Raw genomic sequence first — 54,179 nt, 5'->3', positions numbered from 1 at the left:
GGCACTGAGCCGTACAGTTCGGAGTAGCCAAAGAGGGCTGCTCCCGAGCCTTTTTCCTTTACCTGGGTGGTTTCGCATTGGGACTGCAGCCCTTGCTTGCACATGTAGCAGGAGCCGCAGGAGATGTTGAACGGGATCACCACGCGGTCACCCTTGCGCAGGTTGGTGACGGCGCTTCCCACTTCTTCCACGATGCCCATCGGTTCGTGGCCGATCACGTCGCCCTTGTGCATGTAGGGCCCCAGGACCTCGTACAGGTGCAGGTCGGACCCGCAGATCGCCGTGGAGGTGATGCGCACGATCGCATCGGTAGGCTCCTGGATCACGGGATCGGGTACTTCTTCGACGCTGACTGATCGTTTTCCTTGCCAGGTCAGTGCTTTCACGGTGTTCTCCTTTTCCTCGCAGTCCGGGCCGTGCGCCCTTCATTCGACGCTACCGAATTTTCGGGCAAAAAGTAAGCATGCTGATGATCTTCTGGCATTTGGCACTTTTACGCCAGGCGGCCCGGGCGTCCACTGGGGGCACGATCGGATGAACCGGATACTCCGTGGTACTTGTCCCACCCGCCCCGGACTCCTAGCGTAGGAAGGGCCCGCCGGGTTTGCTTCACGAGGCCCATGCCAACGGAACGAGGACGTCATGACGCTGTACCAGCCCGAACCGGTTGAGATTTCCACCCGCATGCGGCCCGGCGAATGGACTGAAGCCAGCCTGGAGGACCTGGTGGCCAGCTACCGGGCCAGGATTGTTGACATGGGAGCCAGCCTGGCCGACGTCGTCACGGACGTCGAAAGGAACGATGACGGCTCCGTGAAGGTGGCCGTGTCCTGGGTCAAACCCGCCGACAATGGCACCGAGAAGGACGCGGCAGGCGGCTCTTCCATGAAAACCCCGGGCTAGCTGCCGCGGTTCAGCAACTTCCCGATGGCGCTGCCGGCCAGGTTCCGCAACAGGTCGGCAGGTCCCTCGTAGACGTCCACCGCGCCGGCCTCCCGGAGCACGTCGGCGCTGATTCCCCCGCAAGTGACCCCCACAGCCGGGATGCCGAGCGCGGCCGCGGCCTTCATGTCCCAGACTGCGTCTCCGACGAAGACAGCATCTGCCGGCTCTACGTCGATCGCTTCCAGGGCAGCAGCCAGGATGTCCGGGGCAGGCTTGCTCTCCTCGGCATCCTTGGAGCTGGTGGCGGCATCGATGAACGCGTCAGCGTCAAGGATTCCCTTCATGATCTGCAGGTCCTGCTCCCGGGCCGACGAGGCCAGGGCGACGGCGAGGCCACCGGCATGGCACCGGGCCAGCAGGTCCTTCGAACCATCAAACGCGCGCAGGGAAGGCCAGCGGGCGGCGTACAGTGCGCCATGGCTGGCCATGATGTCCTCATCGGCGCTGCGGTCCCGGCCCTCGGGCAGCAGGCTGTCCACAAGCCGGTCCCCGCCCATGCCCACGAGGTAGTGGATGGATGCCATCGGAACGTCATAGCCGTACTGGCGGAAGGCACCCCACCAGGAAACGGTGTGTAGGTACGACGAATCGATCAGCGTCCCGTCAACGTCAAAGAGAACCCCCCGGCGGCGTCCACCGGGGGGTGCGTCCTGCCGGCCCATCAGCCCACCGCGGCCCGCCTGGCCTCCGGGGCCTTCTTGTGCCGGGCAGCTTCTTCCTTGGGCGTTGCCACGGGCCGGACCCGTTCCCTGATCACCGTTCCGGCACCGTCCAGGCTTTTATCCCGAATAAGGCCTGTGCCTGCAATTTCACGGGCCATGGCCACTCCGGCCACGGCCGCCCGCTTCGTGGGAAAGGTCACCGAGATTGCCATCAGGTGGCCCGCCCCGTCCATCATCCTGACCCTGTAGCCACCATCAGGGGCATCAACGAGTTCAAAATACCCGGCCATGCGAATCACTCCTCCTCCGTCAGTCACGGCATTGTGCTTGTGGAGCACTCCATGAGGTGTTAGTAAGTCTACTTATCTATTCTGCGAAGGGAAAGTTCAGCCCTGTGCCGGCCCCGCCTCAGCGCCGCCCCGCCGATTCCGGCGGGATAGGGGTGTCACTCCGGCGAACGGTATCCTGATGCAGCTCCAAAGCGCTAGTCACAAGGGCAAAGTGGCTGAACGCCTGCGGGGTGTTGCCCAGTTGCCGGCCCGCGCGGACTGCCCACTCCTCGCTCAGGAGCCCCACGTCATTGCGCAGCTCCAGGAGGCGCTCGAACAGTTCGCGTGACTCCTCATGCCGTCCCGCGCCGAGCAGCGCCTCCACCAGCCAGAACGAGCAGGCGAGGAAGACGCCCTCGCTCCCCGGCAGGCCGTCGTCGCTCTTCTCCGGACGGTAGCGAAGCACGAACCCGTCCTCGGTCAGCTCGCGCTGGATCGCCTCGATGGTCCCGATGACGCGGGGATCATCCGGCGGCAGGAAGCCCACCCGCGGAATCAGCAGCAGGCTGGCATCAAGCTCTGGGCTGCCGTAGGACTGCACGAAAGTGTTGCGTCCGGCGTCGAACCCGTTGGCCATCACATCCCGGTGGATGGTGTCCCGCAGCGCCTCCCACCGCTCGACCGGCCCCGGCAGCCCGGACTCCCTGACGCCCTTGACCATCCGGTCGGCGGCAACCCACGCCATGACCTTCGAATGGGTGAAGTGCCTGCGGGGGCCGCGCATTTCCCACAACCCGTTGTCCGGCTGGTCCCAGATTGTTTCCAGGTGGGTCATCAGGGCGCACTGCAGGTCCCACGAATCGTCCGGATGCTTCAGCAGTGAATTACGGGTCAGCGCCAGGCAGTCCAGCACCTCGCCCCACACGTCCAGCTGGAGCTGCTCGGCCGCCGCGTTGCCGATCCGCACGGGCGCCGAATTCTCATATCCCCTGAGCCAGGGCAGCTCCAGCTCGGGCAGGCGCCGCTCGCCGTGTATGCCGTACATGATCTGCAGGTCGGCCGGGTCCCCGGCAACCGCCCGCAGCAGCCATTCCCGCCAGGCGGCCGCCTCGGCGGTGTAGCCGGCGGCCAGGAGCGCCTGCAGCGTCATGGTGGCGTCCCGCAGCCAGCAGTACCGGTAGTCCCAGTTGCGGGGACCACCGGGCTGTTCGGGCAGGGAGGTGGTCACGGCGGCCACGATGCCGCCGGTTGGTGCGTAGGTAAGCGCCTTGAGGGTCACCAGCGAGCGCACCACGGCGTCCTGGTATTCGCCCTGCACCGTGCACTGGGTGGTCCAGCCGCGCCAGAAGGCGAAGGTGGTGTCCAGGACCTTCTCCGCGTCCACCGAGTGGGGCCGGCCCACATGGCTGGGAGCCCACGTGAGGACGAACGGGATACGTTCCCCGGCGCTGACGGTGAAGTCGCCCACGGTGTGCATGTTCTCGCCGTGTACCTCCGCCGGCGTCACGAAGTAGGCAGCGTCCGGCCCCGCGATGGCGTGGAGGCCGTGCTTGTCCTTGCGTACCCATGGAACGATGTGGCCGTAGTCGAAGCGCAGGACCAGCTCGCAGCGCATCTTCACGGTGCCGCTGACGCCCTCGACGATCCGCACGATGTCCGCCACAGAATCACGCGGCGGCATGAAATCGATGACGCGCACCGTCCCGTCGGGGGTGTCCCATTCGGTTTCCAGGATCAGGCTGCCGTCCCGGTATCCCCGCCGGGTGCACGGTCCGCCGCTTTCGGGCGCCAGCAGCCAGCGGCCGGCGTCGGGCGTGTCCAGCAACGCGGTGAAGCAGGCCGGGGAGTCGAACCTGGGAAGGCACAACCAGTCGATGGAACCTTCTTTGCTGATCAGCGCCCCGGTCTGAAGGTCGCCTACCACCGCATAATCTTCGATTCGCGCCATGACCTTACCCTGCCACAAACGCGCTCCCTGTTCCGGGCACATTTGCGAAGTGCCGGTGTAGCCTGCAGTGGTGGCAGTCCATATCGGCACCTCCGGCTGGAGCTATGACCATTGGGAGAACGTCCTGTACCCGCCAGGCCTGCCGGCGAAGGACCGGCTGGGACACTATGTCGCGCAGTTCAGCACCGTGGAGCTGAACGCCAGCTTCTACCGCTGGCCCCGGGACACCACGTTTGCCGGCTGGAACCGCAGGCTGCCCCCGGGCTTCAGCATGTCCGTCAAGGCTCCGCGTGGCCTCACACACGCGCGGAAGCTGTACCAGCCCGAAGTCTGGGTGGACCGGATTGCCCGTTGCTGGCACGAACTCGGGGACAAACGGGCGGTGCTCCTGGTGCAGCTGCCGCCTCAACTGGAACGGGACGATGCCCGGCTGGACTACTTCCTGGCCGCGTTGCCGGAATGGATCCGGGTCACCGTGGAATTCCGCCATCCCACCTGGGACTGCCCGGAAGTCCTGGCGATCCTCGAGCGGCACGGCGCCGCCTACTGCATCATGAGCGGAGCCAATCTGCCGTGCCTGCTCCGGACCACGGCCCCGTTCACCTATGTCCGGCTGCACGGGCCTGACCACCAGCACCTCTACGCCGGCTCCTATTCGGACGATGACCTGCACTGGTGGGCGGACAGGATCCGCGGCTGGGCAGCGGAGGGGTTGGACGTGTACGCCTATTTCAATAACGACGGCGGCGGGCACGCGGTGCGCAACGCCCGGACCCTGCGCGCCATCCTGGGCGCCTGACGTCATACTGTGCTGCCGTCTCCCGCACGCCGCCACACGGGCCGCCGCCTGTGGCAGAGTGGAACCATGGACCCGGCGCCGCAGAACCCGACCCAGCCCGCAACCCAGCCCGCTTCCGGGCGGCCGGGAAAGTTTCCGGAGCGCCGGCCCGAGCTTGGCGGGAACCAGGCCTTCCGCTTGGCCCACCGCATCTCCGACGGGTTCAACAGCTTCCGGATCCGGCTCGCCAGGCGTTGGGACTTCGTGCCCCGGACCATTGCCTACCAGGGCTACGGATCCACCAGCCGTGTCCGGGTCCTGGGCCGCGTGCTGATGACGCAGAAGCCGCTTCCCGGCAGCAAGGCCGAGCAGGAGGCCAAGAACGCTACCCAGAACGTCCGCGGCTGGCGCGCCTTTACCGGCGTGCCGCTGCAGTTCGCCGACGTCGAAATCACCATCGGTGATGTTGTCACCCGCGTACAGGCTGACCGCGGCGGCCTGGTGGACACCGAGGTGGACGTCCAGCTGTCGCCGGGCTGGCACACGGCGACACTGCAGGCCGAGGGTACCGAGCCGGCAGAAGCACTGATCCACGTCATCGCCCCTGACGTGAAGTTCGGCATCGTGTCCGATATTGATGACACCGTCATGGTGACGGCACTGCCCCGCCCGTTCCTGGCCCTGTGGAACACGTTCGTCCTCAGTGAGCGGGCCCGCATGGCAACGCCGGGGATGGCCGTACTGCTGGACCGGCTGACCATCGAACACCCCGATGCCCCCGTCATTTACCTCTCCACCGGGCCGTGGAACGCTGCGCCTACCCTGGCGAGGTTCCTGGGCCGCAACATGTACCCGTCGGGGCCGCTGCTGCTGACGGACTGGGGCCTGACGCAGGACCGCTGGTTCCGCAGCGGCCAGGACCACAAACACCGCAACCTGGAAAGGCTCAGCAAGGAGTTCCCGGACATGCGCTGGCTCCTCATCGGGGACAACGGCCAGCACGACGAAGCCATCTACTCCGGCTTCGCATCGGAGAACCCGGACAAAGTGGCGGCCATCGCCATCCGCCAGCTGTCCGTCAGCGAATCGGTTTTTGCCGGCGGCCACTCCGAGGACGGGGACCATACCGCGTCCAAGGTGCCGTGGATCTACTCCCCTGATGGAGCCGGCATGGCCAAGCAGCTGGGCATGCTGGACCTGCTCTAGGATCCCGCTCCGCCTGAAACGTGACCCTAGGCGGCGTCCTCCGGGATGACGGCCTGGGCGATTGCCGCACTTGCAGCCTGGAACAGGTCACGCTCTTCAATGAGTTCCTGCAGCCAGAAGTAGGACGCCTTGGGTGTACGCTCAAGGGTCTCGAAGTCCACATGCAACAGCCCGAACGGCTGCTTGAAGCCCGCGGACCACTCGAAATTGTCCAGCAGTGACCAGACGTAGTAGCCGCGCAGGTCCACGGACTCCGCTTCGCCGCCGGGAGCGGTGGCACGCAGCGCCGCCTCGAGGTGGTCCGAGAGGTACTTCAGCCGCCGCTCATCCGGAATGAACCGGGTGTTGGTGGATTTGTCCCGGACGATGATGTCCTCGAAACTGGCGCCGCCCTCGGTGAGGATGACGGGCGGGAGGTTGGGATATCGCTCGGCCATTTCCTTCAGCGCCACCCCCATGTACTCGGGCTTCACGGGCCACCCGTAGGACGTGATGTCCGCTTCGGGCCAGGTTTCCACGTGGAACGGTGTGCCGCCATTGCCTGCCGCGCTCAGGTCGCTGCCCATGGCTTCGGCCATGCTGGCAGGGACCGCCCCGCCGCCGGGGCCAACGGCCACCTTGGTGGGCATGTAGTAGTTGAGCCCGTAGAAATCCAGTGGCTGGGAGATCAGTTTCATGTCCTCCTCCGGATGTTCGAAGGAGGAGAAGAACTTCGCTGCCCTGATGAGGTCCGGATATTTTCCGGTGAGGACGGGATCCGCGTACAGCCGGTTCTGGGCGAGGTCCATGAGGCCGGCGCTGATCTTATCCAGCGGATTGATGGAGTTGGGGACCATGGGTGAGTAGACATTGGTCATCCCGATTTCGCCGGGGACCTTGGCGGCACGCAGTGCCTGCACGGCAAGTCCGTGGCCCAGCAGCTGGTGGTGCACAGTGGGGAAGGCACCCAGCATCAGCTCCTTGCCCGGCGAGTGCAAGCCCAGCGTGTAGCCGTTGGTGGTGACGGTGGCCGGTTCGTTGATGGTGACCCACCGCGCAACCCGGTCGCCGAACTTCTCCGCGAGGATTGCGGCATACTCCCCCAGCCGGTACGCGGTGTCACGGTTCATCCAGCCGCCTGCCTCGTCCAGCGCCAGCGGCGTGTCCCAGTGGTAGATGGTGGCCATCGGGGAGATTCCGTTGGCCAGCAACTCGTCGAGGAGACGGTCGTAGAACGCGAGGCCTGCGCTGTTGGCGGGTCCGCTGCCGGTGGGCTGGATCCTCGGCCAGGCAAAGGAGAACCGGTAGGAGTCCACCCCCAGCTGCTTCATGAGGGCAACGTCCTGCGGCATCCGGTGGTAGTGGTCCGTGGCCACCGCAGGGCTGTGGCTGTCCACGATCGCACCGGGCTTGGCGGCGAAAACATCCCAGCCTGCGGGACCGCGGCCGTCCTCGTCCAGGGCCCCCTCAATCTGGATGGCCGCGGTGGCGACGCCGAGCGTGAACCCCGGGGGAATGATTGCTGCGAGGTCCTTGGCGGAGATGTGCATCTGGCGGCCTTCGTGGTGATCGGCGGATAAGTACGTCTCAGGATGGCACAGCGGAAGCCCCCTGACGAGCAACTGCTGCGGTGCCCGTCAGCGAGCCTGCTGCGGACGGCTATTGGGAGCCGAAGAGGAACTCCTTGGCGTGGGCCACGGCCTTCCGGAACGCATCATTGCGCAGGGTGACCAGGTGCTCCGGTTCGCCGTCGGCAGGTTCAAGGTAGGCCGTGTAACCCGGCCTGAGGACCCAGATGTCACCCGCAGGCGGGAGGTAGAAAACGCCGAAGGACCGCTGTTGCCGTTCATCCACGGTCCACACCGGCACCACGGCAAGGGCTGCGCCGGTTGACGGGTTGATCCACTGCGCCCGCGGCACCGGCTCCTCATGCGCTTCAGGATCCAGGAAGGGTGCCGTTCCTTTGCCCCACCGCTGTTCAAAGCGCTCATGGAACGCCGGGATCAGGTGTGAATCGTAACGCCGCCACTCGCTCATGCGGCTCTCTCCTTCCTCGTTGTGTGTGATGTTGCCAATGCGTCAGATACCTCCCCCGCTTGCCCGGAGTCAGGCCCAGGGCCCGCTTTCCCAGCGCACGGGGGTGACCCGGATGATGTCTCCGGAGGCTCCGCCGTTGCCGGGTACCTTCCGGACAGCAACGGGCCTGGCTGTGGACAGGGGCTGGCCCGTCGATGCAGTCCTGTCTGTCGGTAAAGTCCGCTGCCGGTCATAGGCCGCCCGCCGGGCCGGGTCGCGCAGCACCCCGTATGCGTCCATGATCCGCAGCAGCTCGTCGCCTGGCGAGCCCTGGACGGAATCCGCCGGCCCGACGTCGGGATGGTGGGCGCGCATGAGGCCGCGGTAGGCCCGCGCAATGTCCAGACGGCCGGCGTCGGGCGGCACGTTCAGGATGGCGTAGTAGTCGGGAGGACGTGCCATCATCGCCCACTCCTTGCAGCTTAGTGGTGCGGGACAGGGGTTTCGAGTCTTCTTCCTACTGTGCATCTTCTATGGTGGCGGATATAGATTTTTTATAGCACCCGTGAGAAACTGAAGCAAGACCGCACCGAGTGCTTGGAGGATGCATGGCAGAACCGCAGGTCCCGCCTCCCGCGCGGCCCGGATCCACTGCGGTTTACGCCATTTCGGTAGCTGCCCGGCTGACCGGCACGGGCCAGCAGAACATCCGCCTCTACGAGACCAGGGGCCTGCTGACGCCGGCCCGGACCTCCGGCGGTACGCGGCAGTACAGCGAGGATGACATCGCGGTGCTGCTGCGGATAGGTGAGCTGCTGGAACAGGGCCTCAATCTCGCCGGAGTGGCCATGGTGCTGGAACTCGAAGCTGCGAACCTGAAACTGCACAGCGCCCTGAAGCGCGCCCGGCAGCGGCCGTCCGGCTGACCAGCCTCAGTCGCGAGGGGTTTCCGCCTTGGACAGCTCCCCGGTGACCCGCTCGCCCGGGACCCTAGCCGTCCGCCAGGTATCCAGGGCGATCACGCCGCCCAGGATCAGCAGCGAGAGCGAAAACGAGGCGAGGGTGTCGGTCAGCCAGTGGTAGCCCAGGTACAGCCTGCTCACCGACGCCAGCACGATGCCGACGCCGGCACCGACGAACCCGAACACGGCGGCCCGGGTGTTCCTGCGGCGCGAAAAGATGAGGAAGGTGCCCACCAGCAGGAAGTCGCACGCGCCCAGGACGTGGCCGGACGGGAAGGAAAAGGTGTGGTCGATTCCGAAGAGCATTGTGTCCTCCGGCGGGCGGGACCGCTGGACAATGCGAAGGATGATCTGCGAGATGATGACGCCGCTGAGCATGGCTGAAGCCAGGAGGATGGGGCGCCAGGCGTGCTTCGCCGCGAATCCCCACACCACGATGACCACGAGGACGATGATGGGCAGCGCGATGGGGCCGAAGACCACGGCCAGGAAGATCATGACGGCGGTGAGGGCGCCGGAGCGCTCCATCAGCAGCCAGTCGCGGACCGGGCCGTCTGCCGCGGACAGGCCGTCCGCCTGCACCACGCTGACCAGTGTGGCAATGAACAGTCCCAGGCCAACCACAGCCAGGATGACCGAGGCGCGGTAGAGGCCGCGCCGGTCCGCCGGCTCCAAAAAGCGTTCCTCCACCACGAACTTGTCGTGGAAGGCCCGCCAGCGTCCGGTGTTCCTGCCGGCCGCCGTGCGGGACGTTCCGGAGCCTGCTGTTTCGTGCTGTGCCACCGTTGTGTCCATCCTTGCCGCATGGGTCAGTGCCCGGTAAGTATTGCCTAGGGTGAAGATTATCCCTCGTGATCCCGCCAGCTGTGTTTGGGCTCGAAGCCGAGGAGCCGCCGCGCCTTGTCGATGGAGAGCATGGTTTCGTGCTCGCCGAGTTCCTTGGTGACCTTGACAGCGGGGAAGACCTCCGCGGCGAGGCTGGCGCTGGACCGGCTCATGACGGTGTCCGCGTTGGCGATGATGAACGCTTCGAACCCCGGTTTTCCGTTCTCCAGTGCCTTCGCTACCGCCTGCGCGCCGTCCCGTCCGTCGATGTAGCCCCAGAGGTTCCACTTGCGCAGCGTCGCGTCGGAGTCGAAGGAAGGGAACCGCTCATAGTCTTCGATGTCCATGACGTTCGAGAACCGCAGTCCCACGATGCTGAGGTCGGGGTCCCAGCGCGTCATTTCGACGGCCATCTGCTCTTCCAGCTTCTTGACCAGGGAATACGTGCTTTCGGGCCGGGCCGGGTATTCCTCGTCCACGGGAATGTAGGGCGGGTCGACGTCGAACGGCAGTCCCAGCACCGTCTCGCTGGAGGCGTACACCACCTTTTTGATCCCGGCGCGGCGCGCGGCCTGGAAGACGTTGTAGGTGGAGAGCATGTTGTTCTCGAACGTGGCGGCGTCCGGAAGGATGCCCGGCGCCGGTATGGCACCAAGGTGCACCACGGCGTCGAACCCGTCGTGGCGGTCATCCACCCCCAACAGGGCGTCCAGCACCTGGCCGTAGTTGCGCAGGTCCACCACCAGGAGCGCCGGGCTGCGTGTTCCAGCACGGTCCAGGGTCAGGACCTGGTGGCCGTCGTCCGTGAGGCGGCGGACCACATGCCCGCCAAGTTTTCCGTTTCCGCCGGTGACGGCAATCTTCATGGGGTTTCCTTTGCTGGTGAGGCCGGTCAGGGGCGGGGATGGAAAGAGGCCAGGAATTTTTCGACGGCGGCGATCGCCAGGGCGGTGATCTCTCCGGGGTCTCCGGTGCCGTCCACGGATACCAACAGTCCGCGGCCCGCATAGGCCGAGACTACTTCATGTGTTTCCGTGTGGTAGAGCTCCAGCCTGCGGCGGAAGACCTCCTCGGTGTCATCCGAGCGGCCCTGCTCCTGTGCCCGCCGGTGCATGCGCTGCTCCAGTTCGGCATCCGGGGCCAGCAGTTCGATGACGGCATCCAGCGCCCTTCCCTGGCTGGCCAGCATGGTGTCCAGCTCCGCCACCTGCGGCGCGGTGCGGGGATAGCCGTCCAGGAGGAAACCGGAACGGAGGTCCGGGTCCTGCAGCCGGTCCCTGATGAGCGCATTGGTGAGATGGTCCGGAACGAAACTGCCGCCGTCGAGATATCCCGCGGCCTGGCGGCCAAGTTCCGTTTCCCTGTTCACGTTGCTGCGGAAAATGTCCCCCGTGGAGACGGCCGGAACGTTGAAATGGCGCGCAAGGTGCTCCGCCTGCGTCCCTTTGCCCGAACCCGGCGGACCGATGATGAGCAGTCTGGTCATGTTCGCGTCCCTCCGGCGAAGTGTCCGTTGGCGTCCGGTTGCCACCGCAGCCACGGCGACCGCTTCATTCTGCCGGGAACACCCCGCGTCCGCCAGTGGTGGAGGTGCGGAAACATGACACTTTGGCCTGCGAAGCCATGTATATACTTCTGAATATCGGTTTAGCAGCAGGCCGTTGGAAAGTTCGTCGATCCAGCGACCTGAACCCCTTCCGGCTTTCCGCCGGCCGGCGTGAATGTTGCCTGGCTCGTTTTGACCTGAGCGAATGGCACCAGAGAATCGTGGCCAGCGAGTCAACAGCAAAAACCGATACATCCATCACTGAACACCTGCACGAGCTGGTCCTCAGCAGCTCCGACGTTGAGGACTTCCTTAATGAACTGGCGCGGGTGTCCGCGCGCAACCTTTCCGAACCCGGCGATGAGATCCTGTGCGCCATTGCGCTGCTGCGGCAGCGCAAGGCCGCAACCGTGGCCAGCAGCAGCCCGGAAGCCGCATCACTCGGCCTCCTCGAGCACCAGTACCCGGAGACGCCCAGCCTGACGGCGTCCATGGAAAAGGTGACAGTGCACGTGCCGGACCTGGAAAACGACGGCAGCTGGCCGGAGTATGCCGGGGCCGTCCTCGGCCAGGGCATCCGTTCGGTGCTTGCACTGCCGTTCCGGCTGGAGGGCGAAACCAGGGCCGCCCTGCTCCTGTATTCACGGCGCCCGCACCGGTTCGAGGGCCGGGCGCTCAAGTTTGCCGAGGATTTCGTCGGCCAGACCTCACTGGCCCTCCGCCTGGCAGTGCGCTTCGCCCACTACAGCGAGACTGCGGCGAACCTGCGCGCCACCCTCGAATCCCGGACCGTCATCGACATGGCCGTGGGCATCATCATGGCACAGAACCGGTGCAGCCAGCAGGACGCCTTCGATATCCTCAAGACCGCCTCCAGCACCCGCAATGCCAAACTCCACGAGGTGGCCAGCGCGGTTGTCAACTCCCTGGGCCAGGGGCCGGCGAAGACTCACTACGACGGTTAGGCCCGCCACGCTAGACTGATGCCATCTTTGGCCTGGGGGGCTTCAATGGAACAACAACGTGTCTGCCTTGTGGTGGAGGACAACGACGATATCCGCGGTCTCATCACCGTGGTCCTGACGCGCGCGGGATTCGAGGTGAGGGCAGTGGCGAGCGGTGCCGAGGGCATTGCCGCCGCTGCCGATCCGGCGGTGTCCCTGGTAACGCTGGACCTGGGCCTGCCGGACATGGACGGCCACGTAGTGGCGCGGGCCGTCCGGGCGCTGAGCAAGGCGCCGCTGCTGTTCCTGACGGCCCGCTCCGAGGAGGACGATGTCCTGGCCGGGATGGCTTCGGGAGCTGCCGCCTACCTCACCAAGCCCTTCCACCCAAAGGAACTCAAGGACCTGGCCAACCGGCTATGCCCCGCCGTGTCTGCCCCCTCCGCGCAGAATGTCGACGCCCCCCAAATTTCACAGGCCAATCACATCAACGGCAAATCCTTCTGCTAACTTGCCTCCGTAGAAATGGGGCATGACATTCCAGCAGACCACCGAACGTAAACCCGGCCGCGTCAGGCGAGCCGTCATCGCCGGGGCCGTAGCCCTCACGCTGTCCGCCGGCGGCGCCACCGCCTGGGCGCTGGACCGGTTCGTGGTGCAGCATGTGGAGATCTCGGACGTCTCCGCGTACGAAGCCAGCCAGGCCGCGACCGCCCAAAGCGGCACTGCCCAGTCCAGCACCGCCACGGCGTCCAGCGACGGATCCGGCACCGCCACCACCGCGGTCACCACGGACACGTCCTACACGTCGGATTCGTCCAACATCAGCATTTCCACGGTGACCACGGGCAGCGGCGACAGCACCGTCACGTATTACGTTGCCGACGTCGTGCTCGATGACGCCACCGCGCTGCAGTCCGCGTTCGCCAACGACAGTTTCGGCGAGAACATCACCGAGAACACCTCCGCCATCGCCGAGGCGAACAACGCCATCTTCGCCATCAACGGCGATTACTACGGGTTCCGGGACACCGGCATCGTGATCCGCAACGGCGTGGTGTTCCGCGATGAAGGGGCCCGCCAGGGCCTCGCCTTCTACCGCGACGGCACGGTCAAGGTCTACGACGAAACCAGCACCACCGCAGAACAGCTGGTGGCGGACGGCGTCTGGAACACCCTCTCCTTCGGCCCATCCCTCCTGGACAACGGTGAGGTGGCTTCCGGAATTGAGGACGTGGAGGTGGACACCAACTTCGGCAACCACTCCATCCAGGGCGAGCAGCCGCGCACCGCCGTCGGCATCATCGATGAGAACCACCTGGTATTCGTGGTGGTGGATGGCCGCAGCCCGGGCTACAGCGCCGGCGTCACCATGACCGGCCTGGCCGAAATCATGCAGGGCCTGGGCGCCACCACCGCGTACAACATCGACGGCGGCGGCTCCTCCACCATGTACTTCAACGGCGGGCTGGTCAACAACCCGCTGGGTGAGAACAAGGAACGCGGCACTTCCGACATCCTCTACATCGCCGGGTAGGCGGCCATGATCATCCTGATCCCGGCCTACGAACCGGACCACCACTTGCCCGCCCTGATCCGCCGGATCCGCACCGCCGAGCCGTGGACCGCCGTCGTGGTGGTTGATGACGGCAGCGGCCCCGCCTACAAGGACGTGTTCGACGACGTCAGGGCACTGGGGTGCCACGTCCTCAGCTACGCACGCAACCGGGGGAAAGGGTTCGCCTTGAAGGCCGGCTTCGGCTTCATTTCGGACAACCTGCCGGGCCATGATGTGGTCTGTGCCGACAGCGACGGCCAGCACACGGTGACGGACATCCTCCGCGTGGCCGAAAAGGTCCACGGGAATACCAACGATCCCCGCGGCGCAGCAACCATGGTGCTCGGCAGCAGGAGCTTCACGGGCGATGTGCCTGCCCGCAGCCGCCTCGGCAACACGGCCACCCGGGCGCTGTTCACCCTTGCCACCGGCGAGCGCATTGCGGACACCCAAACCGGGCTCCGCGGTTACCCGGCGGCCATGCTCCCGTGGCTCAGGTCGGTCCGAGGCGACCGGTACGAGTACGAGCTGAACCTGTTGCTGGAAGCGAAGAACGCCGGCTACTCCATCCAGTCCCTGGACATCGCCACGGTGTACCTGGACCACAACTCCGGTTCCCACTTCCGCCCGCTGGCAGACTCCGTGCGCATCTACGCCCCGCTCCTGAAGTTCCTCGGCTCGTCCTTTGCGGCGTTCCTGGTGGACACAACGGTGTTCCTGCTGCTCACGGTGCTGGTGGATTCGTTGCTCCTGGCCGTGCTGGGGGCCCGGGCGGTGAGTTCCGCGGTGAACTTCCTGGTAAACCGGCACGTGGTGTTCGAGCACGGCAGGCAACGGCCGGCCCGGTCCGCGGGGCTCCGTTATTTCAGCCTGGTGGCGGTGCTCCTCGCCGCCAACGTCGCGCTGATCTGGGCCCTTGAAGCGATCGCCGTACCGGCCCTGGCTGCCAAGGTCCTGGCCGAAATCATGCTGGTCGCCATCAGCTTCTCAGTGCAGCAGCGCTGGCTTTTCGCCCGGAAGCAAGACCGGCTGCCCGCCGTGGAACCCGCAAGGGGGGCGGCCGGAAATGCTGCCGGCAAACCCCCATCCAAAGCTCATATATCCGGCTAGGTTCCGTCACAGCACCTGCACAGTATCGCCGGGCATCGTAAGAAACAGCCCACCGAAAAACATCCCGGAGAATCCCATGAACCTCATTTTCATCCTCGCCGACCTGGCAGCCATCAGCATCCTCACCTTTGCCCTCTACCTCCGCCGCCACCGCCGGCGCGACCTGGTGGTCTCCTACCTCGGCATGAACGTGGGGGTCCTGGCCGTCGCCACCGCATTGTCCGGTTCCGCGGCCGGCCTGGGACTGGGGCTGGGACTGTTCGGCGTCTTGTCCATCATCAGGCTCCGCTCCACCGAGCTGGCCCAGCACGAGGTGGCCTACTACTTCTCGGCACTGGCCCTGGGCCTGATTGCCGGGCTCGGGATCGAGCCGCTATGGCTGACCGTTTCGCTGATGGCCCTGATCCTGCTGGTGATGTTCGTGGGCGACCACCCCAAGGTCCTGCCGGCGCACCGCCATCAGACCGTCATCCTGGACCGGGCCATTGCCGAGGACGGCGAGCTGTTCGCCCGGCTGGAGGAAGTGCTGCACGGCAAGGTCCACTCCGCCACCATCCAGCAGCTGGACCTGGTCAATGACAAGACCATCGTGGACGTCCGTTACGCCTACTCCCCCGCCGCCTACGCCGCCACTTCAGTCCCGGGAACCCTGACGGGATTTACGACGACGGCGCCGGCCACAGCGGGCACCATCCCCGCCGCTGAGTACATCCCCAGCCCGGAGCAGCTTCCCGGCCACGTCCAGGCAGGCGTGCGATGAACCCCGCGGGCGCCGCCGTCGGGAATCTCCATCTCTTCCCCTCCGTGGGCCTGGATGAACTGAACGCGGAGGCCGCACTCCAGACCCGCGTGGACCGGAAATATGTGCTGGCCGCCGGGACCGCGCGGCACCTGCTGGCCACCTTCGGCTCGGACATGCGGGTCCTGGAAATGGATGGAGCCCGCAGCTTCGCCTACGACTCCGTCTACTTCGACACCGCCGCCCTGGACAGCTACCTGCTGGCAGCCCACGGCCGGCGCCGCCGCTACAAGATCCGCACGCGGACCTATGTGGACAGCGCCATCAGCTTCCTGGAAGTCAAGACCGAAGGCGCACGGGAAGCCACCGTCAAGGAACGCATTCCGTACCTGCCAGAAGACCGTTCGCGGCTGACGGCCGAGGGGCTGGAGTACGTCCGGGACACCCTGGCCGCCGCGGTGGGGTCAATCCCCGCCGGACCCCTGGAACCCGTCCTCGAAACCCGGTACCACCGCACCACTTTCTACCTCCAGGAGTCGGGAAGCCGCGCCACCATCGATACCGGTGTGACATGGCAGCGGCCGGGCCGGGAGCCGTGGATCCTGGACAACGCCGTCATCCTCGAAACCAAGTCCGGCTCCACCGCCGGGCCACTGGACCGGCATCTGTGGGCGGCCGGCGTCAGGCCGTCCCGGATCTCCAAGTTCGCCACCGGGATGGCCGCCCTCCGGCCCGAACTTCCCGCCAACCGCTGGAACCGCACGCTGTCCCGCAGCCTCCCCCTCCGCCCTGCCGCCTGAAAGGGCGCCCTCCAACCGCTGCCTGATTGGCCGCCCGGCCAACAGCACGCTGCCCGGCAGACCATCCTGCATGCCTTACCCATCCGCTCTCCCCCCACCCCACCCAAGGACACTCCATGAAAAGCCTCCGCACTTATCTCTCCGTTGCCGCCATGGCAGCCGCCATCGGCCTGGCCGGCTGCTCCGTAACCGGCACGGCCCCCACCGGTGTTACCGGAACCTCCAGCACCGGGTCCTCCAGCTCGGCCTCTTCCGGCTCGGCGTCGTCCAGCTCGGCCGGCACCACCACGGCGGTGTCGCTGGACACGCTTGCCCAGGACACCCACTTCGACGGCGACGACCTCACTTGGGATACGGCCTCCGAGGTAGCCGTGACCCTGGCGGATGGCGCCAGCTCCGTGGCATCCGGGTCGTCATCCGGCGTCTCGGTAGACGGTGACACGGTCACCATCAGTGCCGCGGGCACCTACCGCCTCAGCGGGTCGCTCACCGACGGCAAGATCGTGGTGGCCGCCGGCGAGGAGGACACCGTCCGCGTCATCCTGGACGGCCTCACCCTGGCCAACTCCGCAGGGTCTCCCTTCGTGGTGGAAAGCGCGGACGAGGCGATCATCTACCTGGCAGACGGCACCAACAACTCGATCAGCGACTCCGCCACCTACGCCGACCAGGGAACGGACGCCCCCAACGCCGCCCTCTACTCCAAGGCCGACCTCACCATCGCCGGCCCGGGCACCCTTGCCGTGGACGGCAACTACAACGACGGCATTTCCAGCAAGGACGGGCTGGTCCTGGCCGGCGGCACCGTCACCGTGGACGCGGCAGACGACGGCATTGTGGGCAAGGACTACGCGGTGCTGCTGGACGGCGCCTACCAGGTCACCGCGGCCGATGACGGCTTCAAGTCCGACAACGAGGAGGACGAGGGCCGCGGCTGGGTCCTGGTCAATGGCGGCACTCTGGCCGTGACGGCCGGCGACGACGGCGTCAAGGCCTTCAACACCCTCACCATCGCCGCCGGCGACACCACCGTCAAGGAATCCGAGGAGGGCCTGGAGGCCCAGCACATTGTGGTGTCCGGTGGAACCGCCAACATCACCTCCAACGACGACGGCGTGAACGCCTCGGGCGGCAGCAGCACGGCCTCCGCCGGTGCAGGAGCAGGCGGCAGCATGGGCGGCGGCAGCATGGAGGTGGGCGACTACACCGTGGACATCAGCGGCGGCCTGCTGACCATCAATGCGCAGGGCGACGGCCTCGACTCCAACGGCAACGCCACCATTTCCGGCGGCACCCTGGTGGTGAACGGCCCCACGAACGACGGGAACGGTGCCCTCGACGTCAACGGCGAACTCGCCGTGACCGGCGGAACCGTAGCCGCTGCCGGCAGCGCGGGCATGGCGGTCACCCCTGGGGCGTCCTCCACCCAGTCCGGCGTGCAGGTGACGCTCGGCTCGTCCGTCCCGGCCGGCACCGTCATCCAGATCGCCGACCCGTCCGGAACCGTGGTGGCAGCGTTCGTCACCACCAAGGCCGCTGCCTCGCTGGTCTTCTCCTCAGCGGCAATCACCGCGGGCACCGAATACACCGTCTACACCGGGGGCACGGCAACGGTGAGTGCGGGCCTGGGTGAGGGCTCGCTCGACGGCGCCGCTCAGGCTGATACCGTCACCGCCGGCGAGTACACGGCGGAGCAGGGCCCCGGCGGCGGAGGCGGCGGCTTCCGCCGGTAGCCCCCGGTTCACTTCCCCACCCGCACCGACGTTGCCCCATCGGATAGGGTCCTTAAACCACCGTTTTGGGGAGCCTCTCTGATGGCGCATCCGATCCTGCTCATCCGGCGACGGCGGTTTCCCGCCGTCGCCGGATGTTTTTAACGCAGCTGGCCAGTCAGCCCTGCTTGGCCAGGAAGCCGAGCAGGGCTTCATTGACCTCCGCGGCGTGGGTCAGGAGCAGGCCATGCGGCGCCCCTTCGATTTCCACGTACTCCGCTTCCGGCAGTGCCTTGGCGAACAGCCGCCCGGTGGAGTCGATGGGGAGGATGTTGTCCGCGGTGCCGTGCACGATCAGCGCAGGAACGTCGATCTTGGGAATGTCCTGGCGGAAGTCCGTAATCCAGGTGGCCTGCGCGGCCACGGACGCGGTGGCACCGGAGCCTGCGGCCACGTTCCAGCTGGCGGTGACGGCCTCCTGGCTGAGGCGGGGTGTGCCCAGGAACGTGTCCGAGTTGTAGAAGTTCTTGAAAAACTCGGTGAAGAACGCATACCGGTCCGCGGTGACGGCTTCCTCAAGCCCGTCGAAGACCTCCTGCGGCACACCGCCGGGGTTGTCATCGGTCTTGAGCAGGAACGGTTCCAGGGACCCCAGGAAGGCTGCCTTGGCAATGCGCTCCGAACCGTAGGTGCCCAGGTAGCGTGCTACCTCGCCCGTGCCCATGGAGAAACCCACAAGGACGGTGTTGCCGAGGTCCAGCGTGGTCAGCAGGGTATTGAGGTCCGCCGCGAACGTGTCGTAGTCGTAGCCTTCGGTGGTCTTGCTGGACTTCCCGAAGCCGCGCCGGTCGTAGGTGATCACCCGGTAGCCGGCAGCCAGGAGGGCCGTGGCCTGCCGTTCCCAGGACGCACCGTCCAGTGGGTAGCCGTGGATCAGCACCACCGGCTGGCCGGAGCCGTGGTCCTCGTAGTAGAGCTCGATGTCGGTGCTGTTTTCAGTTCCAACGGTAATGAAAGCCATCGCGGCGAATTCCTTTCGAGACTGATCGGAGCAGGCAGGCGGCATGCCAATACCTGCGCAGTCCCTACTCTAGGACCGGTCCGGCCGTTCTCCTGCAGCCGCGGGGCGGCCCTGTCCGCCTACTGGGACGGCTGCGGCAGCTCACAGGTGATCTGCGGATTGACGCCCATGTAGTTCAGCGGCCCTGCGACGATGGTCACGGCGACGGTGCCTGCTTCTGCGCAGGACCCGGGGGCTCCGCCGAAATAGCCCCGCTGCCAGGCGGCCACGCCGCCGATGACCAGCCAGATGACGATGAGGGCTCCCACGAATTTCATCTTTCCTCCAAAGGCCGCGCAGCTTTGCGATCCATTATCCGACGGCTGCGCCCGGCACCATAGTGCGGGGCATGACATTCATGTGAAACTATATGCGCATGAATGCAGATAAGAACAGATGCTCGCTGGCAACGGACAGCCAATACGTGGAGCTGGCCGTTGAGGTCTTTTCCATGTTGGCCGACGCCACGCGGGTGCGGATCATCCTGGCGCTGCGCGGCGGCGAAATGGCCGTGGGTGCATTGGCGGACGTCGTGGGAAAGTCCCCTGCCGCCGTCTCGCAGCACCTGGCGAAAATGCGGCTGGCCCGCATGGTCTCCACCCGCCAGGACGGGACCCGGGTGCTGTACCGGCTGGAGAACGAGCATGCCCGGCAGCTCGTGGCCGACGCCATCTTCCAGGCGGAGCACGCATTGGGTGGCGAACCGGCCCACCACCGACTGCCGGGCCAGGGCGGAGAGGGGCACGTGTCATGACTGGACCCGGCCAGCAGGCGGCCCGGCACACCCACGACGGGCACGGCCACAGCCACGGGCACGAGCACAGCCATGACCACGGCCACCATCACCACAGCGGCTTCAAGGGCTGGCTGATGGAGCTGTTCGTCCCCCACACGCACGACTCCGCGGATTCGATCGACGACGCTATGGAGGCCAGCACCGAGGGGATCCGTGCACTGAAAATCAGCCTGTTCGTGCTGCTGGGTACTACCGTGCTGCAGTTCATGGTGGTGCTGTTCAGCAGTTCCGTGGCGCTGCTCGCGGACACCATCCACAACTTTTCCGATGCCCTGACGGCGGTGCCGCTGTGGATCGCTTTCATCCTGGGCCGGAAGGCGGCCTCCCGCCGCTACACGTTCGGGTTTGGGCGGGCGGAGGACCTTGCCGGGCTCTTCATCGTGGGGGTGGTGGCCCTCTCGGCAGTGGTGGCCGGCTGGCAGTCCGTGGACCGGCTGATCCATCCGCAGCCGCTCCAGAACCTGGGCTGGGTGATGGCGGCCGGGCTGATCGGCTTCGCCGGAAACGAAGCTGTGGCCATCTACCGCATCCGCGTAGGCCGCAGAATCGGGTCCGCCGCGTTGGTGGCCGACGGCGTCCATGCCAGGACGGACGGCTTCACGTCCCTGGCCGTGGTGCTGGGTGCCCTTGGCGTGATGCTGGGCTTCCCGCTGGCGGATCCCGTCGTCGGCCTGCTGATTTCAATAGCGATCATGGTGCTGCTGTGGGGAACCGTCCGCAGTATCGGTCGCCGGCTCATGGACGGCATTGAACCCGACCTGGTGTCCCGTGCCGCCGAGGCACTGGAAGGCACTCCGGGAGTCCTGGCGGTGCAGCGCCTGCAGCTGCGCTGGAGCGGCCACCGGTTGCAGGGCACCGCCACCGTGCTGGTGGAGGACGGCAGCCTGTCCTCGGCCCAGGACGTGCTGGACCAGGCGGACCACCGGCTCAGGCACGCCCTGCCGAAGCTGGATGACATGGTGCTGTCACCCGGCAGGCGGGCCTAGAGCCGGCGGCGCGGCTGTGGTCAGGCCTTGGCAGCCTTGCCCGGCAGCGCCAGCTTGAAGATCTTGCCCCAGGTGGACCCGACCTGCTTCAGCAGCGGACCGGTGGTGTACTTCAAACCGTAGCGCTGGCAGATCTCACGGACCTTGGGTGCAACCTCGGCGTACCGGTTGGAGGGCAGGTCCGGGAAAAGGTGGTGCTCGATCTGGTGCGAAAGGTTACCGGTCATGATGTGCATGAATTTCGATCCGGAGATGTTGGCCGAGCCGATCATCTGGCGGATGTACCAGTCGCCGCGGGTCTCGCCTTCCGCCATTTCCTCCGTGAAGGTGTCCGTGCCTTCAGGGAAGTGGCCGCAGAAGATCACTGCATGGGCCCAGACGTTCCGCACTGCGTTGGCGGTCAGCGTCCCGTAGAGCGCCTGCTTTCCGGAGCCGGTCAGCATGGCAACGGCGGGAGTCGCGGCGTAGTCCTTGGTGAACTGCGTGATCACCTTCTTGCCCAGGGCTTTGAGGTCCTTGTGCAGCGCTTCCTTGGACTTCTTGCCTTCCTTGAACTCTGTCAGTTCGAGGTCGTAGATGGCGATGCCCCACTCGAAGAGGGGTGCCAGGATGGCGTTGTACAGCGGGTTGCCAAGGTTCATCGGCTTCCACGGCTGCTGTTCGTCCATCCGCAGGAGGTTGTATCCGACGTCGTTGTCCTTGCCCACCACGTTGGTCCAGCGGTGGTGAAGGTCGTTGTGGGTGTGCTGCCACGAGCGCGAGGGAGTGACAAAGTCCCACTCCCAGGTGGTGGAGTGGATGTCCGGGTCCCGCATCCAGTCCCACTGGCCGTGCAGCACGTTGTGCCCGATCTCCATGTTTTCCAGGATCTTGGCCAGGCTCAGCAGGGTGGTGCCGGCAACCCAGGCAGCCTTGTTCTTGCCAACCAGCAGGGCGGCGCGGCCGGAGATTTCCAGGCCACGCTGGACCTTGATCACCCGGCGGATGTAGGCGGCGTCTTCCGCGCCGCGCTTGGCGAGGACCTCGTCGCGGATGGCATCGAGCTCGCGGCCCAGCTCCGCCACCTGCTCGTCCGTCAGATGGGCGGCCGCAGGGGGCCGTACGGTGGGGCTGCCGGACTCGGCAAGCTTGCCGGGGCGCGTCCTTGAGCTGCCGGCGTTCGCCCCTCCGGTGGAGGCGGCCTTAGCGGGTGAGATGACAGACATTATTCTGCTCCTCAGAGTTCGAGGTTGACGGGTCCGGCGGCTGCCGAGACACACGTTTGGATCAGTTGGCCGGGATCGCCGTGGATTTCCCCGGTTCGGAGGTCGCGGACCTGGCCGGACAGGAGTGGGGTGAGGCAGCTGTGGCAGATGCCCATCCGGCAGCCACTGGGCATCAGCACCCCGGCGTCCTCTCCGACGTCCAGGATGGGGGTGTCGCCGTCGGCCTCCACCTCGCGGTCCGAGGCTTCGAAGGTGACCAGGCCGCCGTCGTGCCCCACACCCGCGGCAAAGGTTGTGTTGAACCGTTCGATCATGAGGTTGCCCGCGCTGCCGGCCACCGCAATGTCGGTGCCGGGCGCGGCGGTGGTGAGGGCGGCGCGGTTCCATAGGGCTTCGGCGTCGTCCAGGAAGCTGTCCGGGCCGCAGGCGTAGGCGGCACGGTCCTTCCAGTCGGGACAGATCTCGTCCAGCTGGTTGGTGTTGGAGAAGTCCATCCGGCCTTGCTCGCCGGTGAACCAGTGGGCGAGGCGGAAGTTGGGGAACTGGTCCGCAAGTTCGGCAAGTTCCTCGCGGAACAGGCTGTCCCCGGGCGTGCGGGCGGAATGGACGAGTACGACGTCGGCATCCGGGCGGCGCGGCACCAGCGTACGGATCATGGACATCACCGGAGTGATGCCGCTGCCGGCGGTAACCATCAGCAGCGGCCTGGGGTGCTCGGGCAGGACGAAGTCGCCCTGCGGCGGGGCAAGGAACAACACGTCGCCGGGGCGGGTGGTGCGCACCAGGGTGCCGGACACGGCTCCAACGTCCGTCACGGTGATGGCAGGGTCCTTGCCGGCGGCGGCGCTGAGGGAGTAGGAGCGCCAGTGCCGGACGCCGTCCAGCTCGACGCCGATGCGGGCCCACTGACCGGCCAGGTGCGACTGCCAGCCCCGCCCGGGGCGGAAGAAGATGGTGGCCGACTGGGCGGTTTCCTGGACAACCCGGGTGACGACGCCGCGGAGTTGCCGGGCGGAAAAGACGGGGTTGAAAAGGGCAAGGATATCTTCGGGAGCCAAGGGCGTGGTAAGCACCGAAGCCGCTTGGGCCAGCTGTCGTAGCCTGATCATGCAGTCAAGCCTAAGGCGGCGCGAGCCATATTTCTCTCTCTCCGTCATATGACCGTCCTGCAGCCATACTGGTTTGGGCGCTAAGCCCCCAAGCCGCACCTTAAGAGTAACGGCTGGGTCACGGAGATAGTTCCCACCCGGTCACTCCCTGGACGGATTCCAGCCCAGGGACGGAGCAATGTAGCGTGCCACGTTCCCCAGGAGTTTCGCGTTGAACTCGACGCCCAGTTGATTTGGAACTGTCAGGAGAAGGGTGTCAGCGGCCTGGACAGCGGTATCCGCAGCCAGTTCCTCCGCGAGCCGGTCGGGCTCGCCCACATAGCTTTTTCCGAACCTCGCCGTAAGTCCGTCAATGATGCCCACCTGGTCCCGGCCGTCGCGGAGGGCACTGCCGGCGAAATAACGGCGGTCCTCGTCATCGACGATGGGCAGCACGCTGCGGCTGACGGAGATCCTTGGCTGGTGGGAGTGGCCGGCCGCCTGCCAGGTATCCCGGAACAGCTGGATCTGTTCCGCCTGGAGTTCATGGAAAGGCACGCCGGTGTCCTCGGTGAGCAGGGTGGAACTCATCAGGTTCATTCCGAGTTCCGCCGCCCAAACGGCCGTTTTGCGGGTGCCGGCTCCCCACCAGATCCGCTCCCCCAGTCCGGGCGACTGCGGCTGCACGGGCAGGAGGCCGGTGGCACCACCGGCATACCGGGGGTCGGCTTCAGCCACTCCTGCCCCCGTAACCGCCTTCCGGAACAGCTCGGTGTGGCGGCGTGCCATGTCTGCGTCGGTTTCGCCGTCCCGGGGCACGTAGCCGAAAGCTGAAGCACCCTGGCGGGCCGGCTCGGGTGATCCGCGGCTGATGCCGAGCTGAAGCCTGCCCCCGCTGATCAGGTCAGTGGCTGCCGCTTCCTCCGCCATGTAGAGCGGGTTCTCATAACGCATGTCAATGACACCGGTACCGATCTCTATCCGGCGGGTGCGTGCTGCGATGGCGGCAAGGAGCGGAAACGGCGAGGCCTGCTGGCGGGCAAAGTGGTGGACCCGGAAGAAGGCACCGTCCACTCCGAGTTCCTCGGCGGCTACGGCTAATTCGATGCCCTGTACCAGCGCCTCGCCCGCGGTCCTGGTGCGGGAGCCCTGACCGGGCCCCCAGTGGCCGAATGAAAGGAATCCTATGCGCTCCATACCTGCCCCAACCTCCGGCTGCCCGGTGGCATTCCCGCGTTGCCGGCATTCCCGGCTGGCATGATGGCCGGGTGGGTATCCCGGAAGAAGCTGTCAGCGTCCTCAAGACCATCGTGCTGTTTGCTCTGGCTGCCGTGGCAGAAATCGGTGGAGCCTGGCTGGTGTGGCAGGCGGTCCGGGAAGGCAAGGACTGGTGGTGGGCGGGACTTGGTGTGATCGCCCTGGGTGCCTACGGCTTCGTGGCCACGCTCCAGCCGGACGCCCACTTCGGCCGGATCCTGGCGGCCTACGGCGGGGTGTTCGTTGCCGGATCTCTCGCCTGGGGGATGATGTTCGACGGTTTCCGGCCCGACCGGTGGGACGTGGCGGGCTCCGTCATCTGCCTGCTGGGGGTGGCAGTAATCATGTTTGCCCCGCGAAGCGCCGGATGAGCCGCCGCTAAACTGGCACCGTGACCAACAGCCAGCAAGCACCCGGAGACGCCGCACCGCCGTCGCGCGGCAAGATCGCCGAACGGCTGCTGCCCGGCGGCGAGGAACCGGACCCCAGGTTCACCCTCGCCAACGAACGGACGTTCCTCGCCTGGATCCGGACCTCCCTGGCCCTGCTGGCCGGTGGCATTGCCATCGAGGCGTTCACCTCGGACCTGTTCCTGGAACCTGTCCGCAAGGGTCTGGCCATCGTGCTGCTCCTGCTGGGCATGCTGCTCAGCGCCGGCGCCGCGCTGAGGTGGCTCCGCGTGGAACGCAGCATGCGGAATAAGGCGCCCCTCCCCCTGCCGCTCATTGTGCCCCTGCTGGCCGGGGCTGGCGCGGTGGCGGCCGCCGTCATCCTCGTTTTTGTCCTCTGGCGCTGATTCCTGTGGCACCGTCCGTTCCAGCGGGTGATACCCACGGGGATCCGGGCCTGCAGCCGGAGCGCACCTCGCTGGCCTGGGGCCGCACCATGCTGGCCCTGGTGACGGCGTGCGCGCTTTTCCTGCGTTGGCTGCCGCACCACGGGCTTCCCATCCTGCTGCTGTTCGCGGTGTCCGCCGGGGCTGCCCTGGCCATCTACCTCACGCAGCGCAGGCGGTACGGCGCCAAGTCGCACGGCGTCTCCGCGGAACACGTCGACGCAGACATCACGGCGGTGATCTGGACGGCTTTCACGGGTATCGCCCTGGGAGTCCTGGGGATCGGCGTGGTGCTCGCCGGGTAGTGCCCCGGATGCCGCCGCTAGAACATGGGGAGGACGAAGCCTGCCAGCAGCGCCACGGAACCAATGGCCGTCAGCACCCGCCCCAGCACCGAGGCTGTCTTCCCGGCTTCCTCAGGCGGAGTGATCTGCCACTGCGTGGGGCGCTTGGGATGGTAGTAGATGGGCAGGGTCCCGCCGACTTCCAGGTCCCTGATGTCATGGGGCGACATGGGGGCATTGTGCACCTGGTGCTTACGGTCCAGCCACCTGAATCCCACGCCGGTTTTGTCCGAGTACACCACGGCCTCGGCCACGTCCCAGGGGTGCACGAAGCGGCGCTGGAAGCCCACGTAAAACAGCAGCAGCAAGCCAACGGGCAGGCACATCCACGTCAGCATTTCCAGGATTGGTCCTGCCATATCGAGCACATCGGGCATGACCTTGATGGTACCGCCCGGGGGCTGGTGGCATCTGCACAGACTCCGTACGCTGAGGAGACCGGTCCGGACGAAGGGGAAAGCATGAACGACGAAGACATCCTGACGCGTATACAGGCCCTCGTGGACGAGGAGCATTCACTTCGGGAGGGGCCAGGGGACGGCCAGGCACCGGACCACGCCAGGTTGCGCCAGGTGGAGATCAGCCTGGACCAGTGCTGGGACCTGCTGCGGCAGCGCCGCGCGAAAAAGGACTCCGGCGAGAACCCGGATGAAGCCGAGACCCGTCCCGTCAGCGAGGTGGAGGGTTACAAGCAGTAGCCCGGGGCCAGGGCGTGCATGATGGATACAACAGATCGGAGTTCATGGATGCGTCTCGCAGTCGCCCAAATCATCAGCAGCGCCGATACGGCAGCCAACCTGGAGCTCATCCGGGACTACGCCACGCAGGCCAAGGCGGCCGGCGCGGAGTTGGTGGTTTTTCCCGAAGCCGCCATGCGTGCTTTCGGACATTCGCTGACCGATATCGCCGAGCCGCTGGACGGGCCGTGGGCGGACAAGGTCCGCGCCATCGCCACTGAACTGGACATTGCGATCGTTGCCGGGATGTTCACGCCGGGGAAGGACGGCCGCGTCCGCAACACCCTCCTGGTCGCCGGGCCCGGCCTGGACACCTCCTACGACAAGGTGCACCTGTTTGATGCTTTCGGTTTCACCGAGTCCAGGACGGTCGACGCCGGCCAGAGCCCGGTGACGTTTGAGCTCAACGGGACGGTCTTCGGCCTGGCCACCTGCTACGACGTCCGTTTCCCGGCCCTCTTCACGGCCAATGCCCGCGCCGGGGCGCAGGTGAACATCGTCTGCGCGTCCTGGGGTGCCGGCGAAGGTAAAGCAGAGCAGTGGGACCTCCTGGTGCGCGCCAGGGCGCTGGACAGCACCACGTTCGTGGTGGCCTGCGGCCAGGGCGACCCCGAAACCATCGGCGCCGGGCCCGCAGGCAGCGCCCCCACCGGGATCGGCCACAGCGCCGTCGTCTCCCCGCTGGGCAGCGCCCTGGTCACGTTGGGCGGAAGGCCGGAACTCGCCGTCGTGGACGTCGATCCCGCCGTCGTTGAGGATGTACGCACGAAGCTGCCCGTACTGGCCAACGCCCGCCAGTTCTAGGGGCAGGCCCGTCCCCCGTCAAAGCCCTTCGCGGTCCAGGAAACCGCGGAGGGCACGCACCCAGTCGTCGAAGGCATCCAGATGGGCGTCATGCGACGCTTCGGGCAGGTCAACCCGGGAAACCCGGTGACCCTGCTGCACGAACGCGTCCTTGGCGTCCGGGGTGAACATCCCCCGGCCGCCGTAGACCACCAAAGCCGGCGCCTGGACTGCATGCCATTCCTTCCAGCGGGACGCGGCCAGCCCGGCCGCCGCTTCCGCCATGATTTCCGGATCGAACCTCGGCCAGAAGCCGTCCGACCGCTCCTCGAGGTCCTCGGCCCAAGCACGGGCCAACGGGCCATCCCCCAGGAAGCTGCGCGCCGCTCCCCGGCTGCTGAACGGCGTCGGCCAGGACCTGAAGTACTCCCCCATGGCCCGGTGACCGTCCGGGTCTCCGCCGGCCGCGCCGCACTCCAGGAGGACCAGGCCGCCCACCAGGTCGGGGCGCTCCGCCGCGACGAGCATGGCCGTGTGCGCCCCCATTGACTGGCCAACCAAAACCACCGGTCCACCAACGTGCTCGATGACGCTGACAACATCCGAAACATAATCCGACCGCGCAACGCCGGGAGGGACGCGGGTGCTGCCCCCATGGCCGCGGAGATCCACGGGAATGGCACGGTACTCGGGGAGGGCGGCCGCCGTCGGAAAGAATTCGCGGGCGCTCCCCGCCAGGCCGTGCAGCATCACCACGGCAGGCCCGTCGCCACCCGGGTCATAGCACTTCAGCTCGACGCCGGGAGCAGGGGTGACGGTGAACGCAGCCATGCCCGTTCCAAGGTTCGTCAGCGGCGGCATGGTGCCACGCTACGGCACGCAGAAGCGTCCGACGGCGGTGAGTTGCCGTTCACGGGCAGGAAACCTTGGCCTCTGGAGGCACGACGGCGGGAGCTCACCTTGGGATTCCCCTGCGTTACCTTCGGCTGCGGGCCCGGCAGGCCAGGCGACGGCTGGCTGGGCCGTGCCGGTGGGAGTGCGTTTACATGACCGAAACATTGCCGACACGCGAACTTCACGCAGACGCGTTTTGCGTAACGCAATGGCAACTTTCCGCAGCATCGGTTGAAACACAGGCACCGAAAAATAGACCCCGGGGGAAAAGCCGGGGTGGCACATCGCCCCGTTGAATCTCATGCGAAGGGACCACCGGTGGAGATCTCTGCCCAACACGTCTGGCTGCTTATCTCGGCAGCGATGGTATTGCTGATGACCCCCGGGCTCGGTCTCTTCTACGGTGGCATGACCCGCGCCAAGGCCGCGCTGAACATGATCATGATGAGCTTCATCTCGGCCGGCATTGTTGGCGTGGTGTGGATCCTCTGGGGCTATTCAATGACCACCGGCGAGGGCATCCTGGGTCTCTTCGGCAATCCGTTCACCAGCTTCGGGCTGCAGAACCTGATGGGCTCTCCGGACCTGATCAAGGCCGGCTACAGCGCAACCTTCGCCATCATCACCGTGGCCCTGATCAGCGGCGCTATCGCAGACCGCGCCAAGTTCAGCGCCTGGGCCGTGTTCGTGCCGGTATGGATCACCCTGATCTACTGCCCCCTCGCCTACATGATCTGGGGCGGCGGACTGATGAGCGCAGGCGGTGCAGTGACGGCCATCTTCGGCCAGGTCATCGACTTCGCGGGTGGCGCCGTGGTGGAAATCAGCTCCGGCACGGCCGCGCTGGTGCTCGCCGTCATCGTGGGCCAGCGCCACGGCTTCGCCAAGGACCCCAACCACCGCCCGCACAACCTCCCTTTCATCATGCTTGGTGCGGCCCTGCTGTGGTTTGGCTGGTTCGGATTCAACGGCGGTGCGGCGAGCAGCGCCGAACAGGCCGGCCTTATCTGGATCAACACCCTGGTAACACCTGCCGCAGCCATGCTCAGCTGGCTGGTGACAGAGAAGATCCGCCACGGCCACCCCACGTCCCTGGGGGCCGCCTCCGGCGTGGTGGCCGGCCTCGTGGCGATCACGCCTTCCTGCGCCAATATCAGCCCGGTGTCCGCAATCGGCCTGGGGCTGGTGGCAGGTGCTGCGTGCGCCATCTTCGTTGACCTCAAGTACCGCTTCGGGCTCGATGACTCGCTGGACGTTGTGGGCGTCCACCTCGGCGCCGGACTCATCGGCACCTTGGCACTCGGGTTTATTGCCCTGCCGGCAGACGGCCAGGGCGGAGGTCTTTTCTACGGCGGCGGCGTGCAGCAGCTCATTGCCCAGACGGCGGCAGTAGTCATCACGCTGTTGGTCTCAGGGCTGGGCACCCTTGTGATCGGCCGTGCCATCAACAAGACCATCGGCTTCCGGGTCAGCCACGAGGCCGAGACGGCCGGCGTGGACCTGTCCGAGCACGCCGAGAGCGCCTACGCATTCAACGAGGTGGGCGCCGGGTTCAACCCGTTGCGGGCGGTATTCGGCCACATTCCGGCCAGCGGACAATCCGCAGGCCGCCAGGCCGCCGAGGGTTCAGACCGCCAGGTTTCAGACACCCCGGGCTCGGACCGCCAGGCAAAGGAAGATACTTTCGCCTGACGGCCGCCCGTGCTCCGGCAGCCCCGCCACTAGTCCGCCAGGATCTTGTAGAGCGCCCGCCGGGTTTCGTCCAGCTTCTCGATGGCTGCGGTCCGCTGTTCCTCCGTGACACCGCTGCGGAACTGATGGATAACGCCCATCAGCTTGCCGATGCTGTGGTGGAACTCGCGGTCCGATCCTTCCGGGACGGCGCTCCATGCACTGTCCATCTCCTCCGCGTGCCCGGCCACGTACTCTCGGCCGGCCTCGGTGAGTGAGAACTCGGTGCCACGGCCTTCACTCATGGCCTCGATCAGCCCCTCGTCCACCAGTTGCTGGAGTGTGGGGTAGATGGAGCCCGGGCTTGGTCGCCAGGCTCCCTCGGTCTTTTCAGCGATGGTCTTGATCAGCCCGTAACCATTCGACGGTGACTCCGCCAGGAGCGAGAGGATGGCGGCGCGAACGTCGCCACGGCTTGCCCGCCGCCCCCCACGCCCGAATCCCGGACCGAAACCCGGGCCAAAGCCAGCCCCGAAACCAGGACCGAACCCGGGACCAAAACCTGGGCCGAACCCGCCCCCGCCGCGGTGACCATGCGGTCCCCGGCGTCCCCTGCCTCGTTCAAACCGGCCCTTTGCGAACTCTGGACCGGGGAATTTTTCGTCAGAAATGCCTCTCATGATGGCATCCACCTTTCGATTCTCATATTTACGCCGATCTCTTCGGCGATACTTAACGATATGTCGTTAAGTATCGCCGGTCAAGTGTTTTTTGTGATCGTATCCTGACCTTCGAAGTTCTGGATCAGCCCATCCGAGCGGCGTAGGCTGGACGCACCTCCAAGCTTGAGGGCTGACAGATGGCGAAGAAGAAGAAGAAGCGCAGAAGCGGTTTCGGCGCCGCCCTGGGACGGTTCGTGGGGTTCCTCGCAGCCAGTGCCATGTGTGGCGTGCTGGTGGCCAGCCTGGTTGTCCCGGCAGTTGCGGCAGCCGGGATCGGAGTAAGCAATTCGATCGGCTTCTTCGAGGGCCTGCCCAAAGAGCTGACGGTCCAGCCGCCGTCGCAATCCACCAGGGTACTCACCTCCGACGGCCAGCCGATCGCGACGTTCTACGCCGAGAACCGTGTGCGGATTCCACTGGACCAGATGTCGCCGTACATCAAGGACGCCATCATCTCCATTGAGGACAGCAGGTTCTACGAGCACGCGGGAATCGACCCCCAGGGCATCCTCCGGGCGGTAATCGCCAACGTGACGAAAGGGGACCAGCAGGGTGCATCCACGATCACGCAGCAGTACGTCACCAATGTGGTCAATGAGGCCCGGCTGTCCCAGGACCGGCCTGACGAAGTGGTCCTGAGTGGCCAGAAAGACATGGGCGACAAGTTGCGGGAGATGAGGCTGGCCATCGCCCTGGAAAAGAAGTACAGCAAGGACCAGATCCTTGAGGGGTACCTGAACATCGTCTTCTTCAACAGCGATGCCTATGGCGTCGAGGCCGCGGCACGCTACTTCTTCGGCACCACCGCAAAAGACCTAACGCTGCCGCAGGCCGCCCTCTTGGCCGGCCTGGTCAACAGCCCCACCTTCTACAACCCGGCCATCAACCCAGAGAACTCGCTGGCCCGCCGCAACCAGGTCCTTGACGAAATGCTCCGCCTGAAGAAAATCACCCAGGCCCAGCATGACGAAGCACAAGCCACGCCGGTGGAACTCAAGATCACGCCGGAACGGCAAGGCTGCGCCAATGCCGCCATGGCCCCCTACTTCTGCGACTACATCTCCCACCTCATCCTCAACAACCCGGCCTTCGGGCCCAACCAAATCGAGCGCGAGCGCAAGCTGTACCGGGGTGGTCTTACGATCGTCACCACCTTGGACAGCAGGCTGCAGGCGGCGGCACAAGCCCAGGTGGATAGCACAGCGGGCGCCAATCCGGACAAGTGGGGTGCAGCCCTGGTCACGGTACAACCGGGAACGGGCAAGATCCTGGCCATGGCGCAGAACACCGTGTTCCTGCCAGACCCGGGCAAGTTTGACACGCAGCTGAACTTCAACGTTGATGCCCGGGATCCGCAGGGGAACGACCTGAATGGGGCGGGTGGTTTCCAGACCGGATCCACCATGAAGCCATTCACTTTCGCGGAGTGGCTCAACGAGGGCAAGTCCCTGACCACAGAGATTGATGCTTCACGGCGCGTATATCCGCTCGGGTTCCCATGGCGCTCCACCTGCGGCAAGGTGCTGGGCGCCTACAGCACAGCGCAAAACAACCCCGAGCTGGGTGCGGCCGATGACCTGCAGAATTCGGAGGAGGGCTTCTACCGGAAGATGCCCATCAATTACGGCCTCTACAACTCGATCAATACGGCCACCTTCGCGTCGGCCGCACAGCTGGATTTCTGCGGCATCCAAAAGATGGTTGACGCAGTGGGCCTGCACAGCGGCCTGGATGGGACACCCATCAACATGCACCAGCTGGGCAACCTGCTGGGAGCTACGGGCGTGGCGCCCCTCCACCTGGCCAACGCCTTCGCCACCTTCGCCAACGACGGCCGCTACTGCAACCCCATCGCCTTGCTGGACATCAAGGACGCTGCGGGCGGAAAGCTTCCCGCCCAAACAACCGAGTGCAGGGACGCCGTGAAGCCGGATGTGGCACGCGGCGTCAACAGCGTCCTTCAGGACGTGTTGGTGAGGGGTTCCGGCTTCTGGATCCAGCCGAAGGTTCACGACAAGTGGCCCACGGCTGCCAAGACCGGCACCTCGAACAACAACGGCGCCACCTGGATTGTGGGGTACACCAGCGGCCTGGCCACGGCGTCCTTTTTCGGGGACGCACTTGAGGGGCAGAAACGTGCCGGCCAAAACGTCACCATCAACGGAACGTTCTATCCCCGCCTCGACGGGTACATGATCGCCGGCCCGCAGTGGGCAAACTACATGCTGAAGGCGGTTCCGCTATATCCCGCTGCGCCATTCCCTGGGCCTCCCCAGTCAATGATCGGGCCGAGTCCGACACCCACCCCCGCTCCCAAGCGGTAGGACGCCGGGCTGGCTGCTTGAATTCGGCTTCACCCGGCAGGCGTTGGTCCGGCCATGCCGAGCACCTCCACGGTGTCGCGTGCGGCTTCGGCCATGGCAGAGGCTACCGCCTTAGGGCCGTAAGAGGATGACATACGGTGCTGTGCCCGGTGATGCAGTATCTGGCCCGTGGGCAAAGTAGGACCACGGCGGCGCTGTTGTTTCGTGCCCGCGCCAGGGAGGACTGCCCGGCGTGGGACGTGGGTCGAGTGTTTCGGACTAAGGGTTCCCGGGAGTGGTGGTGCGGTGGAGTAGTAGGGGACCAACACCCGCGCGACCGGCAAGAGAAGGACCACGGGCAATCGGGGCCTGCACGGCAGCCGCGCGGAGTCCCGCGGGCGAAGGAACATGGGCAGCCGCATTCCCCGCCTCCGCTGCCGCCACGCCAACCGTCTCCATGACCAAAGTCTTCCAGCACCCACTGACATTCCCCACGCCCCAAAGCCCTATGTGGAAAAGCGGTGCTTCCGGGAGGATCACGTGCACAATAAACGGCGTGGAGAACCTTGAAACAGAGCGGCTGATACTTCGGCCCTGGGAGCCCGCGGATGCCGACTTTGTGCTGGATCTGTACTCCCGCTGGGAGGTGCAACGCTTCATCGGAAACCCGCCCCGCGTGATGGCAGACCGCGGTGAGGCCGAGGAACGCATCCGGATGTGGCGTGCCATGGAACATCCGGTCCACGCCGTCTGGGCCGTGCAGCTGAAAGGCACAGCCCAACCACCAAACCGCGCGCAACAAACTAGCGCAGCGCAGCCGAAAGTCCCCGGGCACAGCCAGCCCGCACTCGCCGGGACGCTGCTCCTCAAGTCCATTCCGGCGTCGGGCGCTGAACTCCCGCTGCAGCCGTCGGGGGATACGGAGATCGGCTGGCACTTCCACCCGGACCACTGGGGAAAGGGGTACGCCACCGAGGCCGGGGCGGCGGTCCTCAGCTACGCGTTCTCAAGCGGCCTGCCCAGAGTGGTGGCTGTAACAAACCCCGCCAATGCAGCGTCGCAAAGCGTGTGCACCAGGATCGGCCTGATCCACCAGGGGCAGACCAGCAGGTACTACAACGCCCTGTGCCAGCTGTACGAACTGGCCAACCCGGCAGCCTAGCCCGGCCCCTTCCAGAGCCGCTGCCACCAGGAGCGCTCAGGAATGGGCTCCTCAACCACCTCAGGCGTCCGCGAGGCACGCCTGGCCCGCCACCGCTCCACCTGTTCCTCCACGTCCCGGGTCATTGTGACCACCGGCGGCCCGCCCTGGAGCTGGCGGCGCGCATCAATGACTCGGCGGTTAAAATCCGTCACGAGGTCGCGGACCTGCTGTTCGGTGTACTGCGCATCCAACTGGGCGTCGAGCCCGGCGTCCTCCGCCCGGAGCAGGATGGCAGGCGGTCCCAGCCCGCTGATGTTCTCGCGCTGCAGCAGGCCCTTGACCCACCAGTCGGGATCGTAGGATTCCCCCAGCCCGGGAATCGGCTTGCCGGCGTACTTGAGGTCATCGAACTTTCCCTGCGCCATCGCGTCCCGGACCAGGTACTCGGCCCGGGCTGGGTCGCTGACTTTGCGGCGCTTCTCCCGCTCCTTGGCGTCAAGCGCGTCCAGGGCGGCTTCTTCCTCCGAGCTGATGCCCGCCCCGCGGTAGGAGCGGACCCCGGCCGCGCGCTCCAGCCGCTTCCGGTATTCAGACGTCCCACCGCCCACCTGTGTCACCGCCTTGCCTTGGTTGATGCCCTCCTCCCAGTATTTCGAAGCATCGCGCCGGGTTCAACGCCCTGCAGGGACCACACCAAGAAAGCGTTTCCCGAGTGTGCAATACTTCCTCCCATGCCATCACCCTCCAGCGGTTCCCCGTCCGTCCTGCGCGCCGCCCACACGCCGTGGGAAACTCCCCTGACGTTGCCGGCAATGAGCAACACCGTTGACCGTCACCACCGCTACCGCGTCACCAACCGCTACCTGGAGGCCGGGGGGCAGCCCGTCCTTCCTGTGTCAGGCGAGCTGCATTACAGCAGGGTGCCGCGGGCGCGGTGGGAGGAGCGGCTGCGGCTGATGAAGGCCGGCGGCATCACGGTGGTGGCCACCTACACTTTCTGGATCCACCATGAGCAGACCGAAGGCAAGGTGAGGTTCGACGGCGGACTGGACGTGGGTGCGTTTGTCCGGCTGTGCGCAGAGATCGGCTTGGACGTGGTCCTGCGCATCGGTCCCTGGTGCCACGGCGAGGTCCGCAACGGCGGCTTCCCGGACTGGGTGCAGGAGGCGCCGGTCCAGCACCGCACCAACGATCCCGCCTACCTGGAACTGGTGAAGGGCTGGTTCGGACACCTCGGGGAAGAACTCCACCAGCTGACCGGACCGGACACCAACGTGATGGGCATCCAGCTGGAAAACGAGCTGTACGACCAGCCGGGCCACATCCTGGAGCTCAAGAAACTGGCCAGGAACGCCGGCCTGACAGCACCCATCTGGACGGCCACGGCCTGGGGTGGCGCGGACCTGCCGGCCGGGGAGGTCCTCCCCCTGTTTGGCGGCTACGGCGACGGGTTCTGGGTAGATGCGGACGCCCCCTGGGATCCCACGTTCCGCGAGCACTACTTCTTCAGCCATGTCTGGGATGATCCGGGAATTGGTGCAGACATCCGCGAGTTCGTCGGCAACGGCGCCGAGGATCCAGGCAGCATGGGCGGCGGGAACGGCGCAGCGGCACCTGCACCCCGGACACCGTCGGCCCTTTTCCCGCCGGCCACGTGCGAGCTGGCGGGTGGCATGGCCACGGCTTACCAGCGCCGCCCCTGGCCGCAGGGGCTGGACGTGGCAGCCGTGGCACACAACAAGATTGGCAACGGCTCCGCCTGGCAGGGCTACTACATGTTCGCCGGCGGGACTAATCCTGCCGACGGGCTCCAGGAATCCCAGGAAACCGGCTACCCGAACGACCTGCCCCGGTTCGACTACGACTTCCACGCCCCCATCGGCGCGTCCGGACGCCTGGCCGGCAGCTTCGCCGCCCTGCGCAAGCAGCACGCCTTCCTGGCAGCCTTCGGCGACCGGCTGGCGCAGATGCCGTCATCCCTCCCCGAGGCCCAGCCGCACGGCATCGGGGACACCACCACCCTCCGCTGGGCACTACGTTCCGACGGCACCGCCGGCTTCGTGTTCATCACGTGGCACCAGCCGCACATTCCTCTGCCCACCTACGAAGACGCCCGCTTCGAGATAGCGCTCGACGGCGGCCCGGTCACCTTTCCGGGACAGCCGGTGGAGATCCCCGCGGGCACCGTGGCGCACTGGCCGGTGAACCTCGAGGTGGCCGGCGTGACCCTCGCCTGGGCCACGGCCTCCCCACTGACGTTCCTGGAGCCCTCCGCCGAGGACCCGGATTCGCTCCCCACCCTGGTCCTCGCGGCCGAGCCCGGAATACCCGTGGAGCTCTGCTTCGCCGCCAGCACAGAGGTCCATGGCGCTGGAGGATCGGACGCTGCGGGCTCCTACCGGATCCACGGCAACGAACCCGTGGTTGCCACAGCACGGTGCGGGGATGCCCGGCTGGACATCCTGGTCCTCCCGGCGGAGGCGGTGGACACTGCCTGGGTCCTGGGCAGCACCGCCCGGCGTGAACTGATCCTCGCCGGCGATCCGGTGTGGCTGGATGGGACCGGCAACCTCGCTGGCCGGTCCAGGGCCACCCCTGAAGTACTGCGCTACCGCCCGGGGGCACGCTCATTCGAGCCGGCGGCCGCACTCCCGGCACTTCCGGGGGTCCCGGCCACGGGCAGCGTGGAAGTGGCCGCCGAGCTGCTCAAGGCGGCGGGCACTGTCCCCGCAACCTACGGTTCCTCCGCCAACCGGGCCGCGGCGCCGGACCCAGCGCTGATTACGGAGCTGGCCCAGGCTTACCGGCTGCCCCTTCCCGGCCAGGCGCTGGCCGGGGTACACACCGAGCTGGAAATCCACTGGGCCGGGGACGTGGCCAGGTTGCTGGTGGACGGCGCGGCAGTGGCCGACAGGTTCTGGGACGGCTCCCCCTGGGTCATTAACGTGTCCGACGCCGGTATTGGGCCCGGCGCCGATGTCACCCTGCAGATCCTCCCGCTTTCCCCGGCGGCCAAGGTGGGGCTGCCCGCCGAGGCGCAACAGCGCCGGGAAGCATCGCAGGGCGACCTTGCCGCTCTGGATTCTGTCCGTCTGGTCGGCTGGACCGGCTGGCGGGAGGCGCCGGCGAAGTAACCCCGCCCGGCAGCGGGCCACTGCACGCGGAAGCGGACGACGCCGGGAGGCCCCGGCGTCGTCCGCTTCCGTTGTTTGCGGCGCAGTCAGCCCGCCGCCTCAGGCGTTGGCGTGCTCGGCGAGGATGCTGTCCATCTGGCCGACGGCCTCCTTGAGGCCTTCTTCCATGCCCATCGCCATGACCTGCTCAAGCTGTTCCTCGGACTCGAACGTGGACAGCATGGTCATTCGGGTCCGCTCCCCCACGGGCTCAAGAGTCACCGTGGCGTGGCTGATGCCGAATTCCGCGGTGGGGTTGCCGTCGCTGTCCGCAAAGCCGTCATCGAACTCGAGCTGGCGCGGCGCTGCGATGCTGGTGAACTCCCACCAGCCGTGCGCTTTGTCCCCTTCCGGCCCTGTCATGTAGTAGTTGGCCTTGCCGCCCGGCACGAACTCGTGCTTGTAGAAAGTTGCCGGATAGGTGGGCGGCCCCCACCAGCGCTCCAGCTGCCGCGGGTCCTCGAAGAGCTGCCAGACGCGTTCCACGCCGGCGTCGAACTCGGCGACCAGGGTAAGGCTCAGGGCCTCGGGATTCTTATCCGTACTGATGACTGTCATGGCAGTGCCTTCCTAACCTTCAGCGAGAATGTCGGCCATCCGGGCGGCGCGTTGCCGCCAGATGTGTTCGTATTCGTCGAGCAGCCAGCGGGCTTTCTGCAGGCCTTCATGATTACCCCGCACAATCTGCTCCCTTCCGCGCTTCTCCTTGGTCACCAGGGAGGCACGCTCCAACACCGCAACATGCTTTTGGACTGCGGCGAAGCTCATGGCATAAAGCGCTGCGAGGCCGGAGACTGAAAACTCACCAACGGTCACCCGGCGGACGATGTCGCGGCGGGTGGAATCGGCGAACGCCTGGAAGAGGCGGTCCAGTTCGGTTTCTCGGAGCTGATCTACAACCATTTGGTTGTACGATAGTCCGCCGCGGACGGCGTGTCAACGGTTCTGTATCTTGAGGGGCATGAGCATTTTCCTGGTCGGCGCCGGGCCGGACGCTGAATCGTTCCCCGAAGTGTTTGACCTGTTTGCCGCCGAGGTGGAGCTGAGGGCAGGCCCGGGACGGAGGGCCCGCATCGCCGTGGTGGTTCATGACAGCGGCGGCGCCCCGATGACCCGGCTGCCGGAGTATGCCGGTCCGCTGCAGGAGCGGGTTGATTGCGACGTGGTTCCCGTACTGCTCGGCAACGGCGGCCCGGCTGATCCCGCGGCGTTCGCCGAAGTGGACGGCGTGGTGGTGGGCGGCGGCCTTACGCCTGCCTACCTGCGGGGCATCGGGAATGCGTCCCCAACGCTTGCACAACTGGTGCGACGCGGCGTTCCCTACCTCGGCTTTTCCGCCGGTGCCATGGTGGCTCCGGGACGGGCCCTGATCGGTGGATACCGCATCGACGGGATCGAGGTTTGCGGCGAGGAATGCTCCGAGGGCCTGGTCGACCTGGAGGTCCGCGAGGGCCTGGGGATTGCCCCGTTCGCGGTGGATGTCCACGCCGCACAGGCCGGAACGTTGAGCCGGGCCGTCGGCGCCGTGGCGGCCGGACTGGTGGACCATGCCGTGGCGATCGATGAAGGCACGGCCATCATCCTGGCCGCGGCGGAGGCCGGGGACTACACGGTGATCGGAGCGGGCACGTGCTGGGACATCCGGGAACGCCCTGGCCGCGGGCCGGGCCTTGGCGGAGGAGCCGCCGTGGTCACCGCGCGGACGGCGGGACCGGCGCGGAACTAACGACGACGGCGCCCGCCGCCGTCGGCCGTCCCCGCCGGGGCGGGCGCCTACTCGAAGTGGGTCTGGATGCGGTCTCCGGAGAGCTGTTGGATCAGCTCTGCAGCCACATCGCGGAGTTTGCGGTTCCGGTTGCTGGACACCCTGGTGAGGATTTCCATGGCCTCGGCCTGGGAGCAGCGGTTCTGCGCAATGATGACGCCGCAGGCGAGGTTGATGGCGGTCCTGCTTTCCAGCGCCGCCTCCAGGTCATCCGCACGGTTCTGGGCCCTGTTGAGCCGTACGGAGAGATTGAAGGTGTTACGGGCCGAGGCCGCGAAACCCACGGCCTTCGCGTAGACGTCCTCGGTGAACGCACCCGGCTTGTCAGCGAAGAAGTTCAGGGCCGCACTTGCACCTTCGGTGATCTCCAGCGGAACGCCCAGCGTACTGTGAACGCCGGACTCGAGCAGCGCCTTGCTGTAGGCGGGCCAGCGCTCGTCCACAGTGACGTTTTCCACGAGCACCGGGGCCATCTCGCGGATCGCCTCGATGCAGGGGCCGTCACCCAGGGCCTGCTCAACCCGGTCCAGGTCCACAGCCCGCTCGCTGCTGCCGGCGGCGGTTGCAGGCCGCCGTTGGATTTTGAGCGTGACCGCACATTCGATGCGGTCGTTGGCAGCCTCGGAGACAGCGGCAGCGGCAATTCCGGACAGCCCGGAGAGAAACTCCACCACACTCTCGGCGCCCGTCAGGACCTCTTGAAGTTCATGGACAACGTTGATGTCAGCCGGTTTCGACATGCGCCCATACTACTGCGGCAGCCGATCGGATGGACTTCCCGACCGGCAGTATCGGTTGGCCTTGCCGGCGGTCCGGATGGGCTGGCGGAGAAACCGGAAGAATAGTCCGGGCTGCCACGCCCCGGATTACGCCGCACCACGCCCTTCTCCCGCTACCGCCCTCCTGCCCGCCGCCCCAAGGCACAGGTGTGTGATGAGTTTCACCTGCAATATTCGGCCATCTGGTTGGGCGGCCCCCAAAGCCTTGTGCACTATGGAAGGGCAGGGCTGGATGTTATCCGGCCTTCTACCCACCTGGTGAAGCGATGAAGCGCACCGGTGCGCCCCCGGCCGCCGACGCCTCAGAGCTCGACCAGGCCGCTTCCCGGCTTCCGGCCGGGCATCACAGAAAGTACAGAACCGTGAATCCCGTGCCGCCGCGTGGGCCCGGTGTGATTGCTCACATTGCGGCCAAATTGGTTGCCAACTCCGGCAGGGGCATGCACCATGGAAGAACGGGAATGCGCTTTCCCAACTAATTGCCTCACCGACGAGGACCCGGCCTGTTCAGCCAGGCCGCCCACCGCAAGAAATGGAAGTTGAATAATGACGTTCGATGCCACTCACTCCGTAACCCTGAAGATCTGGGACAAGGCAGCCCTCCACCACACCCTTGATGCTGCCATCAGCGACCTCTCCTCCCGCCACAACACCACCACCTGCCAGGTGGCGGTTACCTGCAGTGGCCCGAACACCTTCACGCTGAGCCTGCGCAACAGCGGCGCCCTGGCCACCGCCTAGGCAGCCAGCACTGCCGCAGAAGCGGACGACGACGGGCCCGCCCGTCGTCGTCCGCTTTCTTTTTGGCCGCCTCCGCCAGCAGGCGTCCAGCGGAGCAGGGCTTCCAGTAGAGTCGTGGCAACAACCGCGACACAAAGGTTTGGAAGATGCAGGCTGGCGGTAAATCCATGCGCACGCCCTCGTCGGATCCCGATGCGGGGCAGGTTGGGGCGGCGCCCGTCCGGGCGAGGGTGGCCGTTGTTCCGGCGGCGATGCTGTCAGCCGCGGGATTCCTCCTTTTCGCCCGCGAAGACCGGATCTCCGGCTTCATCCTCCTGGCAGCCGCCCTTGCCCTGGCGGGATTCCTCGGCCGGAGGCTTCTGATCGATCTGGCCCTGATCGCCGTGGGGCTAACAGCCATGAGCCTGGTGCCCATCACCACGGATATCAGCACCGAACACATGGCCACCATGGGTACCGCCATGGTTTTGGCGGTGGGCATCCCCTACGCCACCTCCCGTTTCATCACCAAGGACCACGCCATCCGGTTCCCCATCCGGACCGGGCAGCGGTGGACGCGGGCGGAAAAGTGGTACCTGCCGGCGGTCCTGGTGATCGGCTACGCCCTGATGCCCGTATACATGATCCGGACCGGCGTTTACGGGAACTGGCCTGCGGTCAGTGACGCTGACGGCATTGCCCGGCTTTTCCTGGGCACCAACGTCCTGGGTATCTGGGACGAACTGTTCTTCATCTGCACCACCTTCACGCTGCTCCGCCGGCACCTTCCGGATTGGCAGGCCAACCTGCTTCAGGCCGTGCTGTTCACATCATTCCTGTGGGAACTCGGCTTCCATGCCTGGGCGCCTTTCTTCATCTTCCCGTTCGCCCTGCTGCAGGCCCGGCTGTTCACGGTGACCAAGTCGCTGTCCTACATTGTCAGCGTCCACCTATTGTTCGACTTCGTGCTGTTCCTGGTCCTGATCCACGCGCACAACCGCGAATGGATCAACATTTTCCTGTACTGACGGCTTCACAATGAGCGTGATTCACGTCACACGCAAATGACCGTGACGATCTTCCGCCCTGCTGCGTCTTACCTGTAACGGCGCAAACCCGCGCCTGGAACAGAACGCCAACCGAGCAGGAGTGACGTAATGACCACGCAGACCAACGCCAGCACACAGCAGACCGGCAACGCACAGCCGAACGCAGCACAGAACACCACCGCGCAGACCAGCACGGCAGCAGGCAACACCTCGCAGAAGAAGCCGGCAGCCACCCACCCCCTGGGCACCTCCGAGGGCCACGACGGCCGCGGCCGCACCACCGTCGCCGACGGCGTTGTGGCAAAGATCGCCGGCATCGCCATCCAGGAAATCGAGGGCGTGCACGCCTTGGGCGGGGGCGCTGCCCGGGCCATCGGAAACCTGCGCGAGCGGGTGGGCCAGAAGGACCTCACCCAGGGCGTGAGCGTTGAGGTGGGCCAGACCCAGGTGGCCGTGGACGTGACCCTGGTGGTTGAGTACCCGCACCCCCTCCAGCAGGTGGCGGACAACGCCCGCGACGCCGTCTACTCCGCCGTGGAGGACCTTGTGGGCATGGAAGTGACCGAGGTCAACATCACCATCACGGACATCCACGTCCCGTCCGAGGACAACGACGGCGAGGCTGAAGACGCCAGCCACGAACCGAGGGTGGCATGACCCCGGTCATCGGCGGTGCGGCAGCCGGGGCAGTCCTGGCGGTAGTGGCGCTGGCCTTCGGATTCTGGGGCTTCGTTTTGACCCTGCTCTTCATGGGCATTGGAGCTGTCCTGGGACGCGCAGCCGAGGGCCGCCTGGACCTGGCGGCGGTGTTCGACGCCCTGCGCGGCCGCCGCACGTCGTCGTGAACCGCCAGGGCCACACCCGCATCGCCCCGGCCGCCCTCCGGAAAACCGTGGAAGCCGTGACGTCCCAGGCGTTCGGCATTTCCCAAACCGACGTTTCCGCTTCACTGCGGGACGACGCAGGGAAGCTGGGCGTGGACCTCCTGGTCCGCCTGCCGGCACCAACCCTGCTGGCGCCAGCCCCGGAGGGACGGCCACCCCTGTTCGAACAGGCGGACACGGCCCGGCTGAAGATTTCCTTCATGGGGCGCCAGGTCACAGGCATGGAGATCGGCAAGATCAACATCAGGCTCGGGGCTGCATGAGAAGCCTTCTCCCGGCGGCGCACAGGCTGCCCGCGGCCAGGGCTGCAGCGCCGATTATCAGCAGCACACCCAGCAACCCACCAGGAGGTCACCGTGGGCATGGCCCGAACCCATAGCAGGATTGTCCGGCGGGAAACGCACTCATCGCGCGCCGGGCTCTCCGCCGCCACCGCGGTGCTCCTCCTGGCCGTCTTCCTGTGGCTGGGCACCGAAAGTGTCCTCGCCCTGCTGGGACAGGACGCCCTGGTGGCCAGCCCCGGCCGGCTTGCCGATGCTGCGGCCACAGTGCCGCAAACCACGCAACCTGGCGAACTGACCGCGGCCGGGGTTGCCACCGCCGTCCTGGGCCTCACCCTGTTAGTGGCGGCGTTCAAGGGCGGCCGGAAGGGACGCCGGGCCATGCAGGCCGAACGGGCCGCGGTGGTTGTCGACGACCAGGTCATCGCAGCAGCCGTCTCGCGGCAGGTGCAGTTGACCGCCAAACTCGCCCCCGAACAGGTTGCCACCACCATCAGCCGGGCCCGCGCCCAAATAGCCATCCGGCCGACGTCGGGCGCTCCCCTGGACCGCGAAGCCGTCACCCGGGCTGCGGCAGAGGAGATCGATTCCTGCCGCCTGGGACGGAAACTCAACACCGATATCCGCATCGCCACCGAAGGAGCACTGGGACGATGAACCACACCAACCGCGCCCTGAACCGCTTCTTCCTGGCCGCCACTGGCCTGGTCCTGCTGGCCGCCGGCACCCTCACCGCGGGTGCCGGCATGGACGCCGGCATCCGGGACCGCTGGAGTTCCGTCAGCACCAACCTATTGGGGGGCTGGCGGAACCTGCGGGGCACCGCACCTCTGCAGGAACCCCTGGGCAGCTGGTGGGCACTGGCCGTGCCCGCCGTGCTGCTCCTCGGCGCCGCGGCCAGCATCATGTGGCTGACCCGGCAGGGCGGCGGGCGGACCAGTGAGGCAGCCCGGCAGCGGGACCCCGAACTCGGGGACACCGCCGTCGACATTTCCTACCTCGAATCCGCCGTGGAGGCCGCGCTGGAAGGCAACCGGGCCGTCGTCGGCAGCTCCGTGTCTGCCTGGCGCGGACGCGGCCGGCGGCGCACCACAACCCAAGGACTGCGCATCACCCTGCAGGCACGGCGCGGAGCGTCTCCGCGCGAGGTGGCCGACCTCGCCGAGGCACTGGTCACCGGCATTGAAGCCCTGCTGGGCCATCGCACCACCGTTCTGGTCCGAATAGCAGGTGGAACCAGGACACGGCTGGCGGGTGCACACCGCACCAGCTAGCAAACGCTGCTGTGTCCAGGACACACAGGAGCACAACAGGAACACCGAGAGAAGGGCATCATCATGGGACTCGACGACAAGATCAACAACGCCGCCACCAACCACGCGGGCGCCGCCAAGGAAGGCGTAGGCAAGCTCACGGGCAACGAACGGCTGGAGCGCGAAGGCCAGCACGACCAGGCCCAGGCAAAGGTCCAGGAAGCCGGCGAGAAGGTCAAGGACGCTGCCAAGGACATCGGCCACAACCTCAAGGAAGCTGCGGAGAAGGTCAAGGAAAGCTTCCGCAAGGAGTAGCCAGCCCCCGGACGGCAGGCGCGTTGCAGCCAACCATGGCGCAACGCGCCCTGCCGCCAGTCCGCTCGTCCGGCGCGCGCCCGTTTCAAGCCTATGCAGGCAGGCGAGCACCGATTATGAAAGCAGAGTCAGGTGACAGGAACACCCTTGGTGCGGGACCAGTTGGACCTGGTCCCCGATGCCATCCTGGCCGGCAGGGCAGCCGACGGCGATACAGCGGCTTTCGAGGCCCTCGCCCGGCGGTACGGGCCGCACATGCGCGCATGCGCCCGCCGGCTGACCGGACAGTACGCCGATGCCGACGACGTGGTCCAGGAGGCCCTGGTCCAGGCCTGGAAGCAGCTTGAATCGCTGCGCGAACCCGCTGCGGTGAAGGGCTGGCTGCTCCGGCTGACGGGCAGCAGGAGCATCGACTACCTGCGCCGGCGCAGGAACCACACCAGCCTGTCGGCGCTGGAAGAGGGCGGAGCAGGACGTGAACCTGCAGCCGCCGCGCCCGGCCCCGAGTCGTCCGCCGTGGCTGCCTCGGGTACCGAAGCCCTAAAGGCCGCCCTGTCCCGGCTGCCCGAGGAACAGCGCCGCTGCTGGGTACTTAAAGAGTTCAACGGACAAAGCTATGAGCAGATTGCGCAGACCCTGAACATCAGCCCAGCCAGTGTCCGGGGCCGCCTTGCCCGGGCCCGGATTACACTGGTCCGCGAAATGGAAGGATGGCGATGAGCATCCCCCACGACACGTTCGAGTGCGGGCACACACTCGAGGAGTTGAGCCAGTACCTGGATACCGGTGACTTCCCCGACCTCCGCCACCTTGAGACCTGCCCTGATTGCCGCAACGGCCTCGACTCGCTGCGCCGGCTCTCCACCGCCGGCAGCGAGCTGTTCAGCAAGGACCTTGCCGAGGCCGGCAGCGGCAACGACGACTGGATGAAGGACATCCTCGCCAACCTCAAGCTCGAGCTCCGGCCCGGGCGTTCCATCCCGCTGCGGTCCGAGCACCCGGCGGACACCCTTACCGAAACGGAAGGCTCGGTCCTCGCCCTGGTCCGTTCCGTCACCGACCTTGCGCCCGGGGCCGTGGCGGGCAGGGTCCGGCTTGAAGGAGATGTCACCGTCCCGGGCGAAGCCATCACCGTCAACCTGGACCTTGCCGTCGCCTTCGGCAATCCACTGCTGGGCAGCGCGGAAGCACTCCGGCAAGACCTCGGGGAAGCCCTGGCCCGGCATACCGAGCTGAACATCGCCACCATCGACATCACCATTACCGACGTGATCGATACTCCCCGGGAGGAACCATGACAGTGCCGGCGCAGCCACCCACCGCGAAGCGGGAAGAACTTCCGGCCAACAGGCAGGCAGGGCTGCCGGGCGGCGCTGCACCGGGTTCCCTGCGGGCCGCCGTCCTGGGCGTGGAGGGCGTCACCGACGTCTTTCCGTCCCGGCCCTTGTGGCAGCGGCTGCCCGCCGGAGCCCTGTCGCTGCTGCAGCAGGCAGCGCGTCAGCAGGGTGCCGGAGACCAGGGCGCAGGGGATCCCGACGACGGCCCGCTGGTTGAAGCCCGGGCGGACGGCAGTGCCACGGACGTGACAGTCCGCATCGGCGTGGGTGCCGACGCCCGGACTCCGGACGTGGTGCGGGCGGTGGCCGCGGTGGTCCGCACCCACTTTGCGCCCGCTGAGGTTTCGGTGAAGGTCACCGTGGCGCGCATATCCCCCGAGTAGCGGGAGCTGGGGACGTGCGGCGGCAGCGCATCCTCACACGCGTTAGGTAAACTTCAGCATCACTGTTGTTTGCCACCAGAGGATCACCATGAATCGCAAGGCCACCGCACTGGACGTCGCCAAGCTGGCCGGTGTTTCGCGAAGCGCTGTCTCCCTGGTCCTCAACGGACGCGGTGACGGCAACGTGGCGCTGGAAAGCCAGCAGCGGATCCGCGAAGCTGCCGCCACCCTGAACTACACGCCCAACAAGATCGCCCTGAGCCTGCGGAACCGGCAGTCCCGGATCATCGGCATCGTCTCGGACCAGGTGGTCACCAGCCCGTTCGACGGCAACATCATCGCCGGAGCGGACGCTGTGGCCCGTGAACATGGCTTCGTCACCGTGGTGATGGACACCGAGCTGGACGGGTCCCGGGACGAAGGAGCAGTGGAAACCCTGTTGGACCGGCAGGTGGACGGGCTAATGTACGTCACGGTGGGCCTGCGTCCGCTGCACGTTCCGGCGAACATGGAGCGGGTGCCGTCCATCCTGGCCAACTGTTTTGATGACCGCCCCGAAGCTGGCGTTGGAGCGGTGATTCCGGACGAGGTCCGCGGCGGCCGGGAGGCCGCCGAGCACGTCATGTCTCTCGGCCACCGGGACATCGCGTTCCTGGCCGGTGACTCGCTCACGCCCGCGGCTCCGCGCCGGATCGAGGGCTACCGGGATGCGTTCCTCCGGGCGGGACTGCCTGTGAACGAGGCAAGGGTCCTGCAGGTGGGCTGGGACATTGACGCCGGATTCCACGGGACGATGAAGCTTTTGGACGGCGTCGGGGCCGGCCGCCGCCCCACCGCCATCCTGTGTGCGAACGACCGCCTGGCCATTGGCGTGGTACTGGCCTGCTACCGGCTGGGCCTGAGCGTCCCGCAGGACATCTCCGTTATGGGCTACGACGACGAATTCCGCGTGGCCAAGCCCATGGTGCCCGCACTAAGCACCATGGCCTTGCCGCTGCGCGAGATGGGCGCCGTCGCCATGACCGCGCTGCTGGGCGACGTCACACAGCACCGGGCGCAGTTGGACGATCACGGCGTGCCAGGCGGCAGCGGCACCGAAACGATGGTGCCCTGCCGCCTGGTGGTCCGCGAGTCCACCGGCCCGGTACCTGCGGAGCGCTAAGCAACATGCGCCGAGAACCGGGCGTTGAAAGCGGACGCTAAAGCCCTGCGCTAGGGCTGGCTCAGCTCCCACACGTCTGCCGTAGTGCCGGCCGGAAGCAGCAGCTGCCACGTCTCCCCCGCCGCCGGGTACGCGCGGAGGGTGGTTGCCACGGCCCCGGTGCGGTAGACCTCCGCCAGCGAGGCGTCCACGTAGATCCGCAGTTCCTCGCCTTCGGCAAGGGGTCCGCTGAAAACGGTCTGTTTCCCGCCCTCGCCCACCAGCAGGAGTTCGACGGCGGCATCCCCGGCAGTGGCATCCAGCGCGCCGGCGGCGTGGGTCACCACGGCTTCGGCGAACGGCGGCAGTTCCACGCGGCCTTCGGCCGAGCGGGCCACCGGGTCTCCGCGGTAAGCCTCGATTTCCGGGGCAGGTGTGACGGCCAGGGCCCCGTCCACCACAGACAGCTCCCGCGGGAAAGTGAGCACTCCGGCCCAGCCGGCGGCGTCGATTTCTTCCTGGCTGCGGCCACGGCGCCCGTCGCGGCCGGGCCCTTCGTTGGCCCAGCCCCACAGCAGGGCACGGCCCCCGAGGGCAACAACCTGAGGGGCGTAGAAGTCCCGGCCCTGGTCCGAGGACCCACCGCCGCGGGGCGTAAACACCGGCAGTCCCGTGGCAGGGTCTTCGGTGAGCGAGCCGATCAGGTGGCCCACCCCGTTGGCGTGCTCGTGGGCGTCGCCGGAGAGCCACAGGGAGAACATCATCAGCCACGTGTCCTCGCCGGAGGCATCAGGCACCTGGACCAGCTGCGGGCACTCCCAGATCTCAGCGGGCGTGAACCGCGATGCAACCGGGTTTTCCGTGGTGAGCCAGATGCCCTGGTACTTCCAGTCGGACAGGTCCTCCACCGTGTAGAGGAGCAGCGCGGCGTGTCCGTTGGCCAGGCCGGCGCCCTGCATGGCGTACCGCTTGCCGTTGAAACGGAAGATGAAGGGGTCCCGCACCGCCGTGACGTCTCCGCCGTCGGGCATCCGGGCCGCAACGTGCCCGGTCTGGTCCCAATCCACAAGGTCCTGCGAACCGCGGGCGATGACCACCTCGGAGTGCCCGCCGTCACCGCGGACGCCCGAGTACGCTGCGGTGGGGACACCGTCGTCGTCCGTCACCACGCCTGTCCAGCAGCCGTACTCGTCCGGCCCGCCCGGCTGGGGGCGCAGTGCGACGGGGTGTTCTTCCCATCGCACCAGGTCCGCGGAGCTGACATGCCCCCAGGCAATCCTGTGGTGCCGGGCCGAATCCGGGTTGTACTGGAAGAAGACGTGGTACCGGCCATTGATGAGGCTGATGCCGTTGGGATCGTTGATCCAGCCCCGGGCAGGGCGCGGGTGGAACCGCGGGAAGGCTGCATCGGGGTGGGCGGCGGCGACGTCGTCGAAGGAGATGGCGGCGAGGTCCGGGGTGGGCATGGCGGAGCCTTTCGGGTGGGTAGGTTATTTGCCGGTGCCGGCGGTGAGGCCGGCCTGGAGTGCGCGCTGGCCGAACATGAAGACCACCAGCGCCGGGATCATTGACAGGACAACGCCTGCCAGGACCACCGAGATGCTGCCGGTGCCCAGGTTGCCCTGGAGCGAGACGAGGCCCAGCGGAAGCGTGAAGTTCTGTTCGGAGATGGTGAGGATGAGGGGACGGAAGAACTCGTTCCAGTGGAAGTTGAACGCCAGGATCCCCACGATCGCCATGCCGGGCATGGCCAGCGGCGCGTAGACCGAGCGGAAGGTCCGCCAGGGTGAGGCACCGTCGATCGAGGCGGCCTCGGCCAGCTCCGTGGGCAGTCCCAGGAAGTACTGCCGCATCAGGAAGGTGCCGAACGCCGTCGGGATGGCCGGCAGGATCAGCGCCAGGAGGGTATCGGACAGGCCCATGCCGCGGATCAGCATGAAGACGGGCACGATGGTCACCTGCACCGGCACCATCATGGTGGCCAGGACGATGGAGAACAGTGCGCCGCGGCCGCGGAACTTCAGGTGGGCGAAGGCGTAGCCGGCCAGCGCCGCGGACACCATCTGGCCCACGGCGATCAGGCCGGTGACCAGGGCGCTGTTGAGGACCAGCAGGAAGATGTTCAGCTGCTGGAACACCTGGCTGTAGGACGTGAAGTCAGGGTTCCAGGGGATGAACGACGGCGGCAGCTTGAAGGATTCCGACGGCGAACGCAGCGAGGTGGACAGCGTCCACAGCACCGGTCCCAGGGTCACGGCCGCGGCGATCAGCAGCAGGACCACGCGGAGGGCGGTGTTCCAGCTGAATCTGCGCCCGTTAGTGCGGACGGCCGGGAGGCCTGCGGAGAGCCGGGGCGTGGGCCCGGAGGCCAGGCCGTGCTCAGTGGTGGTGGTCATGGCTGGCCTTACTGGTAGAAGACGAATCGTTTGCTGAGCCGGAACTGCGCGGCCGTGATGGCCATGATGATCAGGGTGAGCAGCACGCCGATGGCAGATGCCTGGCCGAATTCGAGCCGCTGGAAGGCCGATTCGAAGATCACCATGACGGCGGTGCGGGTGGAGTCGCCCGGGCCGCCCCGGGTGAGGACGTACGGCTGGTCGAACACCTGGAGGGCGCTGATGATGGCCATGACGGAAGCCACCAGAGTGGTGGGGCTGAGCAGTGGAAGCGTCACGTGCAGGTGCTTGCGCCAGCCGGTGGCGCCATCAATGGATGCGGCCTCGTAGGTCTCCACCGGGATGGACGCCAGGCCGCCGATGAACAGCAGGAACGAGAAGCCAAAGTTCTGCCAGACGTAGACCAGGATGACGACGGCGGCGGACCCGCCGGGGGTGGTCAGCCACGGGACCGCGGGGATGCCCACCAGGGACAGGAGCCAGTTGACCACGCCGAACTGTTCGTTGAAGAGGTACCGCATGAAGATGGACACTGACGCTGCGGAGAGGATCAGCGGGAAGAAGAAGGCGGAGCGGAAGAACACCCGCAGCCACGCCGGCATCTTCTCCTGCACCATGATGGCCAGGGCGAGGGCCAGACCCAGTTGCAGGGCAACGGCCACCACCACGAACACGATCGTGTTCAGGAATGACACCCGGACGGTGGGGTCCTGCACTACTTCGGCGAAGTTGTTGAAGCCCACGAAGGACGGTGCGGAGATGATGTCCCAGCGGAAGAAGGCAAGGACCACGGACGCCACGATGGGGATCAACGTGAACAGGCCCATGCCGAGGATGGTGGGGGCCAGGAAGACCCAGGCCAGCCAGCGCTGGCTGTGGCGGTTGCCGGAGGCGCCTTTCCTGCCCCGGGCCGGCGCGGGCTTGTCCGGCCGGGCGTCCTGCCGCGGCCTTTCCCGCGGCGGGATGGTGGTGCTCATGGCTGCCTCCTCAAGGCAATTTCAAGGTCGCGCTGCATCGATGCAAGGGCCTGCTTGAGCTGCTGTTCGTCGCCGCTGACGGCGAGTGAGACGTTCTTCATCAGGGCCGTTTCGACGGCGGCCTGCTGGGGCGGTGCCGGGATGGGGCCGGTGGTGGGGAACCTGTCCAGGGTGTCGTAGAAGACCTTCCAGTGTGCGGGCCCCTTGCCGGCGTAGAGCTTTTCGTTGACCATGGAGCGGCGGGCCGGCGTGGTGGCGGGGTTGGGAAAGATCAGTTCCATTGCCTCGCGGCTGGAGCTGAACTTGATCCATTCCCAGGCGGCGTCCTTGTCCTTGGCGGTCTTCATCATGGCGTATCCGGCGGTGCCGAACTGGTGCCGCTGCGTTTTCCAGCGCGGGAAGAACTGGACGTCGAAGCCGTCTTCGGCCATGCCTGCCTCGTGCAGGCCCTGCACCCAGTAGCCGCCGGCAGGCGTGGTGCCGATCCGGTTGGAGGCGAACAGGCCCACCAGGGAGTTGCCGCCGCCTTCTTCCGGGCGGACACCGAGCCCGTCCTTGACCAGGCCGCGGAGGTAGTCGAAGGATTCGAAGACGCGGTCATCATTGGCGTTGGGTTCCAGCCACTGGTAGCCGCCGGAACGGAGGCTGCGGGAGGGGTCGCTGGCATAGAAGCCGTCCCAGAGCCAGTCTCCGCCGGTGGACCGGGTTTCCTTGAGGAAGCTGGTGTCGTTGGCGTAGAGCCAGGGCACCACGCCGCCGAAGAGCCGGTTGGTCCAGTAGTACGGGGTGAAGTCCGAGGGCCGGGCCTTGCGCATGGCGGCGAGATTGTTGCGGAAATCGAGATGCGTCCAGTCATCTGCCGGGCGGTCCAGCCCCGCTTCCGCGAACGCCGCGGTGTTGTAGTACATGTTGGCCGCGTTCCAGTCCATGGGGAGCTGGTAGAGGCTGCCTTTGTACATGAACGCTTCCACCAGGCTGGGGTGGACATCGCTGAAGAACTCCCGCATGTCCGCAGCGTCGCGGCGGATGTATTCGTCCAGCGGGTGGGCCAGCTTCTCGGCGAAGAGCTGGGCACCTTCAGTGGCCACGTAGACCACGTCCGGCGGGGTGCCTGCAGCCACCATGGTGAGGATCTTGGTGAAGAAGTCCTTCCAGTCCACGGCCTGGATGGCCTGGACCTTCACCTTGATATCCGGGTGAAGGCTGCTGAAGGCGTCGATGGCGCGCTGGCGGGCGGCGGCGTCCGCTGCAGTGCCCAGGATGGCGATGCTGAGGCTGTTGTCCCCGCGGCCGGGGATGTCCGTCCCGGAGAGCCGGGGCCACGACGCCACGGATGCTCCGATGATTCCCGCGCCCAGGGCACCCAGGGCGGTGCGGCGGGTGATCTGCCGCAGCTGCCCGTTTATGGCTCCGGTCATGTCTAGTTCCTTCCTAACACGTGTTAGGAACTGTAGACCGAGTACCTAACACGTGTCAAGCGTCACAATATAGGGCGGCGTCGCGGTGACTCCGTACCGCAGTGCCGGTGCCGAATCCGGCAGTATGGCGCTGCGAACCGGAGGTATACGCTTAGCGCAACTCGTGCAGGGCAGCGGTGCCGCCGAACGGCGGCCTGTGCCTTGGAGCGCCCCGGCCGATCAAAGGAACGACGATGGACTCCCCGTTTCCCACGGAACTGGGAAAGCTGTGATGAAGAAGGGTATTTCGAGGGCCGGCAAGGAATCCAACGTTGTTCCCCCGACGACCACCGGAACAGCAGGTCTTTCCGCCGGTGAGGTGGCAGCGCGGGTCGAGGCCGGCTCCACCAATGTGATGCCGGACTTTTCCAGCAGGAGCCTGTGGGACATTTTCAGGGCAAATGTCCTGACCCTGTTCAACGCCATCGTCGCCGGCAGTTTCCTCCTGCTTCTGTTGCTGGGCCAATGGCGGGATGCCTTGTTCGGCTTCGCGGCGGCGAGCAACGCACTGATAGGCGTGATCCAGGAATACCGGGCCAAGAAGTCCCTTGATCACCTTGCCGTCCTGAACTCACCGCTGGCGCGGGTGCTCCGGGACGGTGCGGTCCGGGACATCGACGTCGAAGGCGTGGTCGAGGACGACGTGTTGGTCCTTCGCGCCGGCGACCAGGTCACTGCCGATGCGTTGGTGCTGGACGCCCAGGGGCTTGAGGTTGACGAGTCGCTGCTCACCGGTGAATCGGATCCGGTGGGCAAGGAGGCTGGCGCCGAGGTGTTATCCGGTTCAAGCGTGGTCAGCGGCCATGGCAGGGCAAAAGTCATACGAGTTGGACCTGCGTCCTTCGCAAGCCGCCTGACGGCCGAGGCCAAGCGCTTCTCGCTGGTCCACTCGGAGATCCGTGCGGGGCTCAACCGCGTCCTCCGGTGGATCACCGTGGCCCTGCTGCCCATCATGGCTATCGTCGCCAACGCGCAAATGCAGCAACAGGGCGGGTGGCAGCAGGCAATCGCCACCGGCGGGTGGCAAACCGGTGCCGTGGGCGCCGTCGCCAGCATCATTGCCATGATTCCGCTGGGACTGGTTCTCATGACCAGCGTCGCCTTTGCCGTTGGCGCCGTCCGGCTCGCCCGCCAGAAGGTCCTGATTCAGGAATTGGCCGCGGTGGAGGGGCTTGCCCGGGTGGACGTGCTGTGCCTCGATAAGACAGGGACGCTCACCCTCGGCAGGATCGCTTTCGACGCCGCACACCACGTCGGTGCCGCGCCGCCGGAAGATTGGGCGAGGGTCCTGGGCTGGTTCGGCGCGGACCCTGACGCCAACGCCACCGCCCAGTGCCTGGCCAGCTCCTTCCCGAACGACGACGGCGCCGGCCCGGACTCGTCCGTCGCGTTTTCCTCGGCCCGGAAATGGAGCGCGGCGAGTTTCCCAGCCCAGGCATCCACGGCCGGTGCATGGGTGCTGGGCGCGCCCGAGATTGTCCTCGATGCCAGGGACGCCGGCGCCGTCCCCGTGCTGGAGGCGGCCGCCGTCCTGGCCGCCACGGGCCTGCGGACCCTTGTCCTGGCACACTCGGCAACGGGTTCCTGGACCGGTCAGGATGAACCGGTTCTTCCCGCCGGACTGGCTCCAGCCGTCCTCCTCACTTTCCGGGAAGAAGTCCGGCCCGACGCCGCACAAACGCTGGCCTACTTCCGGGATCAGGGCGTGGGCCTGAGGATCATTTCAGGGGATGACCCCCGGACGGTGGCAGCTGTCGCCAGGGAGGTCGGACTGGCCACTGATAACGGCTTTGACGCCCGGCAGCTGCCCGAGGACCCCGAATCCCTGGCCTGTGTCATGGAAGACCACACCGTGTTTGGCCGGGTAACCCCGGCCCAAAAGAAGGCCATGGTCCAGGCGCTGCAAAGGCGGGGCCACGTCGTGGCCATGACCGGCGATGGGGTCAATGATGCCCTGGCCCTGAAGGAAGCCGACATCGGCATTGCCATGGACTCAGCCGCAGCCGCCACCAAGGCTGTGTCGCGGCTGGTGCTGCTGGACGGCCGGTTCGACAGGCTGCCGTCGGTGGTCGGGGAGGGCAGGCGCGTGATTGCCAACATTGAGCGGGTCTCGATGCTGTTCCTGGCCAAGACGGCCTACGCCGTCATTCTGTCCGTGACGTTCGGCGCCATGCTCTGGGCATTCCCACTGCTTCCCCGGCAGTTTTCGGCTACCGACGGCATCACCATAGGAATCCCCGCCTTCTTCCTCGCCCTGATGCCCAACAGCCGCCGCTACCACCCCGGTTTCCTCAAACGCTCACTCTCATTTGCCGTACCGGCAGGGCTCATCACGGCCCTCGCAATCCTCGCCATCAACGCATACTCCCTGCAGCTGAATATTGGCACCAAGGAAATGCGGACGGCTTCCGTCATCGTGCTGACCCTCGTAGCGCTCTGGGTGCT

62 protein-coding genes (2 of these 62 running past the window's edge) are annotated in these 54,179 nt (G+C 66.5%); 36 read left to right on the top strand and 26 right to left on the bottom strand.

Features of this window, described 5'->3' with window-relative positions:
- Positions 1-386, bottom strand: the start of a protein-coding gene (locus QE394_RS13065; RefSeq protein ID WP_056078122.1) for a zinc-dependent alcohol dehydrogenase. Its footprint begins 796 nt before the window's first position; 386 of the gene's 1,182 nt are visible here — the first part of the coding sequence; it begins with the start codon at positions 384-386; its stop codon lies beyond the left edge, outside the window.
- Positions 387-642: 256 nt separating this feature from the next.
- On the opposite strand from QE394_RS13065, the gene QE394_RS13060 reads away from it, so the two are divergent.
- Positions 643-903, top strand: a complete 261-nt coding sequence (locus QE394_RS13060; RefSeq protein ID WP_261620285.1) for a hypothetical protein — start codon at positions 643-645, stop codon at positions 901-903.
- Here QE394_RS13060 and QE394_RS13055 read toward each other — a convergent pair.
- The 3 genes from QE394_RS13055 to QE394_RS13045 all read right to left on the bottom strand — a co-directional run bounded on the left by QE394_RS13055 (position 900) and on the right by QE394_RS13045 (position 3,824).
- Positions 900-1,607, bottom strand: coding sequence for an HAD family hydrolase (locus tag QE394_RS13055; RefSeq protein ID WP_056078116.1), 708 nt, complete (start codon positions 1,605-1,607; stop codon positions 900-902). The two genes, QE394_RS13060 and QE394_RS13055, sit on opposite strands and share 4 nt — an antisense overlap.
- Complete coding sequence (locus QE394_RS13050) at positions 1,607-1,897, bottom strand: hypothetical protein (RefSeq protein WP_056078112.1); 291 nt, start codon at positions 1,895-1,897, stop codon at positions 1,607-1,609. Before QE394_RS13050 ends, QE394_RS13055 begins: the two co-directional genes overlap by 1 nt.
- A 118-nt stretch (positions 1,898-2,015) precedes the next feature.
- A complete protein-coding gene (locus QE394_RS13045; RefSeq protein ID WP_349034731.1) occupies positions 2,016-3,824 on the bottom strand; it encodes a glycoside hydrolase family 15 protein in 1,809 nt (602 codons plus the stop codon).
- Positions 3,825-3,894: 70 nt separating this feature from the next.
- Here QE394_RS13045 and QE394_RS13040 point away from each other — a divergent pair, with 70 nt between their 5' ends.
- Both QE394_RS13040 and QE394_RS13035 read left to right on the top strand, forming a co-directional pair.
- Entirely contained in the window at positions 3,895-4,623 is a 729-nt protein-coding gene (locus QE394_RS13040) for a DUF72 domain-containing protein (RefSeq protein ID WP_349034730.1), read from the top strand.
- 66 nt (positions 4,624-4,689) lie between these two features.
- A complete protein-coding gene (locus QE394_RS13035; RefSeq protein WP_349034729.1) occupies positions 4,690-5,808 on the top strand; it encodes a phosphatase domain-containing protein in 1,119 nt (372 codons plus the stop codon).
- A 26-nt stretch (positions 5,809-5,834) separates the two neighbouring features.
- On the opposite strand, the gene QE394_RS13030 is transcribed toward QE394_RS13035, so the two are convergent.
- The 3 genes from QE394_RS13030 to QE394_RS13020 form a co-directional block, all read right to left on the bottom strand.
- Positions 5,835-7,337 (bottom strand): family 1 glycosylhydrolase, encoded by a 1,503-nt coding sequence (locus QE394_RS13030; RefSeq protein WP_261620281.1) that lies wholly within the window; start codon positions 7,335-7,337, stop codon positions 5,835-5,837.
- A 109-nt stretch (positions 7,338-7,446) separates the two neighbouring features.
- Complete coding sequence (locus QE394_RS13025; RefSeq protein ID WP_056078099.1) at positions 7,447-7,824, bottom strand: hypothetical protein; 378 nt, start codon at positions 7,822-7,824, stop codon at positions 7,447-7,449.
- A 69-nt stretch (positions 7,825-7,893) separates the two neighbouring features.
- Positions 7,894-8,268, bottom strand: a complete 375-nt coding sequence (locus QE394_RS13020; protein ID WP_349034728.1) for a J domain-containing protein — start codon at positions 8,266-8,268, stop codon at positions 7,894-7,896.
- A gap of 143 nt (positions 8,269-8,411) precedes the next feature.
- On the opposite strand from QE394_RS13020, the gene QE394_RS13015 reads away from it, so the two are divergent.
- Entirely contained in the window at positions 8,412-8,729 is a 318-nt protein-coding gene (locus QE394_RS13015) for a MerR family transcriptional regulator (RefSeq protein ID WP_056078093.1), read from the top strand.
- 6 nt (positions 8,730-8,735) lie between these two features.
- Here the strand turns inward: QE394_RS13015 and QE394_RS13010 are convergent, their stop codons facing one another.
- The 3 genes from QE394_RS13010 to QE394_RS13000 are packed head-to-tail and all read right to left on the bottom strand — an operon-like array spanning position 8,736 to position 11,076.
- Complete coding sequence (locus tag QE394_RS13010; protein ID WP_261620279.1) at positions 8,736-9,548, bottom strand: phosphatase PAP2 family protein; 813 nt, start codon at positions 9,546-9,548, stop codon at positions 8,736-8,738.
- A 59-nt stretch (positions 9,549-9,607) separates the two neighbouring features.
- A complete protein-coding gene (locus QE394_RS13005; RefSeq protein WP_349034727.1) occupies positions 9,608-10,456 on the bottom strand; it encodes an NAD(P)-dependent oxidoreductase in 849 nt (282 codons plus the stop codon).
- Between the two features lie 26 nt (positions 10,457-10,482).
- Positions 10,483-11,076, bottom strand: coding sequence for an adenylate kinase (locus QE394_RS13000; RefSeq protein WP_349034726.1), 594 nt, complete (start codon positions 11,074-11,076; stop codon positions 10,483-10,485).
- A 281-nt stretch (positions 11,077-11,357) separates the two neighbouring features.
- On the opposite strand from QE394_RS13000, the gene QE394_RS12995 reads away from it, so the two are divergent.
- The 7 genes from QE394_RS12995 (at position 11,358) to QE394_RS12965 (ending at position 18,020) form a co-directional block, all read left to right on the top strand.
- The gene (locus QE394_RS12995) at positions 11,358-12,101 is read left to right on the top strand and encodes a GAF and ANTAR domain-containing protein (RefSeq protein ID WP_349034725.1); all 744 of its coding nucleotides are present in this window, start codon (positions 11,358-11,360) and stop codon (positions 12,099-12,101) included.
- 45 nt (positions 12,102-12,146) lie between these two features.
- A complete protein-coding gene (locus QE394_RS12990) occupies positions 12,147-12,590 on the top strand; it encodes a response regulator (RefSeq protein WP_349034724.1) in 444 nt (147 codons plus the stop codon).
- Positions 12,591-12,612: 22 nt separating this feature from the next.
- Positions 12,613-13,617: a phosphodiester glycosidase family protein gene (locus tag QE394_RS12985; RefSeq protein WP_349034723.1), complete on the top strand. Its 1,005-nt coding sequence runs from the start codon at positions 12,613-12,615 to the stop codon at positions 13,615-13,617.
- 6 nt (positions 13,618-13,623) lie between these two features.
- On the top strand, positions 13,624-14,748 hold the full coding sequence (locus tag QE394_RS12980) for a bifunctional glycosyltransferase family 2/GtrA family protein (RefSeq protein ID WP_349034722.1): 1,125 nt from the start codon (positions 13,624-13,626) through the stop codon (positions 14,746-14,748).
- 76 nt (positions 14,749-14,824) lie between these two features.
- Positions 14,825-15,508: a DUF4956 domain-containing protein gene (locus tag QE394_RS12975; protein ID WP_056078070.1), complete on the top strand. Its 684-nt coding sequence runs from the start codon at positions 14,825-14,827 to the stop codon at positions 15,506-15,508.
- On the top strand, positions 15,505-16,287 hold the full coding sequence (locus QE394_RS12970) for a polyphosphate polymerase domain-containing protein (RefSeq protein WP_349034721.1): 783 nt from the start codon (positions 15,505-15,507) through the stop codon (positions 16,285-16,287). The genes QE394_RS12975 and QE394_RS12970 overlap by 4 nt, the downstream gene beginning before the upstream one ends.
- Positions 16,288-16,403: 116 nt before the next feature.
- Positions 16,404-18,020, top strand: coding sequence for a carbohydrate-binding domain-containing protein (locus QE394_RS12965; protein WP_349034720.1), 1,617 nt, complete (start codon positions 16,404-16,406; stop codon positions 18,018-18,020).
- Positions 18,021-18,177: 157 nt separating this feature from the next.
- Here QE394_RS12965 and QE394_RS12960 read toward each other — a convergent pair whose 3' ends face one another.
- Both QE394_RS12960 and QE394_RS12955 read right to left on the bottom strand, forming a co-directional pair.
- Positions 18,178-19,020 carry an alpha/beta hydrolase gene (locus QE394_RS12960; RefSeq protein WP_349034719.1) on the bottom strand — a complete coding sequence of 281 codons (843 nt, stop codon included), beginning with the start codon at positions 19,018-19,020 and terminating at the stop codon, positions 18,178-18,180.
- Positions 19,021-19,139: 119 nt separating this feature from the next.
- Positions 19,140-19,337, bottom strand: coding sequence for a hypothetical protein (locus QE394_RS12955; RefSeq protein WP_261620269.1), 198 nt, complete (start codon positions 19,335-19,337; stop codon positions 19,140-19,142).
- Positions 19,338-19,435: 98 nt separating this feature from the next.
- On the opposite strand from QE394_RS12955, the gene QE394_RS12950 reads away from it, so the two are divergent.
- Both QE394_RS12950 and QE394_RS12945 read left to right on the top strand, forming a co-directional pair.
- Positions 19,436-19,813, top strand: a complete 378-nt coding sequence (locus QE394_RS12950) for a metalloregulator ArsR/SmtB family transcription factor (protein WP_349034718.1) — start codon at positions 19,436-19,438, stop codon at positions 19,811-19,813.
- On the top strand, positions 19,810-20,841 hold the full coding sequence (locus QE394_RS12945; protein ID WP_261620267.1) for a cation diffusion facilitator family transporter: 1,032 nt from the start codon (positions 19,810-19,812) through the stop codon (positions 20,839-20,841). The genes QE394_RS12950 and QE394_RS12945 overlap by 4 nt, the downstream gene beginning before the upstream one ends.
- 20 nt (positions 20,842-20,861) lie before the next feature.
- Here QE394_RS12945 and QE394_RS12940 read toward each other — a convergent pair whose 3' ends face one another.
- The 3 genes from QE394_RS12940 to QE394_RS12930 form a co-directional block, all read right to left on the bottom strand.
- Complete coding sequence (locus tag QE394_RS12940; RefSeq protein WP_261620266.1) at positions 20,862-22,046, bottom strand: acyl-CoA desaturase; 1,185 nt, start codon at positions 22,044-22,046, stop codon at positions 20,862-20,864.
- A gap of 11 nt (positions 22,047-22,057) precedes the next feature.
- On the bottom strand, positions 22,058-23,155 hold the full coding sequence (locus tag QE394_RS12935; protein WP_349034717.1) for a ferredoxin reductase: 1,098 nt from the start codon (positions 23,153-23,155) through the stop codon (positions 22,058-22,060).
- Positions 23,156-23,296: 141 nt separating this feature from the next.
- On the bottom strand, positions 23,297-24,331 hold the full coding sequence (locus QE394_RS12930) for an LLM class flavin-dependent oxidoreductase (protein WP_349034716.1): 1,035 nt from the start codon (positions 24,329-24,331) through the stop codon (positions 23,297-23,299).
- Positions 24,332-24,402: 71 nt separating this feature from the next.
- On the opposite strand from QE394_RS12930, the gene QE394_RS12925 reads away from it, so the two are divergent.
- From QE394_RS12925 to QE394_RS12915, 3 genes are read left to right on the top strand one after another with little or no spacing between them, the layout of a single operon-like run.
- The gene (locus QE394_RS12925; protein WP_056078035.1) at positions 24,403-24,762 is read left to right on the top strand and encodes a YnfA family protein; all 360 of its coding nucleotides are present in this window, start codon (positions 24,403-24,405) and stop codon (positions 24,760-24,762) included.
- A gap of 20 nt (positions 24,763-24,782) precedes the next feature.
- Entirely contained in the window at positions 24,783-25,187 is a 405-nt protein-coding gene (locus QE394_RS12920; protein ID WP_349034715.1) for a DUF202 domain-containing protein, read from the top strand.
- 5 nt (positions 25,188-25,192) lie between these two features.
- Complete coding sequence (locus tag QE394_RS12915; RefSeq protein WP_261620263.1) at positions 25,193-25,531, top strand: DUF202 domain-containing protein; 339 nt, start codon at positions 25,193-25,195, stop codon at positions 25,529-25,531.
- Between the two features lie 17 nt (positions 25,532-25,548).
- Here QE394_RS12915 and QE394_RS12910 read toward each other — a convergent pair whose 3' ends face one another.
- Entirely contained in the window at positions 25,549-25,947 is a 399-nt protein-coding gene (locus QE394_RS12910; protein ID WP_056078025.1) for a hypothetical protein, read from the bottom strand.
- An 84-nt stretch (positions 25,948-26,031) separates the two neighbouring features.
- Between QE394_RS12910 and QE394_RS12905 the strand changes: the two genes are divergently transcribed.
- Together QE394_RS12905 and QE394_RS12900 are read left to right on the top strand one after the other, a co-directional pair.
- Positions 26,032-26,268, top strand: a complete 237-nt coding sequence (locus QE394_RS12905) for a DUF2630 family protein (RefSeq protein WP_056078022.1) — start codon at positions 26,032-26,034, stop codon at positions 26,266-26,268.
- A 48-nt stretch (positions 26,269-26,316) separates the two neighbouring features.
- Positions 26,317-27,111, top strand: a complete 795-nt coding sequence (locus tag QE394_RS12900) for a carbon-nitrogen hydrolase family protein (RefSeq protein WP_349034714.1) — start codon at positions 26,317-26,319, stop codon at positions 27,109-27,111.
- Between the two features lie 18 nt (positions 27,112-27,129).
- Here the strand turns inward: QE394_RS12900 and QE394_RS12895 are convergent, their stop codons facing one another.
- Positions 27,130-27,951 (bottom strand): alpha/beta hydrolase, encoded by an 822-nt coding sequence (locus tag QE394_RS12895; protein ID WP_349034713.1) that lies wholly within the window; start codon positions 27,949-27,951, stop codon positions 27,130-27,132.
- A 351-nt stretch (positions 27,952-28,302) separates the two neighbouring features.
- Between QE394_RS12895 and QE394_RS12890 the strand changes: the two genes are divergently transcribed.
- Entirely contained in the window at positions 28,303-29,676 is a 1,374-nt protein-coding gene (locus tag QE394_RS12890; RefSeq protein ID WP_349034712.1) for an ammonium transporter, read from the top strand.
- Positions 29,677-29,705: 29 nt separating this feature from the next.
- Here the strand turns inward: QE394_RS12890 and QE394_RS12885 are convergent, their stop codons facing one another.
- The gene (locus QE394_RS12885) at positions 29,706-30,335 is read right to left on the bottom strand and encodes a PadR family transcriptional regulator (RefSeq protein WP_056078176.1); all 630 of its coding nucleotides are present in this window, start codon (positions 30,333-30,335) and stop codon (positions 29,706-29,708) included.
- A gap of 179 nt (positions 30,336-30,514) precedes the next feature.
- Between QE394_RS12885 and QE394_RS12880 the strand changes: the two genes are divergently transcribed.
- Both QE394_RS12880 and QE394_RS12875 read left to right on the top strand, forming a co-directional pair.
- Entirely contained in the window at positions 30,515-32,701 is a 2,187-nt protein-coding gene (locus QE394_RS12880; protein WP_349034711.1) for a transglycosylase domain-containing protein, read from the top strand.
- Positions 32,702-33,236: 535 nt separating this feature from the next.
- A complete protein-coding gene (locus tag QE394_RS12875; protein ID WP_349034710.1) occupies positions 33,237-33,842 on the top strand; it encodes a GNAT family N-acetyltransferase in 606 nt (201 codons plus the stop codon).
- Here the strand turns inward: QE394_RS12875 and QE394_RS12870 are convergent.
- Positions 33,839-34,432 carry a DUF1992 domain-containing protein gene (locus tag QE394_RS12870; protein ID WP_056077719.1) on the bottom strand — a complete coding sequence of 198 codons (594 nt, stop codon included), beginning with the start codon at positions 34,430-34,432 and terminating at the stop codon, positions 33,839-33,841. The genes QE394_RS12875 and QE394_RS12870 overlap by 4 nt on opposite strands.
- A 123-nt stretch (positions 34,433-34,555) precedes the next feature.
- Between QE394_RS12870 and QE394_RS12865 the strand changes: the two genes are divergently transcribed.
- On the top strand, positions 34,556-36,958 hold the full coding sequence (locus QE394_RS12865) for a beta-galactosidase (protein ID WP_349034709.1): 2,403 nt from the start codon (positions 34,556-34,558) through the stop codon (positions 36,956-36,958).
- A gap of 99 nt (positions 36,959-37,057) precedes the next feature.
- Here QE394_RS12865 and QE394_RS12860 read toward each other — a convergent pair whose 3' ends face one another.
- Both QE394_RS12860 and QE394_RS12855 read right to left on the bottom strand, forming a co-directional pair.
- The gene (locus QE394_RS12860) at positions 37,058-37,555 is read right to left on the bottom strand and encodes an SRPBCC domain-containing protein (protein ID WP_056077726.1); all 498 of its coding nucleotides are present in this window, start codon (positions 37,553-37,555) and stop codon (positions 37,058-37,060) included.
- A 12-nt stretch (positions 37,556-37,567) separates the two neighbouring features.
- On the bottom strand, positions 37,568-37,900 hold the full coding sequence (locus tag QE394_RS12855) for a metalloregulator ArsR/SmtB family transcription factor (protein WP_261620256.1): 333 nt from the start codon (positions 37,898-37,900) through the stop codon (positions 37,568-37,570).
- Between the two features lie 58 nt (positions 37,901-37,958).
- Here QE394_RS12855 and QE394_RS12850 point away from each other — a divergent pair, with 58 nt between their 5' ends.
- On the top strand, positions 37,959-38,723 hold the full coding sequence (locus QE394_RS12850) for a Type 1 glutamine amidotransferase-like domain-containing protein (RefSeq protein ID WP_349034708.1): 765 nt from the start codon (positions 37,959-37,961) through the stop codon (positions 38,721-38,723).
- A 47-nt stretch (positions 38,724-38,770) separates the two neighbouring features.
- Here QE394_RS12850 and QE394_RS12845 read toward each other — a convergent pair whose 3' ends face one another.
- Positions 38,771-39,502: a GAF and ANTAR domain-containing protein gene (locus QE394_RS12845; RefSeq protein ID WP_056077732.1), complete on the bottom strand. Its 732-nt coding sequence runs from the start codon at positions 39,500-39,502 to the stop codon at positions 38,771-38,773.
- Between the two features lie 585 nt (positions 39,503-40,087).
- On the opposite strand from QE394_RS12845, the gene QE394_RS12840 reads away from it, so the two are divergent.
- The 12 genes from QE394_RS12840 (at position 40,088) to QE394_RS12785 (ending at position 46,925) form a co-directional block, all read left to right on the top strand.
- Positions 40,088-40,282, top strand: a complete 195-nt coding sequence (locus QE394_RS12840; RefSeq protein WP_015938411.1) for a hypothetical protein — start codon at positions 40,088-40,090, stop codon at positions 40,280-40,282.
- A 146-nt stretch (positions 40,283-40,428) separates the two neighbouring features.
- Positions 40,429-41,289 (top strand): CPBP family glutamic-type intramembrane protease, encoded by an 861-nt coding sequence (locus QE394_RS12835; protein ID WP_349034707.1) that lies wholly within the window; start codon positions 40,429-40,431, stop codon positions 41,287-41,289.
- Positions 41,290-41,418: 129 nt separating this feature from the next.
- Entirely contained in the window at positions 41,419-41,967 is a 549-nt protein-coding gene (locus QE394_RS12830) for an Asp23/Gls24 family envelope stress response protein (protein ID WP_349034706.1), read from the top strand.
- Positions 41,964-42,155: a DUF2273 domain-containing protein gene (locus tag QE394_RS12825; protein ID WP_349034705.1), complete on the top strand. Its 192-nt coding sequence runs from the start codon at positions 41,964-41,966 to the stop codon at positions 42,153-42,155. The genes QE394_RS12830 and QE394_RS12825 overlap by 4 nt, the downstream gene beginning before the upstream one ends.
- Entirely contained in the window at positions 42,152-42,457 is a 306-nt protein-coding gene (locus QE394_RS12820) for a hypothetical protein (protein WP_056077741.1), read from the top strand. Before QE394_RS12825 ends, QE394_RS12820 begins: the two co-directional genes overlap by 4 nt.
- Positions 42,458-42,556: 99 nt before the next feature.
- Positions 42,557-43,132, top strand: coding sequence for a hypothetical protein (locus QE394_RS12815; protein WP_349034704.1), 576 nt, complete (start codon positions 42,557-42,559; stop codon positions 43,130-43,132).
- On the top strand, positions 43,129-43,749 hold the full coding sequence (locus tag QE394_RS12810; RefSeq protein WP_349034703.1) for a hypothetical protein: 621 nt from the start codon (positions 43,129-43,131) through the stop codon (positions 43,747-43,749). Before QE394_RS12815 ends, QE394_RS12810 begins: the two co-directional genes overlap by 4 nt.
- A gap of 63 nt (positions 43,750-43,812) precedes the next feature.
- Positions 43,813-44,043, top strand: coding sequence for a CsbD family protein (locus tag QE394_RS12805; RefSeq protein ID WP_045731032.1), 231 nt, complete (start codon positions 43,813-43,815; stop codon positions 44,041-44,043).
- A 132-nt stretch (positions 44,044-44,175) separates the two neighbouring features.
- On the top strand, positions 44,176-44,763 hold the full coding sequence (locus QE394_RS12800; RefSeq protein WP_349034702.1) for a sigma-70 family RNA polymerase sigma factor: 588 nt from the start codon (positions 44,176-44,178) through the stop codon (positions 44,761-44,763).
- Positions 44,760-45,341: an Asp23/Gls24 family envelope stress response protein gene (locus tag QE394_RS12795; RefSeq protein ID WP_349034701.1), complete on the top strand. Its 582-nt coding sequence runs from the start codon at positions 44,760-44,762 to the stop codon at positions 45,339-45,341. Before QE394_RS12800 ends, QE394_RS12795 begins: the two co-directional genes overlap by 4 nt.
- Positions 45,338-45,763, top strand: coding sequence for a hypothetical protein (locus QE394_RS12790; protein ID WP_349034700.1), 426 nt, complete (start codon positions 45,338-45,340; stop codon positions 45,761-45,763). The genes QE394_RS12795 and QE394_RS12790 overlap by 4 nt, the downstream gene beginning before the upstream one ends.
- A gap of 88 nt (positions 45,764-45,851) precedes the next feature.
- Positions 45,852-46,925: a LacI family DNA-binding transcriptional regulator gene (locus QE394_RS12785; RefSeq protein WP_261620248.1), complete on the top strand. Its 1,074-nt coding sequence runs from the start codon at positions 45,852-45,854 to the stop codon at positions 46,923-46,925.
- 50 nt (positions 46,926-46,975) lie between these two features.
- Here QE394_RS12785 and QE394_RS12780 read toward each other — a convergent pair whose 3' ends face one another.
- The 4 genes from QE394_RS12780 to QE394_RS12765 are packed head-to-tail and all read right to left on the bottom strand — an operon-like array spanning position 46,976 to position 51,695.
- Positions 46,976-48,370 carry a glycoside hydrolase family 32 protein gene (locus QE394_RS12780; RefSeq protein WP_349034699.1) on the bottom strand — a complete coding sequence of 465 codons (1,395 nt, stop codon included), beginning with the start codon at positions 48,368-48,370 and terminating at the stop codon, positions 46,976-46,978.
- A 24-nt stretch (positions 48,371-48,394) separates the two neighbouring features.
- Positions 48,395-49,300, bottom strand: coding sequence for a carbohydrate ABC transporter permease (locus tag QE394_RS12775; protein WP_349034698.1), 906 nt, complete (start codon positions 49,298-49,300; stop codon positions 48,395-48,397).
- 8 nt (positions 49,301-49,308) lie between these two features.
- Positions 49,309-50,277 (bottom strand): sugar ABC transporter permease, encoded by a 969-nt coding sequence (locus tag QE394_RS12770; RefSeq protein ID WP_056077766.1) that lies wholly within the window; start codon positions 50,275-50,277, stop codon positions 49,309-49,311.
- On the bottom strand, positions 50,274-51,695 hold the full coding sequence (locus QE394_RS12765; protein ID WP_056077769.1) for an extracellular solute-binding protein: 1,422 nt from the start codon (positions 51,693-51,695) through the stop codon (positions 50,274-50,276). Before QE394_RS12765 ends, QE394_RS12770 begins: the two co-directional genes overlap by 4 nt.
- Positions 51,696-51,966: 271 nt before the next feature.
- On the opposite strand from QE394_RS12765, the gene QE394_RS12760 reads away from it, so the two are divergent.
- A protein-coding gene (locus QE394_RS12760) for an HAD-IC family P-type ATPase (RefSeq protein ID WP_349034697.1) crosses the window boundary here: on the top strand, positions 51,967-54,179 show its 5' portion. The gene runs 238 nt beyond the window's last position; 2,213 of the gene's 2,451 nt are visible here — the first part of the coding sequence; the start codon lies at positions 51,967-51,969; the stop codon falls past the right edge of the window.

It is taken from the genome of Pseudarthrobacter sp. SORGH_AS 212 (assembly GCF_030818145.1).
Taxonomy (GTDB): domain Bacteria; phylum Actinomycetota; class Actinomycetes; order Actinomycetales; family Micrococcaceae; genus Arthrobacter.
The sequence above is the reverse complement of the archived record's forward strand: the minus strand, read 5'-3'. Positions and strand labels throughout refer to the sequence as shown.

Coding starts and splice junctions, on each gene's coding strand:
- QE394_RS12960 (WP_349034719.1), bottom strand. CDS start 19,020: ATGGCTTTCATTACCGTTGGAACTGAAAACAGCACCGACATCGAGCTC.
- QE394_RS12990 (WP_349034724.1), top strand. CDS start 12,147: ATGGAACAACAACGTGTCTGCCTTGTGGTGGAGGACAACGACGATATC.
- QE394_RS12830 (WP_349034706.1), top strand. CDS start 41,419: ATGACCACGCAGACCAACGCCAGCACACAGCAGACCGGCAACGCACAG.
- QE394_RS12940 (WP_261620266.1), bottom strand. CDS start 22,046: ATGTCTGTCATCTCACCCGCTAAGGCCGCCTCCACCGGAGGGGCGAAC.
- QE394_RS13015 (WP_056078093.1), top strand. CDS start 8,412: ATGGCAGAACCGCAGGTCCCGCCTCCCGCGCGGCCCGGATCCACTGCG.
- QE394_RS12980 (WP_349034722.1), top strand. CDS start 13,624: ATGATCATCCTGATCCCGGCCTACGAACCGGACCACCACTTGCCCGCC.
- QE394_RS12955 (WP_261620269.1), bottom strand. CDS start 19,337: ATGAAATTCGTGGGAGCCCTCATCGTCATCTGGCTGGTCATCGGCGGC.
- QE394_RS12835 (WP_349034707.1), top strand. CDS start 40,429: ATGCAGGCTGGCGGTAAATCCATGCGCACGCCCTCGTCGGATCCCGAT.
- QE394_RS12840 (WP_015938411.1), top strand. CDS start 40,088: ATGACGTTCGATGCCACTCACTCCGTAACCCTGAAGATCTGGGACAAG.
- QE394_RS12945 (WP_261620267.1), top strand. CDS start 19,810: ATGACTGGACCCGGCCAGCAGGCGGCCCGGCACACCCACGACGGGCAC.
- QE394_RS13055 (WP_056078116.1), bottom strand. CDS start 1,607: ATGGGCCGGCAGGACGCACCCCCCGGTGGACGCCGCCGGGGGGTTCTC.
- QE394_RS12810 (WP_349034703.1), top strand. CDS start 43,129: ATGAACCACACCAACCGCGCCCTGAACCGCTTCTTCCTGGCCGCCACT.
- QE394_RS12825 (WP_349034705.1), top strand. CDS start 41,964: ATGACCCCGGTCATCGGCGGTGCGGCAGCCGGGGCAGTCCTGGCGGTA.
- QE394_RS12950 (WP_349034718.1), top strand. CDS start 19,436: ATGAATGCAGATAAGAACAGATGCTCGCTGGCAACGGACAGCCAATAC.
- QE394_RS13045 (WP_349034731.1), bottom strand. CDS start 3,824: ATGGCGCGAATCGAAGATTATGCGGTGGTAGGCGACCTTCAGACCGGG.
- QE394_RS12795 (WP_349034701.1), top strand. CDS start 44,760: ATGAGCATCCCCCACGACACGTTCGAGTGCGGGCACACACTCGAGGAG.
- QE394_RS12975 (WP_056078070.1), top strand. CDS start 14,825: ATGAACCTCATTTTCATCCTCGCCGACCTGGCAGCCATCAGCATCCTC.
- QE394_RS13035 (WP_349034729.1), top strand. CDS start 4,690: ATGGACCCGGCGCCGCAGAACCCGACCCAGCCCGCAACCCAGCCCGCT.
- QE394_RS13030 (WP_261620281.1), bottom strand. CDS start 7,337: ATGCACATCTCCGCCAAGGACCTCGCAGCAATCATTCCCCCGGGGTTC.
- QE394_RS13000 (WP_349034726.1), bottom strand. CDS start 11,076: ATGACCAGACTGCTCATCATCGGTCCGCCGGGTTCGGGCAAAGGGACG.
- QE394_RS12895 (WP_349034713.1), bottom strand. CDS start 27,951: ATGCCGCCGCTGACGAACCTTGGAACGGGCATGGCTGCGTTCACCGTC.
- QE394_RS12910 (WP_056078025.1), bottom strand. CDS start 25,947: ATGCCCGATGTGCTCGATATGGCAGGACCAATCCTGGAAATGCTGACG.
- QE394_RS12930 (WP_349034716.1), bottom strand. CDS start 24,331: ATGGAGCGCATAGGATTCCTTTCATTCGGCCACTGGGGGCCCGGTCAG.
- QE394_RS12905 (WP_056078022.1), top strand. CDS start 26,032: ATGAACGACGAAGACATCCTGACGCGTATACAGGCCCTCGTGGACGAG.
- QE394_RS12970 (WP_349034721.1), top strand. CDS start 15,505: ATGAACCCCGCGGGCGCCGCCGTCGGGAATCTCCATCTCTTCCCCTCC.
- QE394_RS12935 (WP_349034717.1), bottom strand. CDS start 23,155: ATGATCAGGCTACGACAGCTGGCCCAAGCGGCTTCGGTGCTTACCACG.
- QE394_RS12850 (WP_349034708.1), top strand. CDS start 37,959: ATGAGCATTTTCCTGGTCGGCGCCGGGCCGGACGCTGAATCGTTCCCC.
- QE394_RS12765 (WP_056077769.1), bottom strand. CDS start 51,695: ATGACCGGAGCCATAAACGGGCAGCTGCGGCAGATCACCCGCCGCACC.
- QE394_RS12880 (WP_349034711.1), top strand. CDS start 30,515: ATGGCGAAGAAGAAGAAGAAGCGCAGAAGCGGTTTCGGCGCCGCCCTG.
- QE394_RS13020 (WP_349034728.1), bottom strand. CDS start 8,268: ATGATGGCACGTCCTCCCGACTACTACGCCATCCTGAACGTGCCGCCC.
- QE394_RS12790 (WP_349034700.1), top strand. CDS start 45,338: ATGACAGTGCCGGCGCAGCCACCCACCGCGAAGCGGGAAGAACTTCCG.
- QE394_RS12845 (WP_056077732.1), bottom strand. CDS start 39,502: ATGTCGAAACCGGCTGACATCAACGTTGTCCATGAACTTCAAGAGGTC.
- QE394_RS12780 (WP_349034699.1), bottom strand. CDS start 48,370: ATGCCCACCCCGGACCTCGCCGCCATCTCCTTCGACGACGTCGCCGCC.
- QE394_RS12985 (WP_349034723.1), top strand. CDS start 12,613: ATGACATTCCAGCAGACCACCGAACGTAAACCCGGCCGCGTCAGGCGA.
- QE394_RS12900 (WP_349034714.1), top strand. CDS start 26,317: ATGCGTCTCGCAGTCGCCCAAATCATCAGCAGCGCCGATACGGCAGCC.
- QE394_RS12775 (WP_349034698.1), bottom strand. CDS start 49,300: ATGACCACCACCACTGAGCACGGCCTGGCCTCCGGGCCCACGCCCCGG.
- QE394_RS12855 (WP_261620256.1), bottom strand. CDS start 37,900: ATGGTTGTAGATCAGCTCCGAGAAACCGAACTGGACCGCCTCTTCCAG.
- QE394_RS12865 (WP_349034709.1), top strand. CDS start 34,556: ATGCCATCACCCTCCAGCGGTTCCCCGTCCGTCCTGCGCGCCGCCCAC.
- QE394_RS13005 (WP_349034727.1), bottom strand. CDS start 10,456: ATGAAGATTGCCGTCACCGGCGGAAACGGAAAACTTGGCGGGCATGTG.
- QE394_RS12815 (WP_349034704.1), top strand. CDS start 42,557: ATGGCCCGAACCCATAGCAGGATTGTCCGGCGGGAAACGCACTCATCG.
- QE394_RS12770 (WP_056077766.1), bottom strand. CDS start 50,277: ATGAGCACCACCATCCCGCCGCGGGAAAGGCCGCGGCAGGACGCCCGG.
- QE394_RS13025 (WP_056078099.1), bottom strand. CDS start 7,824: ATGAGCGAGTGGCGGCGTTACGATTCACACCTGATCCCGGCGTTCCAT.
- QE394_RS12805 (WP_045731032.1), top strand. CDS start 43,813: ATGGGACTCGACGACAAGATCAACAACGCCGCCACCAACCACGCGGGC.
- QE394_RS12860 (WP_056077726.1), bottom strand. CDS start 37,555: ATGACAGTCATCAGTACGGATAAGAATCCCGAGGCCCTGAGCCTTACC.
- QE394_RS12885 (WP_056078176.1), bottom strand. CDS start 30,335: ATGAGAGGCATTTCTGACGAAAAATTCCCCGGTCCAGAGTTCGCAAAG.
- QE394_RS13050 (WP_056078112.1), bottom strand. CDS start 1,897: ATGGCCGGGTATTTTGAACTCGTTGATGCCCCTGATGGTGGCTACAGG.
- QE394_RS12785 (WP_261620248.1), top strand. CDS start 45,852: ATGAATCGCAAGGCCACCGCACTGGACGTCGCCAAGCTGGCCGGTGTT.
- QE394_RS12965 (WP_349034720.1), top strand. CDS start 16,404: ATGAAAAGCCTCCGCACTTATCTCTCCGTTGCCGCCATGGCAGCCGCC.
- QE394_RS13060 (WP_261620285.1), top strand. CDS start 643: ATGACGCTGTACCAGCCCGAACCGGTTGAGATTTCCACCCGCATGCGG.